Raw genomic sequence first — 56873 nt, forward strand, 5'->3', positions numbered from 1 at the left:
GGTCACGCCATTGACACGACGGTGATCCTTCCGGCGGTCGCACGCCAATCGGCCCGCGGTCGACGGGGGAATGACAGCACGCTTTGACAACGTTGTCCACAGGTGTCTCCCAAGACACTTCCCGACCACCGGAAACAGCCGCCCCACCGGCCTCCATGCGGGGGCCGCGTGCCGGGGCTCTCACCCCGCCGCCGTGATCCCGATCAACAGGTACTCCGCCTCCGCCATGTCACTCCCGTCCTCCACCCTCCGGCGGCACAGCACCTCCAGACGGCGCCCGCACTCCGCCGCGAGGCCGCGCAGCCGCGGCAGGTCCCCCTTGCTGCTGCTGAACAGGAGCAGCGCCGACCCGCCCCCGGTCAGCCTGCGCGGCGCCTCGGCGAGGAAGCGGCGGTGCGCCGCGTAGCCGGAGTCGACGAAGGCGCGCTCGTGCAGGGACCGGTACGCGTACCCCGCGGGCGCCGGGATGAACGGGGAGTTCCAGAAGACGACGTCGAAGCGCGCGTGCGGGTCGAGCGCGTCGAACAGGTCGCTGCGCACGGCGGTCACCCGGTCCCGTACGCCGTGCCGTTCGGCGTTGTGCGCCGTGTTCCGCACGGCCTCGGGGCTGATGTCGGCTGCGACCACGCTCCGGCAGCCGGCGAGCGCGGCGAGCACCGCGACCACGCCCGTACCGCTGCCCATCTCCAGGAAGGTGCGGCCGCGCAGCGGGACGGGGCGGTTCTCCGAGGTGCCGTTCTCCGGTTCGTCGCCGCCCGGTGCGCCATCGCCCGGTGTGCCGTCGCCCGCTGTGCCGTCGTCGCGTACGCCGTCCAGGCCGAGGAAGTCCAGGGAGACGCGGGTCGAGGGGCGGTAGACGGGCTCGAAGACCCCGGCGTGCAGGTGCCACTCCCGGCCGCCGAGCGTGAAGGTGTCCGGGCGGTCGTCCCTGGTCAGGTCGGCGTTGCTGCGTTCCAGCGCGCGGCGGTATCCGTACGGCTCGGCCATCGGGCCCTCCTCCGTGGAGCGGCGGACGTGGAGCGGCGGACACCCGGAGCCTTCCCCTCGGTGAGGCGCGGGCTACGCGTCCCACGAAGCGTGCGCGACGCCCCCGTAGCTGTCCTGGAGGGCGATCATGGCGGCGAGCACGCGGGGGTCCCAGCCGTCGGTGACCGCCTCCAGTTCGCCGCTGCGGAAGTCGAGCACGCGCTCGCCCTCGGCGAAGAAGCGCGTGCGGCGCGGCATCCCCGCGCCGTCCCCTCCCCCGGCGACGAGCCCGCCGATCACGATGGCGGCCTGGACCGGGAAGAGCAGCCACCACACCACCCACCAGAAGGGCCTGCCCCGGCTGCCGGCGGCCTCGGTCCCGCCGTCCTGCCGCACGGTCCAGCGGGTGCGGACCGCGCCGCCGGTCAGCGCGCGCCGCCTCCCGATCTCCGCGAGCGGCTCCCCGTACGGGTCCCGCACCTCGTAGCGGGCCTCGCCGTCCTCGGCCGCAGGGCGGAGGGTGACGACCCGCGCCCACGGCTTCTCGCGGTGCGCGTCCTCCCAGAGCGCGAAGGAACGCACGCCGCTCTTGCGGTCCTTGAGGTACTGCTCCCTCCCGCCGGAGGGGAGCTCGCGCTCGATGTAGGCGAGGGTGGAGACCTCGCGCCGCTTCCCGCCCTCGGGGAACACCGCGGTGTCGATCCTGTGCCGCACGGTGCCGTCGTCCGGCGTCCGCTCCTTCCTGCTTCCCGCGGGAGGCGCGGGGCGGGAGTCGTGCAGCGCGACATAGGTGCTCATCTTCGGTTCCTCGCTCCGGGCTTCGGCACGGCCATGATCAACGGCCAGGCAAGGTAGCAGCGGGCGCACGGCGGCCCCAACTGCCGGTCCGCCCAGGGGAATACGCCTCCGCACGCCCCTCACGAGGGCTTCGCACGCTCGTAAACTGGGCGGGCGCGGCGCGCGTACGGGGCCGGGTGTCAGCTCGTACGGGACGGTGTCGGCCCGTACGGGGAAGGCGCGGCTCCAACGGGCGGGCGCGGCGCGCGCGTTCCGGTTCCGCGGGCATCCGGGGGGAAGCATGGCGTTGCCGATGAAGGACGTCGTGGTGCTGTTGCCGGGGATCACCGGGAGCAGGCTCACGCGCGAGGGCCGGGACGTGTGGGCGCTGTCGCCCGGGGCGCTGATGCGGGGCCTGGTGTCGGGCGGCGGCACGGTGCGGCAGCTCGCGCTGGGCGAGGACGATCCCGGCGCCGAGCACCTGTCCGACGGGGTGCGGGCACCCTCGCTGATGCCGGACCTGTCGATCCTGCCGGGCCTGCGCTGGCGGATCGACGGCTACGGCGCGGTCGATGTGGCCCTGCGCCGCCGCTTCCACCTCACCCCCGGTGAGAACTACTTCCCCTTCCCCTACGACTGGCGCCGCGACAACCGCGCGCACGCGCACCGGCTGGCCCGCGAGAGCGCCGGCTGGCTCGCGGCGTGGCGTGCCGAGTCCGGCAACGCGGACGCGCGGCTGGTCCTGATCGCGCACTCCATGGGCGGACTGGTCGCGCGCTACTTCCTGGAGTGCCTGGAGGGGTGGCGGGACACCCGCACGCTGATCACCTTCGGCACTCCGTACAGCGGCTCGCTCAACGCGCTCGGCTTCCTGGCCAACGGCCTCCGCAAGAAGCTGGGCCCGCTCACCCTGGCCGACCTCGGCGCGACCGTGGCCACCTTCACCTCGGTCTACCAACTGCTGCCCGTCTTCCAGAGCGTGGACCTGGGCGACGGGGTGCTGCGGCGGCTCGGCGACCTGGCGGCGCCGGGCGGGGCGGGCGGCGGTGCGCCGCTGCAAGAGCCCTACGGGGAGCGGGCTTCGGCCCTGCTGGAGCGGCTGGACCCGTGGCGCCTGGAGGCCGCGCTGCGCTTCCACCGGGAGATCGACGAGGCGGTGACCCGGCACCGCGCGGAGGACTACGAGGGCACGGGAGGGTACGACATCCGCCCCGTCATCGGGGAGTTCCAGCCCACGGCGCAGTCCGCCGTGGTGGAGGGCGCCGGCGTGCGGCTGCTGGAGGAGCGGAACGGCGCCGACGAGGGCGGCGACGGCACGGTGCCCCGGCTGTCCTCGGTGCCGAGGGAGCTGTTCGGCACGATGGCGAACGTCGCCTTCGCCGCGCACCGGCACAGCGCCCTGCAGAACTCCGATCCGGTGCTCACCCACGTGCACGGCCTGCTGCGCGGCACGCCGGCCGACCCCGGCATGTTCTTCGCGGGGATGACCAGGGTCGCCCTCGACGTGGACGAACTCTTCGCCGCCGGCGAGCCCGTACGGGTGCGGGCGCGCTGCGACAGTCCGGGCACGCGGCTCTCCGCGCACCTGGAGGACGCGGCCTCGCGGGTCGTGGTGGAGCGCCGCACCCTCGGTCAAGTGGGCCAGGAATGGCGGGAGTTCGAGATGGAGGCGCCGCCGCCGGGCGACTATCGGCTGGTGCTCTCGGGGCGCGCCGACGTGGACCGGGTGAGCGAGGTGTTCACGGTCGTGGACACGGATTCCTGAGGGCGGCGCCGGGCCCGGGGTCACTCCATCGGCATGATGCCGCGTTCCGCGCGGAGTTCGGCCAGCGGCCAGCGGCGGAAGAGCGAGGCGTCGCCCGTGGCAGCGGCCCTGGGCTCCAGCTCGGCGGCGTACGCGGTGGCGAGCTGTTCCGCCGCGGCGAAGTCGTGGGTGCCCAGCCGTGCGGTGTCCAGGTAGCGCCACTCCTCGGAGTCCGGCCAGGTCTCCCAGCCCAGGAAGGCGTGCCCGGGTACGAGGACGAGCGCGGGGTGCAGCGACATGGCCTCCAGCAGGCTCGCGAACAGGACCGTGCCGTCGAGGCAGTTGGCCAGCCGGTGCGCCAGGGTCTCGCGCGGGAGGCGGATGCGCTGCCGTATGCCGCCCTCCTCGGGCGAGAAGGTGAGCACGGAGTTCGCGTACCGGATGCCCGCGTCCTTCTGCAACGCGGTGTACACGGCCGCGACCTGGGCCTCCACCACGTGCCGCCCTGACTGGTAGCCGAGCAGCACGCCCTCCTCGTGCCGGGACCTGACCGTGCCGAGGAAGGCGGTGACCGGCGGCGCGTTGGGGGTGACGAAGGCGCCGAAGTACGGGGTGAAGTCGAGCAGTTCGCCGGTGGAGGGGTCGTGCACATGCCGTACGGCCGTGGTCCGCGCCAAGAGCCATACGGGGAAGGTGCGGTCCAGCTCCACCCGCCCGTCCAGGTCCTCGACGCGTACGAGGACCGTGGCGCGGGTCAGTTCGGTGACCCGGCGCAGCCGCGCGGGGTCGAAGGTAGGGAGCAGCGTGAAGGTGTGCGCGGCGTGCGGCTTGAGTTCCACGGTGTCGACGGCGGGCGCGCTGTAGCCCTCCACGCGTGCGGAGACCCGCAGCCGTCGGACGGCGCTCACGCGCGAGGGGTCGCGTCCTGTGTTGCGGACGGTGCAGCGAACGAGCGGGTGCTGTGCGGGTTCGAGCAGGTGGCAGATCGAGGTGGGCACGTGGCTGACGCCGAGCCGCACTTCGGCCTCGATCCCGGTGGACTCGGCGCCCAGCAGCCGGGAGGCGGGGGCCGCCTTGTGCGCCGCGCGGGCATGCCGCGCTGTGCGCGCGGCGGCGTGTGCGCGCTCGGCCTCGGCGAGCTCGGCCAGCACCGCGGGGTCGGGCAGCTCGCCGCCGTCGCCCAGCGCGCGTTGGCGCAGGCCCATGACGCGCTGCCAGGTGGCGTAGGCGGCGCGGGGGGTGGGGGCGGGCGGCACGGGCGGTTGTGCGGGCGGCTGTGCCGGCGGGGTCATTCGGGGCCGCCGCCCACGGCCATCTCGGGTGCCTGCGCGGCCTCGGGTGCCTGCACGGCGGCTTCGGCGGCCCGCGCGGCCGCGTCGGCGCGTGCGGCCTCCGCTGCCGCGTCGCCGTTGTCCGCCGCGCGGACGAAGCGGGTGTCGGGCCAGCCGTAGAGGCAGTAGAACAGCCAGGAGGGGTCGGGCTCCTTGCTCTCGGCGAAGTGCTCCTTGGTCCTGCGCAGCGCCTCCCCCACCGGTTCGTGCTCCACCAGCAGCCGCCCGTAGAAGTGCTGCGCGAAGCTCAGCGCGACGCGCCTGCTGATGCTCGCCATGGTGCCGATGTACGCGGAGACGCCCTGCTTGTAGAAGCTCGTGGCCAGGCTCTCGATCACGGCGGACCGCCGCTCGGCGCCCGGCACGCGGCCGCACGCGTTGCCGAAGATCAGGGGGCCTTGCGGCGGGTACTTCATGGCGCCCACCACCTCGCCGGTGACGGCGTGCGCCAGCAGCTCCGTGCCGTTCAGCGTCAGATAGGGCTTCGCGTTGGCGCGCACTCCGCTGTGGCAGGTCATGTGGATGATGTCCGCCGAGCAGGAGGCCCGGAAGTCCTCGACGGTGGGCCACTTGAGCTCCGGGGGACCGGCGCGCGCGCCGACCGGCCAGCGGTCGATCCGTACGCCGCAGAGCCCGTCGAACAGGCCGTACCACCCCTTGTACTCGGCGCCCTGCTCCAGCGGCTCCTCGAAGATCCGCCCGCCGAGGAAGCTGGCCACCCTGCGCACCGGGTGCTCGGGCTCCAGCTCCTCCGGGCCGCCCCTGTCGACGATGGGCAGCCGCGCGATCCGGCACCGCACGCCCAGCCAGCCGCCCTCGGGATACAGCAGCTCCCAGGGGATCCAGTCGAGTTGGCGGTGGGTGTGCACCAGGAGGCGCGGGGTGCCGCCGCCTTCGAGCGCCTCGCGGATGTGGATCTGGAGGCGGAGCGGGATCAGATGGTTCCACAGCTCGCTGAAGTGGCCCTGGAGGTTGGACAGCGCGCCCTCGGGGCGGTCCGCCTCGATCTCGTCCATCACGTCGCCGAGCAGGTGGTCGGTGCCCTCCCGGAGTTCGGCCATGGTGATGTGCCCGGTCCACGGGATGCTGCGCCACACGCCGTTGCGCAGCAGCAGGAACAGCGGCCCCGAGTCCTCGTCGTCGGCCCGCTGGGGCATCACCATCAACGAGATCTCGCTCATGTCTCCCCCTGGGGTGATGCCTGCGGCGCCGGTCGCTGCGGCGTCTCCCGCGGTGCTGGCTGCGGCACCTCCCACCCCTGTTGTCGCGGCGCCTCCCGCGGTGCGTACGCGCGCACGGCGATGTCGAGGTTCTGGAGCGCGCGGCGGTCCACGACGTTCCTCATCGGCGCGGCCACCCACTGGACGGTCTTCGCCGCTCTGACCGCGACGCCCAGGTCGGGGGCCGCGGAGTGCGCCTGCTCCGACACCCTCTTGGCCTGCTCCTGCACCCAGTCCTGGAGCTTGACGGCGAGTCCGCCCTCGGGGCGCGCGGCGCCCACCGCGTTCACCGCGTCGCCCACCGCCTTCACCGCGTCGCTGACAGCGGAGTCGAGTACGGCAGGGCCCATCCGCTCCACCAGCCTGTGCTGGTAGTCCAGTTCCTCTTCGAGGGCGCTGTCGGTGACCCCGGGCACCCGCGCCTCGCGCAGCCATTGGGTCACGGCCTGGGACTTGAGCAGCCGGCCGCGGAAGTACTCGCGGCGCACCACCTCGGGTTCCGCCCGTCCCGGAGGGGCGCTCGCCCCCGTACCCGTACGGGCCGCGGGCGCGGTGACGGCGGCGACGGCGGGCAGCCGGATCAGATGGGTCGCGAGCAGCCCGAAGAACACCTCCGGGTCGCCGTCCTCGCCCTCCAGATACCGCACCTCGCCGCCCTCGCGCAGCGGGGCCGTCGCGGCGCGGTCGGGTTCCGGCGCGACCCACCAGACGCGGCGCCCGCGCAGGAGCAGCATCCAGAGGTCGATGCCGCGCGGCGGATCGTGCACCTCGTGTCCGACGACGGCCACTTCGACGCCGGGAGGCGGCGCCTCGTCCGGCACCGGCCCCGCCTCACTCGGCAGCGGCCCGTGGAAGACGTCACCGCACAGCTTCACGATCCGCGCCCGGGGCGCGGCGGGAGTGGGCGAGGTCCCGCCGGGGGCGGGCGGCGTGCCGGTGAGCTCGGGCGGGGCCCCCGGAGCGGTGACGGCGTAGTCCCTCCCCTGCCGCAACCCCACCTCGTCCAGGGCCTGTTCGAGGAGGGTGTCCACGGCCGCGGTGTACACCGTGCGGACGTGGCCCGCCGCCACCAGATCGGCGAGATCGCGCAGGAACAGCGGCACGGGTACGTGGTACAGCGCCCGCATCGTCGCGAACCGCTGGACCGGGGCCATCGCCCGCAGCCAGTCCAGGAAGGCCCCGGCCACCTCCTCCTCGGCGGCTTCGGGCCAGCCGGGACAGCGTCCGTGCACCTCCTCGGCGCCGTCCCCACCGCTCTCCGCGAGGCGCCGGAAGACGACGCGGCCCACCTCGCCGACGGTGGCCGGAACCCCGGCCGACCTCACGCAGCCTTCGCCGAGGACGACGGGCACGTTCCCTTCTCCGCTCGCCATGAGTTCGGCCAGCAACCCCACATGCGCGCTGGGAAACATGGCGCTCACCCCCTGTACGCCTCAGCATGGTCCGCGGCCCACCCCCCAACAAGCGCCACCGCGGGCACCCGCCTCGAATCACCCCCGTCCTCCCTCCCGAGGGGGAGCACGGGTAGACGGGGAGGCGGGGCGGGCTGCGCTGCCGCAGGGGTGGAACCGCCCTGTGCAGCCGGGTGGTTGAGCGGTTGAGCGGCCGGGCACCGTCGCCCAGCCGCTCAACTCTCCGCTCAACTCTCCGCTCAGCTCCTCCGGTTAAGCTCTCCCGCTCAGGCCGCCGACGACCAGTCGGGCCGCCCCGTCGTCCAGCTCAGGTGCCCCGCCGTGTGCACGCGGGGCAGTACGGGGTGGACCAGGACGTCCAGCGGGGTCTTCTCGCCCGCGGGGAGCAGCCGGCCGATGGGCTTCCAGCCCCAGGCCGCGCAGGCCGCCTGCGCCGCCGCGTTGTCCGGGGCCACCAGCGCCGTGGCCAGCAGCGCCCCGCTGCGCGCGAGCAGCGACTCCACGATGCGGGTGGCGATGCGGCCGCGCCGGTTCTGCGGCAGCACCACGAGCTCGCCGAGCGCGAACACCCGGCCGCACGCGGTGAGTTGCCCCAGCAGTGGCGGCAGCTCCCCGGCGTAACCGTTCCACCAGGTGCCGTCCCGGCGCAGCCGGAATCCGTAGCCGTAGCCCAGCGCGGAAATGCCGTCGGCGACGACGAGGTCGAATCCGGGCTGCTGGAGGTCCCGGTAGAGCCGTGCGAGAAATGCGCCCCGGTTCTCGAAGTGGGTGCCCCCGGGCGCGGGGCAGGCGGCGACATACATGTCCGCCATCAATTCCCGGTGCGCTTCCGCCTGCCACCGGGTCATCCTGCGCACATAGAACTCACGCGGGACTCCGGTCACGGCAGGGACCTCGACCAGTGCGCGCAGCGCCATTTCCCACGCCGCGGTGGTGGCGACCCCGCCGTCGGCGGAATCTCCGTCCGGGAACGGACGGGCGATGGTGTTCATACGGTGACTCCCCCCGGTGGAATTTCCTCCGGTCCTGCGGTGCCTCCGGCACGCCGTCGGGCCGGTGCGTGGAGGGGAGGGACCACGGGCGGCCGGGACGGTGAGCGGGCGGAGCGGCCGGTGGTGAGGCGGCGGCCGTCACGCCGTGACCAGGGCGTCGGCTGCCCGGCGGGTTTTCCCCTCCACCGTTCCTTATAAGGCACGGCCGCCGCGGGACAAAGTAGCCGTCAAAGAATGGCCGCCTTCTCCTAATTCCCGGAACGGCAACCATTCCCGCGCCGCGGAACCCCAGGGACCGGAGAATCCGCAAGGGGCCACGGTGACGTCCCTGGCGCGTTTCCCCGCGCACCCGGCACGGCAAAGGAGCGAGTGCCGGGCGGGATGACGCCATACCCCGGCGGCTGCGGTGCTGAGCGTCCTGTGCGCCCGTTGCCGGAGGCGCGCCACCTGCCGTACGCGGAGGACACCGCGCGGTTTTCCCGCCCGGCATGTAGGCGCGCCGCATCCCGTACGGATTCCAACACGGCGCCGCCCGCGCGTATTTCACGCATCCGACCCAAGCGGAACGCGCCCCGGACTCACCGCGGGCCCGGGGAGAGTGACCCGGCGGGACCCCGACGGGGCCTCGGCGGCATCCCGGCGCGACCATGGCGCGAACACACCCCGCTGCGCGCGGCACCCGCGACGGAGCCGCCCGCTCCGCACCCCCGAGTGCGCCGGAGCGTCCAACTGCCTCCCGTACGCCGCAGATTGGCGCTGCGGAATATGCCGCGCATGGGCTTAAGCACAGCTCAGGAAGTGCATATAGGTACATGAGGGCGTCCGCGGTCCCGCTTGACCACCGAAACTCCGCCGCCGCGCCCCCGCCCGCCGTCACCCCGGACCCCGGTGGCGTACGAATCCGTGCCGCCCGCCCACTGCGACCGGGCGGTTCTTCCGCACCCATCGGGGGGTGATGCCGCCATGGCCCACGCGATCCCGCTGCCCGCTAGGCACCTGTGCACCTACGAATGGTGCGGCCATACGATCCTGGAGTTCCACGGCGAGATCGACATCGCCGCCGCGGCGGAGATCCGCCCCCTGCTGGACGCGGCGACGGCGGGGCCGCGCCCGCGGGTGGTCATCGACCTGACGCCGACGACCTTCCTCGACTGCTCGGGGCTGCGGCTGCTGTGCCGCGCGCACCGAAGAGTGCACAAGCGCGACGGCCGCCTCGCGCTGGTCTGCCCGCACCCCGCGATCCTCCGCCTCCTCGACATCCTCCGGCTCACGGACGCCTTCGACCCGGTGGCCACGTACGCGGAGGCGCTGGGCGACGCGGCGGTACGGGGCCAGGCGGAAGCCCCAGCCGGGCAGGCGGCGAGGCACACGGCCGCTCACGACGAGGCCCCGCCCGCGGGGTGAGCGCGGGCGGGGCCTCCGCCGGGATCACGGGATCACGGGGTCGCGGAGATCAGCCGCGGCCCCCGTCGGATGCCACGGTGGCCTTCTCGCGCACTCCGCCGGAGGACCCGCCGTCCGCAGAGCCGTCGGCGCCGGCGCCGGGGTCCACCACGGAGGTCTCCAGCGTCTCCTCCAGCACGGCGACCGTCTCGTCGATGATCCGCTCCTGCTCCTTACGCTGCTGGGCCTCCAGATAGGCCTTCCGCTCCTGCCGGAAGGACTTGATGGTGGCCGCGCACATCGCGATCATCACGAGGCTGAACGGCAGCGCAATGAGGATCGCCGTGGTCTGCAGGGTGGTCAGCGACTCGTTCCCCGTACCGCTCGCGACGAGCAGCGCGATGGCCACGGCGCCCTCGGCGCAGGACCAGAAGACCCGGCTCCACTTCGGCGGGTTCGGGTCGCCGCCCGAGGTGAGCATGTCGACCACGTACGAGCCGGAGTCGGACGAGGTCACGAAGAACATGACGATCAGCAGGATCGTGCCGCCGATGACCAGCGGCCCGCCGGGCAGACCGTCCAGCAGCTCGAAGAGCGCGCGGTCCTTGTTCACGCCGGAGTCGTGGATGATCCCGCCCGCGCCGAACATCTCGCGGTGCAGGCCCGAGCCGCCGAACACGGCGAACCAGAAGAAGGTCAGCAGCGTGGGCACCAGCAGCACGCCGCAGACGAACTCGCGCACCGTGCGGCCGCGCGAGATGCGCGCGATGAAGATGCCGACGAACGGCGACCAGGAGATCCACCAGCCCCAGTAGAAGATCGTCCACTGCTTGACCCAGTCGGTGCCCTCGCCGCCGTGCGCCGCGCCGGTGTCGAAGCTCATCCGCACCAGGCTCTGCAGGTAGGCGCCGATGTCCTGGACGAAGCCGTTCATGATGAACAGCGTCGGGCCGACCGCCAGCACGAAGAGCATCAGCAACGCGGCGAGGCCCATGTTGATGTTGGACAGCCACTTGATGCCCTTGCCCACTCCGGTGACCACGGAGATGGTGGCGAGCGCCGTGATGCCGCAGATCAGCGCGGTCTGCACGCCCTGGCCCGGGCTGTCGACCCAGCCCGCGAAGTCCAGCCCCGCGGAGATCTGCAGCACGCCGAAGCCGAGCGAGGTGGCCACGCCGAACACCGTGCCGACCACGGCCACGGTGTCGATCACATCGCCCCAGCGGCCCTTGACGCGGTCGCCGAAGACCGGCTCCAGGGCCCAGCGGATCGAGACCGGGCGGCCCTTGCGGTGCACCGAGTACGCGACCGCGAGACCGACCACCACGTAGATCGCCCAGGGGTGGATGCCCCAGTGCAGGAAGGTCTGGATCATCGAGAACTGCGCCTTGGCGCCGTCACTCTCGCCGACGCCCGGCTTGGGCTCGTCGAAGAAGCTCAGCGGCTCGGCCACGCCCCAGAAGACCAGGCCGATGCCCATGCCGGCGGCGAACAGCATCGCCAGCCAGGAGCCCACGCCGAACTCGGGCTTCTCACCGTCCTTGCCCAGCTTGATGTCGCCGTAGCGGCCGATCCCCACCCACAGGGCGAAGATCACGAACAGCGAGGCCACCGCCGTGTAGTACCAGCCCAGGCCGCCCACGACGTTGTCCTGGACCGACGTGACCAGGCTCGCCGCCTGGTCCTTGAACAGCACGGCGTACAGCACGAAGGCGACGATGATCGCGGCCGAGGGGTAGAACACCCGCGGCGCGACCGAGGATTTCCCCGCCGTCGCGGCTCCGGAGTCCCCGTCCTCCCCGGCGTCCACGGCACTTTGCGCCCTGTTTGCCGAATCCGGATTCCCCGTTGATTGCGCAGTCACACTCGAACCTCTTGTGTGGGAGTCAGTCGTCAAACGGACCATCCGGCTTCCCTCGCCTCAAACGGCCCGAAGAGCGCGCCTGCCCCACTACACCCCTGTCACACATCACAGGGGCACAACGGGCGGATAACGCGGAACTCACGACGAAGCGGCACTCCCCCCGCCACACCGCAGTCGGCGAAGCCGTGCGCTGCCCCTCTCCCCGAGCCCTCCCGGAAACCCCCGCGGCCGCCGCGCGCCGCCGCGAGAAGGCGGCATCGCCGGACGCCGTACAGGGGCCGTTCGGCCCCTCGCCGCCGCTCCCCCACGGGACGACGCTCGGAGCACACCGGGCCGAGCCCACCGGAAAGGGGAGTGATGCACATGTCAGCGCCCGCCGCGCCCTCTCCCGTACGCCTGGAAGCCACCCTGGAACCCGCGCTCTCGCGCTGGCTGTGGCTGGTGAAGTGGCTGCTGGTCCTTCCGCACGTGATCGTGCTGTCGCTGCTGTGGATCGCGGTGTGGGCGACGACGCTGGTGGCCTTCTTCGCGATCCTCTTCACCGAGCGCTATCCGCGGGTGCTCTTCGACTTCGCGCTCGGCGTGCTGCGCTGGAGCTGGCGGGTGAACTACTACGCGTACGGCGCGCTCGGCACCGACCGCTATCCGCCCTTCACCCTCGCCGACGTGCCCGACTATCCGGCCTGCCTGGACATCGCCTACCCGGAGCGGCTCTCCCGCGGCCTGGTGCTGGTCAAGTGGTGGCTGCTGGTGCTGCCGCACTACGCGGTGCTGGCCCTGCTCACCTCGGGCTGGGGCCGCTGGGGCGGGCTCGCCGGGCTGCTGGTCCTGTACGCCGCCGTGGCGCTGCTCTTCACCGGGCGCTACCCCGCCGGGATCTTCCCGCTGGTGATCGGGCTGCACCGGTGGACGGTGCGGGTGATCGCGTACGCGGGCCTGCTCACCGACGTGTACCCGCCCTTCAGGCTGGACCAGGGCGGCGCGGAGACCGGCGTGGCCGCCACCTGGGACACCACGATGAAGTGAGCGGCGGCGCCCCGGGGCGGACCGCCGTCGCCCTCCGCGATCCCGCGGCGCCCCGCACCGCCCGTGACCCGCACCGCCATGACCTGAAGCGACCCATCCCGGGGGACAGCCATGACGTGGACCGCCCTCGCCCTGCGCCCCTTCAGGGCGTACCCGTTCAGGACGCGCGGGCCGCGCCTCCGGACCCGCGGGGCGGCCCCGCCGCTCGCGGCGATGCTCCGCCGCGCCGCCGTGCTCGGCGAGGCGGCGGCAGCGCCCTCGCCGGTGGAGGTGCGCCGGCGGGAGGGGCGCACGGTCATCGAGGTGCACGGCGCCATCGGGCCCGCGGCGGAACCGCAGCTCGGGCGGCTGCTCAACGCGGTGATCCGGCCCGGCGACACCGAGGTCGTCATGGTGCTCGGCGCTTCCTGGGACGCGTCCTGCGACGGTGCGCGCAACCTGCTGCGGCTCGCCCAGTCGCTCGCCCTCCAGCGGGAGATGGGCTTCCGGATCGTGGCGGACGCCGAACCCGGGGCGGTGGACCCTCCCCTGTGATGCGTACGGGGGACCGTCGTGACCGCCGGGACGGTCCGGCGGTTGAACCAGCGCAAGCACGTGATCATCCACCGAGCCGGAAGGTACCCCCACTCATGAAGCGCGTATTCGCCGCCGGTGCGGCCGCCGGATTCCTGCTGGGCGCCGCGGCCGGCACCGCCTCGGCTGCCGGCCCCGCCGCCGACCCGGTCGAGCAGGACCTGACCCCCGTCAGCAACGGGCTCGTGCACACCGCCAACTGCGCGCTGCCCTGGGCCAACGACGCGGCCGGCGGCCAGCTCGTGCCGCTGGACAGCAAGTACACGCCCTGCGCCAAGGGTCCGTTCCAGCAGCCGCAGGACGGGCTTCCGCAGCCGCGCCCGCAGGGCGGCGCCCCCACGATCGGCTGACGCGGCGTCAGCAGCCCCTCGCCGCACTTGCGTCGGCTCCCCGCCCCGGCCTCGGAAGGCCGGGGCTTTCGCGCGTTGCGCCCCCTTCGCCCCGGCAAAGCCCGCGACGTACCGGCTGGTCAGACCTCCGCCGTACAGTCCGCACCGTTATCCGGTCGCAACGTGCCGGGGCGGCGACACCGCGCACGGGCGATGGCAGGATGCACGGCACTCAGCGGCGGCCACCTCGCCGTGCGCCGATGTCCCCCGGCCCTGGAGGTGCTGTGCTCCACCGGTCCCCGTATGCCCGGACCCCGATGCCCCGGCTCGCGCGGCCCCCGTACGGTCCCCCGCGACGCCGCCCGTACTCCCGCGGGCCGCGCGCCGTCGTGACCGCGGCAGCCGCCGTGCTCGCGCTGACCGTCGCCTCGGCGTGCACCAGCACGAAGGGCGGCGACAACGGTTCCGGAGTGAGCCTGGTCAAGGCCGGGAAGCTCACGACGTGCACCCATCTCCCGTACGCGCCCTTCCAGTTCAGGCAGGGCAAGAAGATCGTCGGCTTCGACGTGGACCTGGTCGACCTGGTCGCCAAGGAGCTCAAGGTGAAGCAGGAGGTCGTGGACGCGCCCTTCGAGGGCATCCAGACCGGCGAGGACCTGAACGCGGGCAAGTGCGACGTGGCCGCGGCGGGCATGACCATCACCTCCGTACGCGAGAAGAACCTGGACTTCTCGCAGCCCTACTTCGAGGCCACCCAGGCGCTGTTGACGAAGAAGGGCGCCGGCTACAAGAGCCTGGCCTCCCTGAAGGGCAGGAAGCTCGGCGTGCAGGAGTCCACGACGGGCGCCGAGTACGCCAAGAAGAAGGCCAAGGGCGTCGAGACGGTCACCTTCGAGGACCTGGGGCTGCTGCTCACCGCCGTGAAGACCGGTCAGGTCGCCGCCGGGATCAACGACAACGGCGTGCTGCTCGACTACGCGAAGAAGAACAAGGACACCGAGGTCACCGCCGAGTTCAAGACCGGCGAGAAGTACGGCATCGGCGTGCGCACCGGCAACGACGCGCTGCGCAAGAAGATCAATGACGTGATCGGGAAGGCCAAGTCCGACGGGAGTTACGACCGGATCTACAAGAAGTGGTTCGGGAAGGAGCCGCCCCGGTGACGGCCCCCACGACGGAGCGCGCCGAGCCGCCCGCGCACGCGCGCACGCTCTCCCGCCGCCAACGCGCCCGCGTGGTCCGCGGCGTGCAGTACGGGGTGCTGGTCCTGGTGGCCGCGGTGCTGGCCTTCGCCGCCGACTGGGGCGAGATACGCCGGGCCTTCTTCGACCTGGACGTGGCGCGCTCGCAGTTCCCCGAGGTCATCACGACGGCGCTGGTCAACACCGTGATCTACACGGTGCTCGGCTTCGCCTTCGGCCTCACCGCCGGCCTGTTGCTCGCGCTGATGCGGCTGTCGAAGGTGCCGCCGTACCGCTGGCTGGCCGTCGCCTACATCGAGTTCTTCCGCGGGGTGCCCGCGCTGCTGGTGTTCATCGCGCTCGGCTTCGGCGTCCCGCTGGCCTTCCAGGTCGCCATCAACCAGTACGTGACCGTGATGCTCGCGCTCGGCCTGGTCGGCGCCGCGTACATCGCGGAGACGATCCGCGCGGGCATCCAGGCGGTGCCCAAGGGGCAGACGGAGGCGGCCCGTTCGCTCGGGATGTCCCCGGCGCGCGCCATGCTCTCCATCGTCATCCCGCAGGCGTTCCGCATCGTGCTGCCCCCGCTGGCGAACGAGCTGATCCTGCTCACCAAGGACTCCTCGCTGGTGTACCTGCTGGGCCTGGCCACCGGGCAGTACGAGCTCGCCAAGTTCGGCAAGGACGCGCTCAACCAGTACCGCAGCCTCACCCCGATCCTCATCGCCGGGCTGCTGTACCTGGTCATCACCCTGCCCCTGGGCCACCTGGTGCGCCGCCTGGAGGCCCGTACGGCCAGGGCGAGGTGAGCGGCGTGAGGGAAGCAACGGAGGAGCGCGGCGTGAGCGGTACGGAGTCCTCGTACGCCATCGACATCGCGGGGCTGCACAAGTCCTTCGGCGCGCTGGAGGTGCTGCGCGGCATCGACCTGTCCGTGCGAGCCGGCGAGGTGGTCTGCGTCATCGGCCCCTCGGGCTCGGGCAAGTCGACGCTGCTGCGCTGCGTGAATCTCCTGGAGGAGCCCACCTCGGGCACGGTGACGGTGGCCGGGGCCGAGGTGACCGGTCCCGACGTGGACATCGACCGCGTGCGGCGGCGCATCGGCATGGTCTTCCAGTCCTTCAACCTCTTCCCGCACCTGACCGCGCTGGGCAATCTCACGATCGCGCAGCGCCGGGTGCTGGGGCGGGGCCGCGCCGAGGCGGAGCGCGTGGCGCGCGAGCAGTTGCGGCGGGTGGGGCTCACCGACAAGGAGGGCGTCTACCCCGCGCAGCTCTCCGGCGGGCAGCAGCAGCGCGTGGCCATCGCGCGCGCCCTGTCCATGGAGCCCGAGCTGATGCTGTTCGACGAGCCGACCTCGGCGCTCGACCCCGAGCTGGTCGGCGATGTGCTCGCCGTGATGCGCGCGTTGGCCGACGAGGGGATGACGATGCTGGTCGTCACCCACGAGATGAGCTTCGCGCGCGAGGTCGCCGACCGCGTGGTGTTCATGGACGGCGGCGCGCTGGTCGAGGAGGGCCCGCCCTCCCAGGTCATCGCCGACCCGCGGCACGCGCGCACCCGTTCCTTCCTCGCCAGGGTGCTGGACCCGGCGGCGGCTGGCCTCTCGGACCGTACGGAGAGCGGGCCGGGCGCCGAGGCGTGAGCCCCGGCCCCTCGGGGTGGTCTCGGGGTGATCTCGGGGGGATCTCCGAGGCGGGCCCCTTTCTTCCGCCGCTTCCGGCCGCTGGCTAGTCTTCGCTGTGGCCGTGTGACGGGTGGTACGGAAGGGACGCGATGCTCAACGGGGGCCCGGCGCCGGGCGGTTACGGGGTTCGGCGGCGGCACGCGGCGATGGCGATGTGGCGGCGGCACGCGGCGACAGCGGTGCGGCGGCGGCGCGCGGCGGTAGCGGTGCGGCGACGCGCGTCGGTCGCGGTACGGCGGCGGCGCGCGGCGGTCGTCGCGTGAGCGCGCCGGGGTACGGAGCGGTGATCTTCGCTCCCCTGGAGGCCGACGACCCCTCGGCGGTCTCCGGGTACCGGCTGACCGCGCGGCTGGGCGCCGGGGGCATGGGCCGGGTCTACCTCGCGCACACGCCGGGCGGGCGCGCGCTGGCGGTGAAGGTGATCAGGGCCGAGTTCAGCCAGGACCCGGAGTTCCGGCGGCGGTTCGGGCAGGAGGTGCGCGCGGCGCAGCGCGTGCAGGGCCTCTACACCGCGCCGGTCGTCGACTTCGACACCGAGGGGCCGCGGCCGTGGCTGGCCACCGCGTTCGTGCCGGGGCCCTCGCTGGCCGACGCCGTGTCCGAACACGGCGTCCTCCCGCCCGAGTCCGTACTGCGCCTGACGGCGGGGCTCGCCGAGGCGCTCCAGTTCGTGCACGGCGCGGGCATCGTGCACCGGGACCTCAAACCGTCGAACGTGCTGCTCACCGCCGAGGGCCCGCGGCTCATCGACTTCGGGATCGCGCGGGCGGCCGACGCGACGTCGGTGACCGGTACGGGGGCGATGGTCGGCACCCCCTCCTTCATGGCGCCGGAACAGGCCGTCGGCGCCGATGTGCACGCGGAGGCCGACATCTTCGCGCTCGGCCAGCTCGCCGCCTTCGCAGCGGGCGGCTTCCCGGCCTTCGGCGAGGGCTCCTCGCCCGGCGTGCTCTACCGCATCGTGCACGAGGAGCCCGACCTCACCGCGCTGCCGCCCGCGCTCCACCCCGTGGTCTCCCGCTGCCTGTCCAAGGACCCAGCGCACCGGCCCCCGCTGGCCCAGATCATCGAGATGTGCGGGGCGGCCTCGCCCGGCCCCGCGATGCCGTCGCCGCAGCACACGAGCTGGCTGCCGGAACGGGTGACCCGGACCATGGCCCGCCACACGCCGCCAGCGCCGGGAGCGGGTCCCGCCCGGATCCCCGCGCCGGGCGGGACGACGACGTACGGACCGGCCCCCGGCGCACCGGTACACGGCGGGCCCACCGGCGCCGCGCCGTCCGGCGCGGGACCCGTCAGCGCAGGGCCCGTCGGCGCAGGGCCCACCGGCGCAGGATCAGTCGGCGCAGGACCCACCGGCGCAGGCCCCGTCGGCAGCGGGCCGACGGGCAGCGGACCGGCCACCGGTGAGGCGGCCGGCGGCGGTCGGGCCGGCCGGTCCCCGGCCAAGCGGGCCTGGGCCTACGTGTGGGAGCCCGCGAGCCGTCGGCGCCACAGGATGACCCTGGGCATCGGCGCTTCGGTGGCCGTCTGGAGCGTGGTCCTGGGCATGGCAGGCCACAGCGCCGATCAGCTCGCCGCCGGGGTGTCGGTCGGAGGCGTCGTGTTCACCGTGGCCGTCCTGGCCGCCTGGGTGCTCCGCCGCCGCGACCGCCGCCGCGAGGGCAGTACGCCGCCGGCGCGGCGGCGATGACCTCCGGGCGCGGAGCGGCACCCACCGCCCCGCGCCCCGTACTCGGCCCCTCGTGCGCCGCGCGACCGCGCCCCGCGGGCTCAGCGCCTCAGCCTCCGTACCGCCAACTCCGCCAGCAGCGCCGACGCGTCGGGCAGCACCCGGTCGTCGAAGGCGGCGCGCGGCGAGTGGTTGTAGGCGGGCTCGCGGCCGTCCGGGTAGGCGGCGTCCAGGAACACGAAGGCGCCCGGCACCTTCTCCAGCACGCGCGAGAAGTCCTCGGCCCCGGTCAGCGGGTCGGCGAGGTGGTGGAAGCGCTCCTCGCCGAACACCTCGCGCACGGTCTCGGCGGCGAACTCGTGCTCCGCCGGGGTGTTGACGGTGACCGGGTACTGCTCGCCGCCGAAGACCACTTCGGCGCGCAGCCCGTGCGCCTCGGCGATGCGGTGGCACAGCGGCAGCGCCAGCTCCCGCACCCGTTCGCGCGCCTCGTGCGAGAAGGAGCGCACGGTCGCGTTGAAGCGGGCCGTGTCCGGGATGATGTTGCGCTGCGTCCCGGCGTGGAACTCGCCCACGGTGATCACCACCGGGTCGAAGACGTCGAAGCGCCGGGTCGTCAGGGTCTGGAGCGCGGTCACCATCTCGCAGGCCGCGGGCACGGGATCGAGCGCCACATGCGGCTTGGAGCCGTGCCCGCCCTTGCCCTCGACCCGTACGAACAGCCCGTCGGCCGCGGCCATCAGCGGTCCGGGACGGGAGACGAAGGTGTCGGCTGGGCAGCCGGAGGAGAACACGTGCAGCCCGTACGCGGCGTCCACCGTGCGGCCCGCCGCCTCCAGCACGCCCTCCTCGAGCATCGCCCCGGCGCCGTCGTGCCCCTCCTCGCCTGGCTGGAACATGAAGACCACGTCGCCCGGGAGCTGGTCGCGGTGCGCGCAGAGCAGCCGCGCGGCGCCCACCAGTCCCGCGGTGTGCAGGTCGTGGCCGCAGGCGTGCATGACGCCCTCGACGCGCGAGGTGAACTCCTCCCCCGTCTCCTCGGTCACCGGCAGCGCGTCCATGTCGCCCCGCAGCAGCACCACGGGCCTCGGGCCCCCGCCCGTGTGCGGGCCGCCGCCGCGCAGCACGGCGGTCACCGAGGTCAGCGCGCTGCCGGTGGAGATCTCCAGCGGCAGGCCCTGCAGTGCGGCGAGCACCTTCTCCTGGGTACGCGGAAGCTGGAGCCCGGTCTCCGGCTCCCGGTGCAACTCGCGGCGGAGGAGGGTCAGTTCCTCACGCATGCCTTCGGCGTCGTCCCGCAGGTCCATCAGGCTCCTCGTGGTGCTGTGTGCGTCTCCGGGCGTCCCCCGCCGTGCGCGGCACGGCGCCGGAAGCACCAACGCGCGACCGGCGTACGCCCCTTGGCCCGCACAACTATCGCGGCCCCCGACACGCCTGGTCAACGGCGCGCCGGGGAGCCGTGATCACTCGTGGCCCGGTTGCGGGCCCCTCAGAACTCCACGTCGGAGCAGGCGTAGAAGGCGTTGGAGGTGTCGGCGATGTTCCAGACGCCGAGGATGAGGTGCTTGCCCTTCTTGCCCTCGGGCAGCTTGCCCTCGGCGCTCCAGTCGGCCGGCGGCTGCTTGCCGTCCATGGGCACCGTGAGGAAGGGCTTGTCCTCCAGGTCGGCGCGGGTCAGCGGCTTGCTCGGGTCCCAGCCGTCCTTGGTGACGAAGAACTGGAAGTCGGTCGTCGAATGCCGCGCGGTGAGCGTCCACTTGAAGGTGTGACTCTGGCCCGCGGCGAGCTTCGTCGTGGGCCACTTGCCGCCGCGCGGGTCGTCGAGCTGCTTGAAGCCCTCGTTCCCGCCGGAGCAGATGGAGCCGTCCTTGGGCCCGGCCTGCGGGAAGCCCTTCGGGCCCTCCACGCTCTGCGGCTCGTGCTGGATGGGCCCGCAGTCCTTGACCTTTCCGTCGGCGCACTGCGACTGGCGGCTGGTGGGGTCGGTGCTGAAGCCGTGCCCCTGGGCCGTGACGCCGGTGAACAGCATGGCCGCCCCGCCGAGTCCGAGCCCGGCGACGGCGGCGGCGATCTTCTTGCGCATGGCGGTACTCCCGTGGTCGTGGGGGAAGGAGATGCTGCGCGGTCTAGACCACGGGGGAATCTACGGGCGCCTTCAGGTCATGTCCAGACCAATGGACGGAAAAATTCCGGGAGTTGCGTGTCCGGTACGACCCCGTACGGACGGCGTACGGGAGGCGTGCGGGAGCTGTACGGAGGGGCCCGCCGGTGACGCGCGGAAGGACCGCCCGGCCCCTGGCAGCCCGCACCGCGCGGGTCGAGACTCCCCGCAGGGAGGCGCCGTGCGTACGGGGCGGGGCGCGGGGAGGGGGAAGCATGCGGGCCACGAGCGGGTTCCTCGGCGCGCTGCCGCCGGGACACAGGTCACGGCTGCGGGCCATGGCGCGCGAGGCCGCCTTCCCGGTCGACTTCCGGATCTTCGAGGAGGGCGGGCGCGCCGATCGCTTCTGGGTCGTGCGCACCGGCTCGGTCACCCTCGAACTCCGGCCGCCCGGCCACCGCCTCTCCTCGCTGCGCCCGGCCTCCGTCGAGAGCGTCGGACCCGGCGAACTCCTCGGCTGCTCCTGGCTGTTCCCGCCCTACCTCTGGCGCCTCGGCGCGCGGGCGGCGAGCCCGGTGCGGGCCCTGGAGTTCGACGCGCGCGCCGTCCGCGCCCTGTGCGAGGAGGACCACGTGCTGGGCCACGCGATCGTGCTCGCGGTCACCGAGGTCATCACCGGCCGCCTGCACACGGCCCGCACCCGCCTGCTCGACTCCCGGGGCCCCCAGAACCAGGCGCCGCGCTGAGCGCACAGGACTTGGGGGTCGGGAAGGCCGTACGTCCCCTCGCGCCGGGACCGGCGGCCCTGCCCCGCGGGTCGCTCGGCCCCTGCGAAGTGGCTGGTCACGGGCCGAAAATGGAGGCAGGCGTCCACTCGCGACGCCGGCGCCTCGCCCCCGGGAGACCCCCATGGCACCCGCAGTACGCGAACACTCAGGCCCCACGCCCACGCCCACGCCCACGCCCACGCCCGCGGACCGAACGCACCGGGACCGCGCCGAGCACGGCCCCTACCTCGTCGAGGACGTGATGACCCGCGCGGTCGTCGCCGTGGGCCGGCACGCGCCCTTCAAGGAGATCGCCAGGACCCTGGAGCAGTGGAAGGTCAGCGCCGTCCCCGTACTGGAGGGCGACGGCCGGGTCGTCGGCGTGGTCTCCGAGGCCGACCTGCTGCGTACGGAGGAGGAGCGGGACGGCGACCCCCGGCCGGGCCGCGGCCTCCCCGGCGCCGGACTCCCCCGCGCGGGTCTCCCCCGCGCCGGTCTCACCGCAGGCGACCTGATGAGCGCGCCCGCGGTCACGGTGCGCGCCGAGGCGCCGCTCCCGGAGGCCGCGCGGATCATGGCGCGGGCCCGTCTCAAGCGGCTGCCCGTGGTCGGCAGGGACGGCTTCCTGCTCGGGGTCGTGAGCCGCGGCGACCTGCTCACGGTGTTCCTCAGGGACGACGCGGAGATCGCCCGCGAGGTGCACGAACAGCTCCGCAGGCTCTTCCCCGCGCCGCTCGACCCGCTCGGCGTGCGCGTCGAGGACGGCGTGGTGACCGTGACCGGCGTCGTCCAGGACGCCTTCTACATTCCGCTCGCGGTCCGCATGGTCCGCGGTGTCGAAGGGGTCGTCGGCGTGGACTGCCGGCTCGCCGACGCCGCGGAGAGCGCGGCGGGCGCGGCGCGGCGCCGCCGCGGGGCGCAGCTCGACCCCGGTTGGGCGGCGCCTCCCGAGGGTCCGGCACGGGAAGGCCGCTCACCTGCGGAGGAGCGCCGAGAAGGGACATCGTCGTGATCACGAAGACCCGGATACTCAGCACCCTGCCCGCCGAGGACGGCGACCGTCTGATGGCGCTCGCGCGCGAGGTCTCCTTCCCGGCCGGGAGCCGCATCTTCGCCGAGGGCGGCAGGGCCGACCGCTTCTGGATCATCCGCAGCGGCAGCGTGGCGCTGGAGGCCCATGTGCCGGGCCGCCGCGCGCCGGTGGTCGAGGTGCTCACCCACGGCCGCCTGCTCGGCTGGTCCTGGCTGCTCCCTCCGCACCGGTGGCAGCTCGGCGCCCGCGCCGAAAGCGCCGTGCACGCCTACGAGTTCGACGCCGCCGAGGTGCGCGCCCTCGCGGACCGGGACCCGGTGCTGGGCCGGAGCCTCGCGCTGCTCGTGGCCTCGGCCGCCGCGCAGCGCCTGCAGGCAGCGCGCAAGCGGCTTCCCGAGGCGTACGCGGCGACCGAGGCGCTCCCGGAGGCGGACTGATCCACGGCGCGGGCGGCCGCTCCGGGTGGGGGCCGGGGGACGGTTCGAGGTCTGCGGGGGAAACGCAGTACCGTTACCCCTCGGGGTATGGAGAGCCGCAGAGAACCGAAGGAGCCGTGGTGGAGCTGGATCCCGCAGCCGAGGAGCTGAAGTCCGCGCTGAACCGGCTGCGGCGCGCCCAGGGCCAGATCGCCGGGGTGATCCGGATGATCGAGGAGGGCCGGGACTGCGAGGACGTGGTGACACAGCTCGCCGCCGCCTCGCGCGCCCTGGACCGGGCGGGCTTCGCCATCATCGCCACCGGGCTCCAGCAGTGCCTCACCGACATCGAGGCGGGCAAGCGCGCCGATGAGGACCCGCGCGAGATGCGGGCCCGCCTGGAGAAGCTCTTCCTTTCCCTGGCCTGACGGATCGGGCCCTCTGAGGCCCGCGCCGCTCACCGGCCCGCCGCGCCCGCGCCCCGGCTCCCGCGCTCAGACGCTCACGCGTTCAGTTCTGATCGCTGCTGCCGCTGCTCCACAGCGGCCCCGTGCGCGCCCAGTCGCGCTCCCACAGCCGCATGCGTACGCGGTCCAGCCGTGTCCGCACCCAGGAGCGCAGCATGACCACAGCGGCGCACCAGGCGAGACCCGCCGCAATCCCCAGCACGGCCGACTGGAAGGCCGCCTCGGCGGGGCCCGGCGGGCGGGCCGCGAGGCTTCCGTCCGGGCCGGTCCAGATGTCCACCCTGGACCCGGCGCGCTGCCCGTACTCCACCCGCGCACTCGCCGTACGGGGCGTCCCGCGCGCGTCGTGCCAGTGCACCGGCGCCTCGACGAGCCCGTCGCCGGTTTCCTCGCGCGTCCTGGGCCGCTCGGGCACGTCCCGCAGCAACACCGCGGTGCGGTGCTGCCGTTCGGCGCGCTGCTCGGCGAAGCCGTCGCGCAGCGCGCGGTCCGTCGCCAGCCCAGCCGTCGGTCCTCCCACCACCAGCAGCAGCGCCGCCACCAGCACAGCCCACGCCTCGACGCGGTCCGTGCCGCGCTTGAGCTGATTGCGCCGCCACCGCCACAGCACCACCTTGCGCGGCATCGCCCCTCCCCCCTCCGCGCCGCCGGAACCGGCACGCCGGCCGCGGGGCCGGTCGCGCGGCCCGTGCACGGCGCCGAGGACTCCAGGGTGACGCACCCGGGGGGCGGCGGAGAGGGGTCTATCGGGCCCCGGAAGCGGAGCCCGACGCCCCGGCGGCCGGCGGCGTCCCGGAAGGGACCCCGCCGCCCCAGGGGAAGCCCCGCGTCAGGCGTCCTGCGGATACCAGCGCAGCTCGATGGTGTTGCCGTCCGGGTCGAGCACGTAGAGGGACTGGGCGTTGCCGCGCGCGCCGAAGCGCTCCCCGGGCCCGTCCACGACCGTGAACTTGCCCGAATCCACCACCCGTTGCCAGTCCAGCGGCTCGACGACCAGGCAGAAGTGGTCGACGTTCGCCCCTTCCGCTCCCCCGTCGCCGTCCTCCTGCACGAGGTCGATGATCGTCCCCTGGCTCACCCTGACCGAGGGGAACGGCACCTTCCCCGCGCGCCACTCCTCGACCCGTACGGGATCCAGCCCCAGCGGCCCGCAGTAGAAGGCCAGCGCGCGCTCCACGTCGGCGACGTTCAGTACGAGATGATCGAACCCGGTGACCCGCATGACTCCCCTTCACTCCCCCGCACGTCCGGTACCGGCCCCATTCCAGCATGCTCCCGCCGCTCGCGCGCAGGGTCACGGGCCATGACGGCCATGGATTCACCGGTTTCCGCGGCCCCGGCGCCGTGTGTTCTCCGGCTGTTCCGGCGCGGGACCCGCGAACTTCAGGGTGTGCAGGACCGGCGCCGTCTCCAGCCCCGTGATGCCCTCCAGGGAGGCGAGCCTCCGGGTGAGGTAGCGGTGCAGGGCAGCGGGGTCCGGGCAGAGCGCCTGAGCCAGCAGGTTGCTGGGGCCCGTCGTGGCGGCGACGAAGGCGAGTTCGCCGTGGCGGGACAGCGCCTCGGCCGTACGGTCCAGATGCGCGGGCGCGACGGTCATCCACAGCAGCGCCCTCGTGTGCACGCCGAGGTGTACGTCGTCGATGTCCACGTCGAAGAAGAGCCGCCCCTCGGCGCGCAGCCGCTCCAGCCGCCGCGCGACGGTGGCCTGCGACCAGCCGGTGGCGCGGGCCAGCTCCGCGTACCCCGCCCGGCCGTCGCGGGCCAGCGCGTCCCACAGGCGCAGCTCGTCCTCCCCGGGCGCGGGCGCCTCAACCGGGGTGTCGTCGGCGGGCGTTGAGGCGCGCGGCACCCCCTCGCGCAGCCTGCGCTCCTGTGCCGCGCTCAGCGCCGAGATCCGGCCCGGCCAGGCGCTCGGCCCGCCGAGATAGGTGTGCAGCAGGCAGTGCGCCGACACCCCCGTGACGCCCGCCGTACGCGGGATGTCGTGCAGCAGCAGCGAGGGGGCTCCGGGGTGCGCGGGCGGCGTGGTCACCACGGCGACGATCTCGGTGCCGCCCGAGGTGAGCCGCACCCAGGCGGTGTCGGGGCGCCGGGCCAGCGCGCGGGCAAGCCCGAGAGCGGCCGCCGGGGTCGTGGTGAACCGCACGATCCACTGGCTCTGCCCGGCCCGCCGCGCGTCGGGCAGCGCGAGCACCCGCAGCCCGGCCTCCGCGTACAGCCGCCGGCAGCGCCGGGCCACGGTCTGCGGCGAGACGCCCAGCACCTCGCCGATCCGGCTGAACGGCGCCCGCCCGTCCACGTGCAGCGCGTGCACCAGTCCGCGGTCCACCTCGTCGAGCATGAGGCCAGGGTACGGGGCAGGCGCGGCACAATTTCGCGCCTGCTTGGCTTTCGATGGAGGAATCCCTCATCAGCGCCGCCTCAAGTGGAAGCGCTCGTACCCGCCCTGGAAGCCTTCCTGGCCGACCGGCGACAGCACACCGACGGAGCGGCGAGGACACGGGGATGGCTTACACGGACGACGGGACGACGACCGGTGCCGCGGGGAGCGGCACACCCGCGGCGCGGCGGCATGCCCCAGAGGAAGCCCCTTTCCGCTGGCGCTGGGCAGCCCTCGCCGCGCTGCTCGCCGCCGAGGCCATGAACCTGCTGGACTCCACGATCGTGCAGGTCGCGGCGCCGGTCATCCGCGCCGGGCTGGGCGGCGGCGCCTCCGGGGTGCAGTGGTTCGGCGCGGCCTACACGCTGCCGTTCGGCGTGCTGCTGATCACCGGCGGCAGGCTCGGGGACGTCGCGGGCCGGAAGCGGGTGTTCCGCGCCGGGGTCCTCGGCTTCGCACTGGCCTCGCTGGCGTGCGCGCTGGCCCCCACGGCGGGGGTGCTCATCGCGGCGCGCGCCGCGCAGGGAGCGGCTGCCGCACTGGTCGTCCCGCAGACCTTCGGCCTGATCAGGGCCATGTTCCGCGGGCCCGAACTGGCCAGGGCGCTGGGCGGCATCGGCCCCGTGATGGGGCTGGCCGCCGTGTGCGGGCCCGTGTTGGGCGCGGTGCTCACCCGCGCCGATCTGTTCGGGACCGGGTGGCGGTCCGTCTTCCTGGTCAACCTCCCGCTCGCCGCCGTGGTGCTGGCGTGCGCGCGGCTGCTTCCCGCTGACTCCTCCGACCACGCCGACCCCCACGGCACGGCTGCGCGCCGCCCGCGCCTGGACCTCGCCGGTACCGCGCTGGCCGGCACGGGCACGGCGCTGCTCACCCTGCCCCTCATCGAGGGTGCGGACAGCGGGTGGCCCGCGTGGTGCTTCCTCGTCCTGGTGGCGGGCGCGGGTGCACTGGGGCTGTTCGCGCTCCAGCAGCGGAGGCTCAGGTCGGCCGCACGGACGGCGGGGTCGCGCGCACCGCGCCGCCCGCTCATCGAGCCGGGCCTGCTGAGCGAACGCGCCTTCTCCGCCGCCCTGGTGACCTCGGCGCTCTTCTTCGCGGTCCTCAACGGGCTGATCCTGGTGGTCGTCCTGCACCTGCAACTGGGGCTCGGGCGCGACGCGTTCGCCGCGGGGATGACCCTGGTGCCGTGGTCGGCAGGTTCGGCGATCGCCTCGTGGGCCGCGGGAGCCCGGCTGGTCCCGCGCTACGGCACGCGCCTCATGCCGGTGGGGCTCGCCCTGTTCGCTGCGGGGCTGATGGGGGCGGTCGCCGCCTACGCCGCCTGCCCGCCGGGCGGCTTCCCGTGGCCGCTGCTCGCCGCGCTGGGCGTGGCCGGCGTGGGTTCCGGGCTGTTCACGGTCCCGTTCTTCACCGCCGCGCTGGAACGGGTCGCGCCCGCAGCGACCGGCTCCGCCGCCGGTCTGCTCAACGCGGTGCAGCAGCTCGGCGCCACGGCGGGGACGGCGGTGCTGGGGTCGGTGTTCCTGCGCGGGCTGCCCCGGGGCGTGGACTCCGGAGGGGGCGCCTCCTCCGGCGCCGTGGCCTCCCCCGGCGCCGCGACCGCCTCGCTCTCCGCGGCCCAGCACGCCTGCTGGCTCGCCCTGGCACTGCTCGCCGCGGCAGCGGTGACGGCCCGGCGCATGCGTACGGAGGCGGCCGCGCACCGCGAGAGCGGGAGCCAACTCCCGTAGCCCATACGGCAGTTGGCGGCGGCACGGGATCGCGCATACCCCACACGAGTGACGCCCGCGACCCGGCGTACGACCGCTGCCGCCTTGACGGCTCGGGCAAGGAGTGGAGCGCGGGGCGAAAAGCCGGCAGGCGGGGGGCGTAGATGTGCTGCTCAGGGGCCTTCTGCGCTGTCGAGGGTGTGGGCGCGCTGCTTCACTTGCGCGGCGGAGCGCCGCACGGGCGCTCCGGTCAGCGCCGCCCCGTCGAGAGGAACCGGGATGTCGACAGCCGTGCCGCCGCAGCCGCCGGAGGCCGAACCGCCAGCGGGCCGGGAGCAGTTGAGCCTGGGCATCGCGGCCGCCCGCAATCTGGCGACCACCACCAAGACCGTCCCGCAGATGCAGGGCGTCAGCTCGCGCTGGCTGCTGCGGATGCTGCCCTGGGTGGAGGTCAGCGGCGGCACGTACCGGGTCAACCGGCGCCTGGTGTACGCCGTCGGCGACGGCCGGATCACCTTCGTGCAGACCGGTTCCGAGGTGCGCGTCGTCCCCGCCGAGCTGGCCGAACTGCCGCTGCTGCGCGGCTTCGGCGACCAGGAGGCGCTGCGCGCGCTCGCCGAGCGCTTCGAGCAGCGCGAGTACGCGGCGGGCGAGGTCGTCGCGGAGGCGGGCCGCCCCGCCGACCGGGTGGTCCTGGTCGCGCACGGCAAGGTGCGGCGCACGGCGGCCGGCAAGTACGACACCGAGGCGCAGCTCGGCATGGTGTCCGACGGCGGCTTCTTCGGCGGCGAGCTGCTGGCCCAGCCGGAAGCGCAGCAACAAGAAGGGAACAACTGGGAGTTCACCGCGCGCGCCGCCACCGCCTGCACCGTGCTGGAGCTGCCACGGCAGGCGTACCAGGAGGTCGCGGGCGCACACCCGGGGCTGCGCGCGCAGGTGCGGCGGCGCGAGGGCGAGGCGGCCCGGCCGCAGAACCGCGCGGGCGAGGCCGACATCGGCCTGGCCTCGGGGCACTCGGGGGAGCCGCGACTTCCCGGCACCTTCGTGGACTACGAGCTGGAGCCGCGGGAGTACGAGCTGAGCGTGGCGCAGACCGTGCTGCGCGTGCACAGCCGCGTGGCCGACCTCTACAACGACCCGATGAACCAGGTCGAGCAGCAACTGAGGCTGACCGTCGAGGCGTTGCGCGAGCGGCAGGAGTACGAGCTGGTCAACAACCGCGACTTCGGGCTGCTGCACAACGCCGACCACGCGCAGAGGATCTCCCCCGTGTCCGGGCCGCCCACGCCGGACGACCTGGACGAGCTGCTGAGCATGCGCCGCCAGACGAAGTTCCTCTTCGCGCACCCGCGCGCCATTGCGGCCTTCGGCCGGGAGTGCAACAGGCGCGGCGTGTACTTCGAGAGCGCCGACGTGAACGGGCACCGCATCCCCGCCTGGCGCGGGGTGCCGATCTTCCCGTGTGGCAAGCTCGGCGTCTCCGAGCAGGGCACCTCCTCGATCCTCGCGCTGCGCGCCGGCGAGGACGAAGAGGGCGTGGTGGGCCTGCACCAGACCGGCATACCCGATGAGTACGAGCCCGGCCTGAACGTCCGCTTCATGGGCATCGACGACCAGGCCCTCATCTCGTACCTGGTCAGCACGTACTTCTCGGCCGCCGTGCTGGTGCCGGACGCGCTGGGCGTGCTGGAGAACGTGGAGGTCGCGCGGGCGGAGGGCTGAGCGGACGGCCTGAGGGGCCAGGGGCCGAGGGGGCTCAGCTCTCGGCCTCCGCCGGGGTCGCCTCGCGGTCCCGGCGGCGGTCCTCCTCGCTGCGGCGGGCCTGGCGTTCGCGCTCGCGGACGCTGTAGGCGGCGCGCCGCACCGCGCTCTCGCCCGCGAGCCCGGAGCCCAGGGCTCCCGCGAGGGTTCCCATGGACGCCGAGAGCCAGGCGATGGTGCCGAAGTCGGCCAGCCCGGTGGCGTGTTTGAGCGTGACCTCCATATAGCTGCCGGGGATGGCCACGAACGCGGCGACCAGCGTGACCGCGAACAGCAGCACGTACATGCACAGCACGCCGAAGCTCACGGTCACCAGCGTGACCAGGTTGTAGAGCAGCGCCTCTTCGCGCAGGCCGCGGTTGCGGCGCCGCTCCCACAGGTTGTTGTCGAGGATCAGCCAGGCGATCATCGCCAGCACCGCGAGCGCGTTGACCAGCGCGAGGCGGGTCACGCTGAACGCGTCGGCCAGCATCCAGATGTTGGAGTAGAAGACACCGAAGGCCGCGCCCGCCGCGGCACCGGCCAGCGCGGGCGACAGGCTCGGCACCAGCCGCCAGGGCCGGTTGGCGCGCACCATGCCGCTCAGCAGCCTGACCCTCCCGCGGAACCCGGTGAGCACGAGATGCTCCCCGACCCCGCTGGCGCCGCGTTCCACGTCGCCTTCGCCGCGGTCGGCGGCGCGATCGGTGTCTTGGTCGGCGGCTTCATCAGCGTCTTGTTCGGTGGTTTGCCCATCGGCTTCCCCTCTGACCGACCCCTCCTCGCCGTCGCCGCCGCGGCCCTCCGCCGCCTCCGCCTCGCCCACCTCGTCGCCGGTGAAGTGCTCGTACGGCAGGCCCAGGGCCGGGAGTTTCCGCATCCGGGAGCGGCGCTCGCCCGCCGGCAGGTCCTCGATGCTCGCGCTGAAGTGGCCCGCCACCAAGTGGACGATGGCGTCCCGCGCCCTGCTCGCCACCCGGAAGGCGCCCAGCGCCGGCACCGACACCAGGGCCACCCCGTCCTCCGGCGCGTAGTCGGCGAGGATGGGGCTCTTGCCCGCGCGCCGGGGCAGCTCGGTGACCACGATGGTCAGGTCCCAGCCGTGCTCCCGCTTCTGCTCCTCGCCGATCCGCTTCAGGGGCAGCACCCCCTCGTCGTCCAGCGGCAGCAGCTGCGTGGAGGTCTCCACCTTCCAGCCGGTCTCCTCGGCGTCGCCGTCGTGGCCCGCCGGCCTGCCGAAGCCCTCGGCGATGCGCTCGGGCAGCTCGTCCGCGAAGCTCGCCACCAGATGCGCCGCGGGGCCGGGGTCGGCGACCAGCCCCAGCACGGCGTACCCGGAACCGCCCGGCCCGCCACCACCCGCGTGACCCTGCTCGCGGCCCTGGTCCTGCCCGCGGTCCCGGTCCTGGCCGCGGTCCTGGCCCTGCCCCCGTTCCCGGTCCTGTCGGTGTTCCTGCCCGCGTTCCTGCCCGTCGCCCTGTCGGTCGTCGTCCTGTGCGCTCACCCCTCCACGGTCACCCGCACTGCCGCGTTCATGCCACCGGGAACGGCGCGGACCCGACCGTCTCCGTGGTGACGTTCGGGTGATCTTCACGCGGCGCGGCGACACGTGCCCGGGTTCGCGGAGGCGCCGGTGTTCTGCTGAGGGGGCCGAACCCCGAGCACACCCCGAGAGAGGACTTCACATGCGTATCCGTACGGCCTGTGCCGCCGCGGCCCTGGCGGGCGCCGCCTGCTTCGCCGCCATCGGAACGGCTGCCGCCGACGACGCCCCGCGCGAGAACGCCCCGAGCACCGCGCAGCAGCAGCCGACCCAGCAGGGCTCTCCGCAGTCCGGCCAGGACACCCCGCTGGACCAGGCGCAGGACCAGGTCCAGGGCCAGGTGCAGCCGCAGCAGCAGGCCCAGCCGCAGAGCCCGCAGCAGGAGCAGGCCCCCAAGCAGGAGCAGGCTCCCCAGGAGGAGCAGGCTCCGCAGCAGGAGGGGCAGGCGCCGCAGCAGGAGCAGGCTCCCGAGCAGGCGCAGCAGCAGGCCCCCAAGGAGCAGAGCTCGCAGATCCCGGCGCAGATGAAGGACGCCGACCAGGCCCTGGGCCTGCTCGACTACACCAAGAAGCTCGGCACGGACGACGGCGACGACTGACCACGGCGCACGGGTCCCCGCGGACAGCGCGGCGCCCCGCAGGACCGCACAGGTCCGGCGGGGCGCCGCGTCATGTCAGGGGCTCACCCCGGGTGACGGACCCTCAGTCGTCGCCCTCCAGCTCGCCCTCGGTCTCCAGGAAGGACGCGCGCAGCGCCTCCAGCACCTCCGGGTCGGGCTTCTCCCACATGCCGCGGGACTCGGCCTCCAGCAGCCGCTCGGTGATCCCGTGCAGCGCCCAGGGGTTGGCCTCCTGGAGGAAGGCGCGGTTCTGCTCGTCCAGCACGTACGTGGAGGCGAGCTTGTCGTACATCCAGTCGGCGACCACGCCGGTCGTGGCGTCGTACCCGAAGAGGTAGTCCACGGTCGCGGCCAGCTCGAACGCGCCCTTGTAGCCGTGCCGCTGCATGGCCTGGATCCACTTGGGGTTCACCACGCGGGCGCGGAAGACCCGGGAGGTCTCCTCGACCAGGGTGCGGGTGCGGACGGTCTCCGGGCGGGTGGAGTCGCCGATGTACGCCTCGGGCGCGGTGCCCTTGAGCGCGCGCACGGTGGCGACCATGCCGCCGTGGTACTGGAAGTAGTCGTCCGAGTCCGCGATGTCGTGCTCGCGGGTGTCGGTGTTCTTCGCGGCGACGGCGATCCGCTTGTAGGCGGTCTCCATCTCCTCGCGCGCCGGGCGCCCCTCCAGCTCGCGGCCGTACGCGTACCCGCCCCAGGTCGTGTAGACCTCGGCCAGGTCCGCGTCGGTGCGCCAGTCGCGGCTGTCGATGAGCTGGAGCAGCCCGGCGCCGTACGTGCCGGGGCGGGAGCCGAAGATGCGGGTGGTCGCGCGGCGTTCGTCGCCGTGCTCGGCGAGGTCGGCCTGCGCGTGCCTGCGCACGTGGTTCTGCTCCTCGGGCTCCTCCAGCGAGGCGGCCAGGCGCACCGCGTCGTCGAGCAGGCCGATGGTGTGCGGGAAGGCGTCCCGGAAGAAGCCGCTGATACGGAGCGTCACATCGACGCGGGGGCGGCCCAGTTCCTCCAGCGGGATCGCCTCCAGGCCGGTGACGCGGCGCGAGGCGTCGTCCCACACGGGGCGGACGCCGAGCAGCGCGAGGGCCTCGGCCACGTCGTCGCCGGCGGTGCGCATGGCGCTGGTGCCCCACAGGGACAGGCCGACGGACGCGGGCCAGTCGCCGTTGTCGGAGCGGTAGCGCTCCAGCAGCGAGTCGGCGAGGGCCTGGCCGGTCTCCCAGGCGAGCTTGCTGGGCACGGCCTTGGGGTCGACGGAGTAGAAGTTGCGGCCGGTCGGCAGCACGTTGACGAGGCCGCGCAGCGGCGATCCCGACGGGCCGGCCGGGACGAAGCCGCCGTTGAGCGCGTGCACCGCGTGCTCGGTCTCCTGCGTGGTCGCGGCCAGCCGCGGCACGACCTCGGCGGCGGCGAACTCCAGGATCTTCCCGACCTGTTCGCGCTGCTCCTCGGGGAGCTCAGCGGTGACGCGGGAGACGGCGGACGGATCCCAGCCGGCCTCCTCCATGGCCTCGATGAGGACCCGGGCCGCCTCCTCGGTGGCGTCGGAGCCCGTACGGTCGGACGCCGACTCGTCGAGTCCGAGGGCCTCGCGCAGGCCGGGCAGCGAGGTGGTGCCGCCCCAGATCTGCCGGGCGCGCAGGATGGACAGCACGAGGTTGACGAGCGCGGCGCCCTCCGGGGCCGCGCCCAGGACGTGCAGGCCGTCCCGGATCTGGGCGTCCTTGATCTGGCACAGCCAGCCGTCGACGTCGACCAGGATGTCGTCGAAGTGCTCGTCGTCCGGGCGCTCTTCGAGGCCCAGGTCGTGGTCGAGCTTCGCGGCCTGGAGCAGCGTCCAGATCTGCGCGCGGATCGCGGGCAGCTTCGCCGGGTCCATCGCGGAGACCGCCGCGTGCTCGTCGAGGAGCTGCTCCAGCCGCGCGATGTCGCCGTAGCTCTCGGCGCGGGACATCGGGGGCACGAGGTGGTCGATCAGGGTCGCGTGCACACGGCGCTTGGCCTGGGTGCCCTCGCCCGGGTCGTTGACCAGGAACGGGTAGATCAGCGGCAGATCGCCGAGCGCGGCGTCGGGGGCGCAGGCGGCGGAGAGGCCCGCGTTCTTGCCGGGCAGCCACTCCAGGTTGCCGTGCTTGCCCAGGTGGACCATGGCGTCGGCGCCGAAGCCGCCGTCCTCGCGGTCGGCTGACATCCACCGGTAGGCCGCCAGGTAGTGGTGCGAGGGCGGCAGGTCGGGGTCGTGGTAGATCGCGATCGGGTTCTCGCCGAAGCCGCGCGGCGGCTGGATGAGGATCAGCAGATTGCCGCGGCGCAGAGCCGCGAGCACGATGTCGCCCTCCGGGTTGCGGCTGCGGTCGACGAACATCTCGCCGGGCGGCGGGCCCCAGTGCTCCTCCACCGACTCCCGCAGCTCCTGCGGCAGTCCGGCGAACCAGCGCCGGTAGTCGGCGGCGGGGATGCGCACCGGGTTGAGGGCGAGCTGCTCCTCGGTGAGCCAGTCCTGGTCGTGGCCGCCGGCCTCGATGAGCGCGTAGATGAGTTCGTCGCCGTCGCCGGACTCCAGGCCGGGCACCGGCTCGGCGTTCTCGTCGCCGAAGTCGTACCCCTCCTCGCGCAGCCGGCGCAGCAGCGCCACGGCGCTGGCGGGGGTGTCGAGGCCGACGGCGTTGCCGATGCGGGAGTGCTTCGTCGGGTAGGCGGACAGCACCAGCGCGAGGCGCTTCTCCGCGTTCGGGGTGTGCCTCAGGCGCGCGTGGCGTACGGCGGTTCCGGCGACGCGGGCCGCGCGCTCCGGGTCGGCGACGTACGCGGGCAGCCCGTCCTCGTCGATCTCCTTGAAGGAGAACGGCACGGTGATCAGGCGGCCGTCGAACTCGGGCACCGCGACCTGGCTGGCGGCGTCCAGCGGCGAGACGCCCTCGTCGTTCTCCTCCCAGGCGGCGCGCGAGCTGGTCAGGCACAGGGCCTGGAGGACCGGCACGTCGAGGGAGGCGAGCGCGCCCGCGTCCCAGGACTCGTCGTCGCCCCCGGCCGACGCCTCGGCCGGGCGGCTGCCGCCCGCCGCGAGGACGGTGGTGACCACCGCGTCCGCGCTCTGGAGCTGCTCCAGCAGCTCCGCCTCGGGGGTGCGCAGCGAGGCGACGTACAGCGGCAGCGGCCGCCCGCCCGCCTCCTCGACGGCGGTGCACAGCGCGTCGACGAAGGCGGTGTTGCCGCTCATGTGGTGGGCGCGGTAGTAGACGACGGCGATCGTCGGGCCGGTCGCGTCGGCGCGGGCCTCGCGCTCCAGCGGGCCCCAGGTCGGCGCCGGGGCCGGCGGCTCGAAGCCGTGCCCGGTGAGCAGCACCGTGTCGGAGAGGAAGCGGGCGAGCTGGTCGAGGTTGGCGGGGCCGCCGTGCGCGAGGTAGGCGTGCGCCTCGGCCGCGATGCCGATCGGCACCGTGGACGCCTCCATGAGCTGGGCGTCCGGGGCCTGTTCGCCGGTGAGGACGACGACCGGGCGCTCCTGCGCGAGCAGCGCGTCCATGCCGTCCTGCCAGGCGCGCAGGCCACCGAGCAGCCTGACGACCACGAGGTCGACGCCGTCGAGCAGTTCGGGCAGGTCGTCGGCGTGGAGGCGCGCGGGGTTGGCGTACCGGTACGGCACGGGCCCGTCCGCCGCACGGGCGCTGAGCAGGTCGGTGTCGGACGTGGACAGCAGCAGGATCATGCGGCGTGGCCTTCCTCGGGGTCCTCGCCCCGGGCGGTGTTGGACGAACGGCAGGAGTTCCTGGCTCAACCCGGCCGGGTGCCGGGCTCACAGTGGCGGGACCGCGCCGGATTCACACCGGCCTTCCTCCCCTGGCGCCGTTTCTGTCGGGTTCTGTTCCGTTCCGGTCCGTTCCGGCCTGGCTTGAGACCTGGCGGAACGTCGGTCCGGCGACGTCAACGTGCGGCGGGCCGACGGCCCGCCGCCGAACATAGTACGGGTCGTCCGAGCGGCGCATGAGTGCGCCTCCGCGTGCACCGCGAGTGCGCCGCGAGTACGCCTGCGCTGGTCGCGGGGGTGCGCCTCCGCTGGTCGCGACGGTGCGCCGGGCATCGCGGAGGATACGGCGGCGCGGGTCGTCTGTATGCTCGCCGCCATGCCTCAGCAGCTCTCCCCGACGCCACAAGTGCGGGCGAATCCGCCCGTACGGGACCGCGGCGACGCCTGCCCGGGAGCTCTGCGCCTGCACCGCGCCGACGACGGATTCCTGGCGCGGGCCCGCATCCCGGCCGGCGTGCTGACCGCTCACCAGGCGCTGGCGCTGGCCGCTGCCGCCGAACGGCTCGGCGACGCGCGCCTGGACATCACCTCGCGCGGGAACCTCCAGCTCCGCGGCCTCGCGGAGGACGGCGGACGCGAACTCTCCACCGTGCTGGAGGAGTCAGGACTGCTCCCCTCGCCGCGGCACGAGCGGGTGCGCAACATCGTCGCCTCGCCGCTCAGCGGGCTGGACGGCGGGAGCGTCGGACCCCGCGGGGAGAGCCCCCAACTGCCGGACGGGGACAGCCTCGTACACGCGTGGGCGCGGCGGCTGGACGCGCTGCTGTGCGCGAGCGAGCGGGCCCGGGCGCTCTCGGGGCGCTTCCTCTTCGCGCTGGACGACGGGCGGGGCGACGTCGCCGCGCTGGGCGCCGATGTGATCTTGATCGCACGGCCCGGCGGGCATGCGCTGCTGCGGGCCGGGCATGCGGAGTCCGCGGTGCGCGTGCCGGGACAAGCGGCTCCGCGCGCCGCGCTGTTGGCGGCCGAGAGCTTTCTCACCGCCGCCGACGAGAGCGCCTCGCGCGCCTGGCGGGTGGCCGAACTGCCGGGCGGTGCCGAGCCGTTCGCGCGTACCCTGCCCGGCCTCCTCGCGGAGGCCGGGATTCCGGCGCGGGAGGTTCCGGCGCCCGGGGCCCCCTCGCGGGAGGCGCACGGCGGGCCCGTTCCGTACGGTGATCCGCCGGCGCCCGGCCTGGTGCACGGCCCCTCGGGGCGCTGCGCCCTGTCGGTGCTCGCCCCGCTCGGGCGGCTGACGGCGGAGCAGTGGCGCCGGGTGGCCGACGCCGCGGAGCGGTACGGGAGCGGGGAACTGCGCGTGACGCCCTGGCGCGGCGTGCTGGTCCCAGGACTGGACCCGGCGTGCGCGCCGGGGGCGCTGCGGGAGCTGGAGGCGGCCGGGCTGGTCACGGACGCGGACTCCCCCTGGACGGGGGTGGGCGCGTGCACGGGGCTGCCGGGCTGCGCGAAGTCGCTCCGCGATGTGCGGGCCGACGCGGAGCGGCACCTCGCGGCGGGGCACGGCGGCCTGCCGGTCCACTGGTCCGGCTGCGAACGCCGCTGCGGTCACCCCCGCGGCGAGTGGGTTGACGTGGTCGCCACGCCGGAGGGCTACCGGGTGTCCGTACGCGGGCAGTCCGTACGGGAGTCCGCGCGGGGCGAGGCGGAAGCGGACACCGCGGAGGCGCCGGTGCCGCGGGACCTGGCCGGGGCGGTGGCGGCGGCGCGCACGCGGAACCGCGACGGCGAAGGCGAAGGCGAAAGCCACGAAGGCGGAAGCCGCGACGGCGAGAGCCAGAACGACGAGAGTCACGACAGGGACGGGACAGCGGCCCGCGCCGGCGAGGACGGCGCGGCGGTGACGAGATGAGCGGAAGCACAGTGTTCGAGTACGAGAAGGACGGCGCGGCCATCTACCGGCAGTCCTTTGCCACGATCCGCGCGGAGTCCGACCTGTCGGGCCTGCCCGAGGACGTGAGCCGGGTCGCGGTGCGGATGATCCACACCTGCGGCATGACCGACCTCGTGGCGGACCTCGGGTTCTCGCCCGAGGTCGTGGCGCGCGGACGCGCGGCGCTGCGGGCGGGCGCACCCGTGCTGTGCGACGTGCAGATGGTCGCCAGCGGCGTGACCCGCAAGCGGCTGCCGGCGGACAACGAGGTGCTGTGCACCCTCAACGACCCGGCGGTCCCCGGGCTCGCGGCGGAGCTGGGCACCACCCGCACCGCGGCGGCCCTGGAGCTGTGGCGGGAGCGGATGGAGGGCGCCGTGGTGGCCGTCGGCAACGCGCCGACCGCGCTGTTCCGGCTGCTGGAGATGATCGAGGCGGGCGCGCCGCGTCCGGCCGCGGTCATCGGCGTACCGGTCGGCTTCGTGGGGGCCGTCGAGTCCAAGCAGGCACTCGCGGAACACCCCGCGGGCCTGGACCACTTGGTCGTGCGCGGCCGGCGCGGTGGCAGCGCCATGGCCGCGGCGGCGGTCAATGCGATAGCGAGCGAGGCGGAGTGAACGAGCAGCACAGCGAGCAGACGGACGCGACCGGCACCGATTCCGGCACCGGCCACGGAACCGGCCACGGAACCGGGCGGCTCTACGGAGTGGGCCTGGGCCCCGGCGACCCGTCGCTGATGACGGTGCGGGCCGTGGAGATCATCGCCGAGGCCGACGTCGTCGCGTACCACCAGGCCCCGCACAAGGGCTCCGTCGCGCGCTCCATCGCGGAGAGGCACCTGCGCCCCGAGCACATCGAGGAGGCGCTGGTCTACCCGGTCACCACCGGCACGACCGACCACCCCGGGGGCTACCGGGGCGCGATCGAGGACTTCTACACGGAGTCGGCCGCGCGCCTCGCCGAGCACCTGGAGGCGGGCAGGACCGTCGCGGTGATCTCCGAGGGCGACCCGATGTTCTACGGGTCCTACATGCACATGCACAAGCGCCTGGCGCACCGCTTCCCGACCGAGGTCGTCCCCGGGGTCACCTCGATCAGCGCCGCCGCTGCCCGGCTGGGTACGCCGCTGGCCGAGGGCGAGGAGGTGCTCACCGTCCTGCCGGGCACGCTGCCCGAGGAGGAGCTGGCCGCGCGCCTCGCCTCCACCGACGCCGCAGCCGTGATGAAGCTGGGCCGCACCTTCCCCACGGTGCGGCGCGCGGCCGAGTCCTCCGGGCGGCTGGCCGAGGCGCACTACGTCGAGCGCGCCACCATGAAGGGCGAGCGCACCGGGAAGCTGGCCGACGTCGACGACGGTTCGGTGCCGTACTTCTCGGTCGCGGTGCTGCCCAGCCGCATCGGTACGAGGCCCGTGGGGCCGGCCGGATCCGCCGAGCACACCCAGCAGACCGAGCACGACGAGCCCGCGCAGAGCGGAGGCGAGGTCGTGGTCGTGGGCACCGGTCCCGCCGGACCCTCCTGGCTCACCCCGGAGTCCCGCGGGGCGCTGGCCTCGGCGCAGGATCTGGTCGGCTACTCCACGTACCTCGACCGCGTACCGGTGCGGCCAGGCCAGCAGCGGCACGCCTCGGACAACCGCGTCGAGTCCGAACGCGCCGAGCTGGCCCTCGACCTGGCCCGCCGCGGCCGCCGCGTCGCGGTGGTCTCCGGCGGCGACCCGGGCGTCTTCGCGATGGCCACGGCGGTGCTGGAGGTCGCGGCGCAGGACCCGTACCGCGAGGTGCCGGTGCGCGTGCTGCCCGGGGTGACCGCGGCGAACGCGGCCGCCGCCCGCGCGGGCGCGCCGCTCGGCCACGACTACGCGGTGATCTCGCTCTCCGACCGGCTCAAGCCGTGGGAGGTCATCGCCGGGCGGCTGTCGGCGGCGGCCTCGGCCGACTTGGCGCTGGCGCTCTACAACCCCGGTTCGCGCAGCCGTACGTGGCAGGTCGGCAAGGCCCGCGAGCTGCTGCTGGAACACCGCGCCCCGGACACCCCCGTGGTGCTGGCCCGCGACGTCGGCGGCCCCGGCGAGCGCGTACGGACCGTGCGGCTGGCCGACCTGGAGCCCTCCGAGGTGGACATGCGCACCATCCTCCTCATCGGCTCCTCGCAGACGCGCGCGCTGCGACGTGGCGGCGCGGAGGCTCCGGAGAACGCGACGGTGTGGACGCCCCGCTGGTACCCGGACCAGGGCGCGGAGGCCGCGACCGAGCCCGGCGGCTCAACCGAGAGCTGAGCCCAGCCAGTTGACCGCCTCCGCCGCACCGGTGACCACCGGCACGCCCTCGGGCACGGCGGGCCTCCGGACGATCACGACCGGCAGGCCCGCCTCCCGTGCGGCGGCCAGCTTGGGCGCGGTGGCCGCTCCCCCGCTGTCCTTGGTGACCAGCACGTCGATGCGGTGCGCGCGCAGCACGTCCCGCTCTCCCGCCAGGGTGAAGGGGCCCCGGTCCAGCAGCACTTCGGTGTGCGCCGGCCGCGGCGTACCGGGCTCGTCCACGGACCGTACGAGGAAGTGCAGGCTGTCGAGGTGCGCGAAGGCGGCCAGGCCCATGCGCCCGGTGGTGAGGAACACCCGCTTCCCCAGCGCGGGCAGCGCGTCCGCCGCCTCCTCCAGGGAGGCGACGGAGTGCCAGTCGTCGCCCGCGCCCGCCGTCCAGCCGGGGCGGCGCACGGCGAGCAGCGGTACGCGGGCCTCCGCCGCGGCCCGCGCCGCGTGGAAACTGATCGTCCCCGCGAAAGGATGGGTGGCGTCGATGAGCGCGTCCACCGCGTGCTCGCGCAGCCAGCGCGCCATGCCCTCGGCACCGCCGAACCCCCCGATCCGCACCTCGCCCGGCAGCTCCTGCGGCCTGGCCACCCGCCCCGCGAGCGAGGAGGTCACCCGGGGCCGCGGCTCCAGCGCGGCCAGCTCGCCGGCGAGCTCCCTGGCCTCGGTCGTGCCGCCGAGGATGAGCACATGGCCGGTGCCGGGCACGTTGCTGGGGCTGTTCATGGGGTCCTTCCGTGACTGAGAAATCCGAGATGGCCGAGGGCTCTGCCCAGGGCGGGCGCAGCGCCCAACTCAAGCACACCGGGCTGCGGCCCGGATGGACGACCGGGGCCTGTGCGACGGCCGCCGCGACCGCCGCGTACGAGGCGCTGCTGACCGGCGCCTTCCCCGACCCGGTGGGCATCACGCTGCCCAAGGGGCACACGCCGGAGTTCGCGCTGGCCGCCGAGGAGCTGGGGCAGGACGCGGAGGGCCGCGCGTACGCGATGGCCGGGGTGGTCAAGGACGCGGGCGACGACCCGGACGTGACGCACGGCGTCCTGATCCGCGCCACGGTACGGGAGGCGGCGCCGGGCTCGGGCGTCGTCTTCCGCGCGGGCCCTGGCGTCGGCACCGTCACACGCCCCGGACTCCCCCTCGACGTGGGCGAACCGGCCATCAATCCCGTTCCGCGCTCGCTCATCCGCGATCACGTCGCGAAGGTGGCCGCGCTGTGCGGCGGCAGCGGCGACGTGGAGGTCACCGTCGCCGCCGACGACGGCGAGGAGATCGCGCGCAGCACCTGGAACCCGCGCCTCGGCATCCTCGGCGGCCTCTCCGTCCTGGGCACCACCGGCGTGGTCGTCCCCTACTCCTGCTCCGCGTGGATCGACTCGATCCGGCGGGGCGTGGACGTGGCGCGCGCCGCCGGCCGTACGCATGTGGCCGGCTGTACGGGGTCGACCTCGGAGAAGACGGTGGTCGCGGAGTACGGGCTGCCGGAGGACGCGCTGCTGGACATGGGGGACTTCGCGGGCGCGGTCCTGAAGTACGTGCGCCGCCACCCCGTACCGCGCCTCACCGTCTGCGGCGGCTTCGCCAAACTGTCCAAGCTCGCGGCGGGCCACCTCGACCTGCACTCCAAGCGCTCCCAGGTGGACAAGGGCCATTTGGCGTCACTGGCACGCCGGGGCGGCGCCGACGAGGCGCTGGCGGCCGAGGTCGCCAAGGCCAACACGGGCCTCGCGGCACTCCAGTTGTGCGCGGCCCGTGACGTCCCGCTGGGCGATCTGGTCGCGGCGGAGGCCCGCGACCAGGCACTCGGCGTGCTGCGCGGCGCTCCCGTGGCGGTGGACGTCATCTGCATCGACCGCGCGGGAACGGTCGTGGGCCGCTCGGCGGTCGCGGGGCCGGGGGCCTGAGCCTGCCTGTGGGCCCAACCCCCGCCTGCGCTGTGGGCAGTCTGCGCCAGGGGCGCAGGGTGGGCACAGCGCAGGACCGCACCCGCGCAGGGAACGCAACCCCGCACCCAACCGACGCGCAGCCGCAGCGCACCCGCGAGCGCGAACAGGCCCACAGCGCAGGGCGGCGGATCACACAGCGCAGGGCAGGTGGCTACTCCTGCGCCGCGCAGCTCTCGCGATCACGTTCCGTCGAATACAGGTGGCTGTCGGAGAAGTTCTCCGCCCCCAGCGCGCGCCCGACGATGATGACCGCCGTCCGCTTGATGCCCGCGGACTTCACCTGCTCGGCGATGTCCCCCACCGTGCCGCGCAGCACCACCTCGTCGGGCCGGCTGGCCATCGCCACCACCGCCGCGGGGCAGTCAGCGCCGTAATGCGGCAGCAGCTCCGAGACCAGCCGGTCCACGTAACCGGCAGCGAGGTGCAGCACCAGAAGCGCCCCACTGCGGCCGAGGGTCGCCAGATCCTCGCCCTCCGGCATCGCCGTGGCCCGCGAAGCCAGCCGCGTGAGGATCACGGTCTGCCCGACGGTGGGAACGGTCAGCTCACGGTTGAGCGCGGCAGCCGCAGCCGCGAACGCCGGCACCCCCGGCACCATCTCGTACGGCACGCCCGCCGCATCAAGACGCCGCATCTGCTCGGCCACCGCGCTGAACACCGAGGGATCGCCGGAGTGGAGCCGCGCCACGTCCTTGCCCTCCTCGTGCGCGCGCACGAGCTCCGCGGTGATCTGGTCCAGATCGAGCTGCGCGGTGTCGACGAGCCGCGCCTCCGGCGGGCACTCCTCCAGCAGTTCGCGCGGCACCAGGCTGCCCGCGTACAGGCACACCCCGCAGGCGTTCAGGGTGCGCACGCCGCGCACCGTCATGAGGTCGGCGGCCCCGGGGCCCGCGCCGATGAAGTACACCGTCACTGCTTCGCTCCACTCCGTACGTGCTGCTGGTGCTGCTCGTGCTGGGCCACCGGCCCCCGGGTCATGTCTTGCTCACCGACCACTGGGTGACCGGCATCGCCTGCCGCCAGCCCGTGAAGCCGCCGACCGGCACCGCGTGTGCGACGGCGAGGCGGACCAGCTCGCCCCCGTACCGCTGCCGCCACGAAGCCAGCAGCGCCTCGGACTCCAGGGTCACGGTGTTGGCCACCAGCCTGCCGCCCTCCGGCAGCGCCTCCCAGCAGCGCTCCAGCACGCCGGGCGCGGTCAGCCCGCCGCCGATGAACACCGCGTCGGGGCACGGAAGTTCGGCCAGCGCCTCGGGTGCCGCGCCCTCGACGACCTCCAGCCGGGGAACGCCCAGCGTGTCCGCGTTCCGCGCGATGCGCGCCGCACGCTCCGGGTCACGCTCGACGGTGACCGCGCGGCAACTGCGGTGCGCCCGCAGCCACTCCACGGCGATGGAGCCCGAACCGCCGCCGATGTCCCAGAGGAGTTCGCCGGGCGCGGGCCCCAGCGCGGCGAGCGTCGCGGCGCGCACATGCCGCTTGGTGAGCTGCCCGTCGTGCTCGTACGCGGCGTCCGGCAGCCCCGGCACGGCCGCCAGTCGCGGCGTCTCCGCGTCCGGCGCGCGGCGGCACTCCAGCGCGATCACGTTGAGCGCGGCCCCAGCCGGGTGCGCCCACTCCTCCGCGACGCCCTCGACCTGGCGTTCCCCGTCCCCGCCGAGCTGCTCCAGCACCCGCATGCGCGAGGGCCCGAAGCCGCGCTCGCGCAGCAGGGCCGCGACCTCGCCGGGGGTGGCGGAGCCCGCGCTGAGCACCAGCAGCCTGCGGCGGTCGTACAGCGCGCCCGTCAGGCCCGCCGGCGGCCGCCCCACCAGCGTGATCACCTCGGTGTCCTCCAGCGGCCAGCCGAGCCGGGCGCAGGCGTAGGAGACGGAGGAGGGGTGCGGCAGCACGCGCAGTGCGTCAGGACCCGCGGTCTCGGCGAGCGTACGGCCGATGCCGTAGAAGAAGGGGTCACCGCTCGCGAGCACGGCGATCCGGCGCCCGGCGTGCTCGGCGAGCAGCCGCGGCACGGCGGGCCTCAGCGGCGAGGGCCAGGCGACCCGCTCCCCCGCGCACTCCGCGGGCAGCAGGTCCAACTGCCGCCCGCCGCCGATCAGTACCTCCGCCTCGCGCAGCGTCTCGCGGGAGGACGCGGAGAGTCCGGCCCAGCCGTCGGCGCCGATCCCGACCACGCTCACGGGCGGCCGCCCGGCCGCCGCCGGCTCGGGCTGGGATGCTGCGGACTCTGTGACGTGCACGGACTCTGCCTCGGGGTCGGGGACGGACGGAACGGCACTCTACTGGCCGCCGCTCCCCGCACCCCTGGCCGGGCACCGGAGGTACCCTTATTGCACATAGCTTGCAACTACAGAAGTCACGCAACACATGCGTCAACGGCGGTGGCTTCATCGACCGAAGGAGGTCCGGTGGGCTCTGGGATGGTGCTCGGCATAGAGACGTCCTGCGACGAGACGGGCGCCGGCGTCGTCCGCGACGGGCGGCTGCTCGGCCACGCGGTGGCGTCGAGCATGGACGAGCACGCGCGCTTCGGCGGCGTGGTGCCGGAGATCGCGGCCCGCGCGCACGTGCACGCGCTCGGCCCGGTCGTACGCCGCGCCGTCGAGGAGGCCGGCGCCCGGCTCACCGATCTGTCGGCGGTCGCGGTGACCACGGGCCCGGGCCTCTCGGGCGCGCTCCAGACCGGCCTGGCCTCGGCGAAGGGGCTGGCCTACGCCCTCGGCGTGCCCCTCTACGGCGTGCACCACCTCGCCGGGCACGTCGCCGCCGACACCCTGGAGCACGGCCCGCTGCCCGAGCCCTGCGTGGTGCTGATCGTCTCCGGCGGGCACACCTCGCTCCTCCTCGTACGGGACCTCGTACGCGATCAGGTCGTGCACCTCGGGGACACCCTCGACGACGCGGCGGGCGAGTGCTTCGACAAGGTGGCCAGGGTGTTCGGGCTGCCGTATCCCGGCGGGCCCGCGATCGACAGGGCCGCGCGGGACGGCGACCCGCGCGCGGTGCCCTTCCCGCGCCCCCTGACCAGGCCCGGGGACGCCCCGTACGGGTTCTCCTTCTCGGGCCTGAAGACGGCGGCCGCGCGCTGGGCCGAGCAGCACCGCGACGGCGAGCACCGCGACGGCGGCCTCCCGGTGGCCGACGGCGCCGCCTCGCTCCAGGAGGCGGTCGCCGACGTGCTCACCCGCAAGGCCGTACGCGCCTGTACGGAGAACGGCGTGGGAACCCTCGTCGTGGTCGGCGGCGTCGCGGCGAACTCGCGCGTGCGGGCGCTGGCCGAGGAGCGCTGCGAGGAGGCCGGAATCGCCCTGCGCGTACCGCCGTTGAGGCTCTGCACCGACAACGGGGCCATGATCGCGGCGGTCGGCGACCTGCTGCACCGCGCGGGCGCGCCCGCAGCGCCGCTGGACCTCACGGTGGACCCGTCCGCTCCTCTGGAGTACGCGGCGCTCCACCCGGAGACTCGGAGCGCGACCGTCCCGACCTGATCCCACCGCCCCAACTCCCCTCCCCCGGAGCCGACTTGCGCACCTCCGAGATCCGCACCCGCTTCCTGGACTTCTTCGCCGCGCGCGGGCACACCGAGGTCCCGAGCGCGCCGCTGCCCACACCCGACCCGACGCTGCTGTTCGTGAACGCCGGGATGGTGCCGCTCAAGCCGTATCTGACCGGCGAGCGCGCGGCGCCGTGGTCGCGTGCCACCAGCGTGCAGAAGTGCGTGCGCACCCAGGACATCGAGGAGGTCGGGCACACCACGCGGCACGGCACGTTCTTCCAGATGAACGGCAACTTCTCGTTCGGCGACTACTTCAAGGAGGAGGCCGTCGCCCTCGCCTGGGAGCTGTCCACCACCGCGGTCGCGAACGGGGGTTACGGCCTCGACCCCGACCGCATCTGGGTCACCGTCCACCACACCGACGACGAGGCCCGCGCGCTGTGGCGGCGCATCGCCGGGCTCCCCGACGAGCGGATCGTGGGCCGCGGCGACGCGGACAACTTCTGGTCCATGGGCGTGCCCGGGCCCTGCGGCCCCAGCTCGGAACTGTTCTACGACCGGGGCCCTGCCTTCGGCGCGGAGGGCGGGCCCGCGGTGGACGAGGACCGCTTCACGGAGTTCTGGAATCTGGTGTTCATGCAGTACGAGCGGGGCGAGGGCGGCGGCAAGACCGGCTACCCGATCCTCGGCGAACTCCCCCGCCGCAACATCGACACCGGCATGGGCCTGGAGCGCATGGCCACCCTCCTCCAGGGCGTGTCCAACATCTACGAGACCGACGAGCTGCGCCCCGTGCTGGACACCGCCGCGCGGCTCTCCGGCGTCCGCTACGGCGCCGACCCGCAGCACGACGTGCACCTGCGCGTGGTGGCCGACCACGTGCGCACCGCGCTCATGCTGCTCGCCGACGGCACGGCGCCGGGCAACGAGGGGCGCGGCTACGTCCTGCGCCGCATCCTCCGCCGCGCGGTCCGCGCGATGCGCCAACTGGGCTGCCAGGACCCGTCGTTGCCCGAGCTGCTGCCGGTCGCCCGCGACCTCATGACCCCCGGCTACCCCGAGGTGTCCTCCTCCTTCGACCGCATCGCCGACCAGGCGTACGCCGAGGAGGAGTCCTTCCGCGCGACCCTCCGCCAGGGCACCGCGATCCTGGACACCGCGGTCGCCGACGCGAAGCGGAGCGGCGCCGCCTCGCTGCCCGGCGAGCGCGCGTTCCTCCTCCACGACACCTACGGCTTCCCCATCGACCTCACCCTGGAGATGGCCGCCGAGCAGGGCGTACGGGTCGACCGCGCGGGCTTCACCGCGCTCATGGAGCAACAGCGCGAGCGCGCGCGGGCCGACGCCCGTGCCCGCAAGTCCGGGGCGCTGGGCGGCACCTCGCAGCTCCGCGCCGTACGCGACGAGCACGGGCCCACGGACTGGCTGGCCTGGGAGACCCTGACGACCGAGTCCCGCGTGCAGGCCCTGCTCGGCACGTCGGGCCCGGTGGCGGCGGCCGCCGCAGGCGAGATCGTCACCGCCGTCCTCGACCGCTCCCCCTTCTACGCCGAGTCGGGCGGGCAGGAGAGCGACGCGGGCCACCTGTACGGGGATTCCGCCGAGGCCGAGGTGCTGGACGTACAACGGCCGCTGCCGGGCCTGATCGCCCATCAGGTACGCGTGACCGCCGGCGAACTGGCGGTGGGCGACACGGTCCACGCGGCGGTCGACCCCGAATGGCGGCTCGGCGCACGGCAGGCGCACTCCGGCACGCACATCCTGCATGCGGCGCTGCGCGAGGTGCTGGGCCCGGAGGCGCTGCAGTCCGGCTCGTACAACAGGCCGGGTCACCTGCGCCTGGACTTCCCCTGGCGCGGCGCGCTCGGCGCCTCGGCGCGCAGCGAGGTCGAAGAGGCCGCCAACCGCGCGCTGCGCCGCGACCTGCCGGTCGGCGTGCGGTGGATGCCCCTCCCCGAGGCCCAATCGCTGGGTGCGCTGGCCCTCTTCGACGAGACGTACGGGGAGCGGGTACGCGTCGTCGAGATCGGCGGCGCGTGGTCGCGCGAACTGTGCGGCGGCACCCACGTCTCGCACGCGTCCCAGGTGGGCGTCGTGGCCCTGACCTCGGAATCCTCGGTCGGCGCCGGCATGCGCAGGCTGGAGGCCGCCGTGGGCATCGAGGGCTTCGGCTACCTCGCGCGCGAGCGCGACCTGGTGTCCCGCATCGCCGAACAGCTCCAGGCACCGCGCGCCGAACTCCCCGACCGCATCGCCGGTCTGCTCGACCGCCTCAAGGCGACCGACCGCGAGAACCAGCACCTGCGCGCCCGCGCCACCACGGCCCGCGCCACCGAACTGGCCTCCGCCGCCACCGACGTACGCGGCACCCTCGTGGTCACAGCACAGGAGGAGGGCGGCACGGAGGCGGCCCGTGCGTTGGCGACGGCGGTACGCGACGCGCTCCCTCGTACGCAGCCCGGGATCGCCGTCATCGCCAGCACGGCGACAGCCGGCAAGGCGGTACTGGTGGCAGCCGCGAACAAGGCCGCACAGGAAGCAGGCCACTCAGCCGCAGCACTCATCAAGCGCCTCCTGAACGGCCAGGGCGGCGGCACCCCCGCCCTGGCACAGGGCGGGGGAATCCCCGCATCAGAAGCGCCCCAACGGCTGCGCGACGCCCACGGGGAAATCTCCCCGGAGTAGCAACCCACCGCAGCGGACCGCGGCGCGAAGCGTCGCGGGGAGCCTCCGCAAGGAACAAGGGAGAAGCAACCACCCACCCACATCCCGCCGCAGCGGAAAGCAACCACTCACCAAAGCGGTCGGCGGTAAAAGCGCAAATCCCTGTCGGCGCACAGCGCAGAGCAACGCCAAAGCGCAACCGGCGCAAAAACGCGAAGTGCTCAGCTGAGCTCGCCAAGCATCCCCTTGTCGAAGGGCACCAGCTCCGCGTCCCGCCCCTCAAGAACCTTGGCGGCCCACCACGGGTCGCCAAGAAGCGCGCGCCCCACAGCCACGAGATCGAACTCCTCGCGCTCCAACCGGTCCAGCAGCGGGTCGATGGGACTCACCGCAGCGGTCCGCTCCCCGCCCATCAGCGTGGCGACGAACTCCCCATCCAGGCCCACGGACCCGACCGTCACCGTGGGCTTGCCGGTGAGCTGCCGGACCCACCCGGCGAGGTTGAGGTCGGAGCCCTCGAACTCGGGCTCCCAGTAGCGCCGCGTCGAGCAGTGGAACGCGTCCACACCCGCCGCGACGAGCGGCGCGAGAACCTCGTCCAGCTCCTCCGGCGTATCGGCCAGCCGCGCGCCGTAGTTGTTCATCTTCCACTGCGACATGCGGAAAAGAATCGGGAATCCGGGCGAGACGACACGCCTGCACGCCGTCACGATCCGCGCGGCGAAGCGCGCACGCGCGGTCGCGTCCCCGCCGTAACGGTCGGTGCGCTGATTCGTACCGGCCCACAGGAACTGGTCGATCAGATAGCCGTGCGCCCCGTGCAATTCGATGCCGTCGAACCCGGCGCGCTCCGCCTCGGCCGCCGCCCGCGCGAAGGCGTCGACGACGTCCTCCAGGTCCTGCTCCGTCATCGCGTGCCCGGAGGGCGTGCGGTCCGCGTCCAGGGCGATGCCGGAGGGCCCGGACGGGGGCGCGTCGGGGAACGGCGGGGCGCCCGCCTCGCGCGCCATGCCCACGTGCCAGAGCTGCGGCATGATCGTGCCGCCCTCCGCGTGCACGGCGTCCACGACCTTGCGCCACCCGGCCAGCGCGTCCTCGCCGTAGAAGCGCGGCACCCGGTCGCTGGTGCCCGCGGCGGGATGGTCCACGTAGGTGCCCTCGGTGATGATCAGGCCCACACCGGCGGCGGCGCGCCGCGCGTAGTAGTCCACGACATCCGCGCCGGGCACGCCGCCCGGGGAGAACTCGCGGGTCATCGGCGCCATGGCGATCCGGTTCGGCACGGTGAGCCCGCCGAGCTCGAACGGCCGGGACAGCAGGGCCGCGGCCCGCGACCCCTTCGCCTCCGCGCCGCCCGGTACGGCGGACGTCTCGCCGGCCTCCTGCGCTGTCACAGTCTCCTGCGCTGTCACGCGTACATCCCCTCACTAGGAACCCGGCGCCGCCCGATCGCGCGACCCGGATATCCGGTGACAACCACCCGCACCCGCGCCCCCATCCACCGAGCTCTGTCGCGTACGCCACAGTTTCCGCGCAGCGGACCCTCATGTATCCATGCTTGTATCCATGCCTGTTACGGTCGTTGACATGACTGCGCAGGAGGGCATACGCGAGAAGACCGCGGCTCCGGGCAAGGCCGCACAGCCGCCCGCCGCGGAGCGCGCGTACACGCTCGCCAAGGAGCTGATCCTCAACGGCGAGCTGCCCGGCGGAAGTCTGATCAGCGAAGGGGAGATCGCGGAGCGGGTCGGCGTGAGCCGCACCCCGGTGCGCGAGGCGTTCCTGCGGCTCCAGAGCGAGGAGCTGCTCCAGCTCATTCCCAAACGCGGCGCCGTGGTCGTCCCGTTGGCGCCCGGCGAGGCCGAGGACGTGCTGGAGCTGCGCGAGACCCTGGAGTCGGCCGCGGTGCGCCGCGTGCTGGACGGCGGCGAGGACGCCGTGGCCGCCGCGGTGGAGAGCCTGCGCGCGCTGCTGCGCGAACAGGCGGGCCCGGCCCGGGAGTTGGACGTGAACGCCTTCACCCGCTCCGACCGCGAGTTCCACCGCGCGATCGTGGCGGCCTCGGGCAACGCGCTCGCCGAGCGCTTCTACGCCTCGCTGGGCGACCGGCAGCGGCGCATGAGCTCCTACGCGCTGCACCCGCGCCCCGAACGCCTCTGTGAGCTGGTGGACGAGCACGAGGCCCTGGTCGAGCACATCGCGCGACGCGACGGCGCGGCCTTCACCGCCGCCCTGCGCGCCCACCTGGACCGCACCCACCGCACCTTCGGCGGCTACTGACCGCCCGCACAGCAAGACCCGCATCTTCCGAAGCCGGCCGCGGGGCCGCGCACCGTCGCGCGGCGCACCAGCGGCCGGGACACCGCCGTGCGCGCCCGCGGCGCCGCGGCACATCCCTGGAGGTAAGAACCACCATGCTCGCCGGAATGCCGGCCGCACCGCGCACGCCTGCCCCGCGCGCCTGGATCGGCGCCGTGGCCGCGATGTTCGCCTGCGGCTGGGGCGGCAACCAGTTCACCCCGCTGCTGCTGATGTACCGGCAGCAGGCCGGCTACTCCGCGGTGACCGTCGACGCGTTCCTCGCCGCCTACGTCCTCGGCCTGGTGCCCGGGCTGCTCCTGGGCGGCCCGCTCTCCGACCGCCTCGGCCGCAAGCCGCTGATGCTCGCGGGCTCGGCGGCCTCGCTCGTCGCCAGCGGCGTGCTCGCGGCGGGCGTCTTCGGGCAGGTGCCGATCTACGCGGGCCGGATGCTCACCGGCATCGCCCTCGGCATCGCGATGGCGGTCGGCACGAGCTGGGTCAAGGAGCTCTCGCAGGCCCCGTACGACCCCTCGGCCGAGCCCGGCACCGGCGCGCGCCGCGCCTCGCTCGGGCTGACCCTCGGCCTCGGCCTGGGCGCCGGCGTCGCCGGAGCGCTGGCCCAGTGGGGCCCGTGGCCGATGGTGCTGCCGTACGGCGTGCACATGCTGGTCGCGCTCGCCGGGCTGGTGGCCCTCGCGAAGGTGCCGGAGACCCGCGCCAGGCCCGCCGCGCCGAACGGCTTCCTGGCCGACCTCAAGGTGCCCTCGGCCGGGCACCGCCGCTTCCTGCGCGTCGTCCTGCCGATGGCCCCGTGGGTCTTCGGCTCGACCGGGATCGCGTACGCGGTGATGCCGCAGATCGTGGAGAAGCAGGTCGGCGACTGGGGGCTCGCCTACGCGACCCTGCTCACCGTCCTGACGCTGGGCACCGGCGCGCTGATCCAGCCCTTCGCGAAGCGTCTGGGCGCCCGTTCCACGGCGCGCGCCATCGTGCTCGCGATGCTGCTGATGGCCCTGGGCATGGCGGTCTGCGCGGTGGACGCCGTGCTGCTCTCCCCGTGGCTGGCCCTCGCCGCCGCGGTGCTGCTCGGCGCCGCGTACGGGATCGCCCTGGTCTCGGGCCTGCTGGAGATCCAGCGCATCGCCGGACCCGACGACCTTGCCGGGCTCACGGGCGTCTACTACGCGCTGACCTACACCGGCTTCATGGCCCCGCCCGTGCTGGCCGCGCTGTCGGCCGTGGTGCCGTACGTGGCGATGTTCGCCTTCCTCACGCTGCTGGCCCTGGGCTGCCTGGCCGTCATCGCCGGGTCGACCCGCGTGCCGGCGGCACCCGCCGGCACCCCCGCGCCGCCGGTCGCCGAGGGCGGCCCGCGGCACGGTGCGGAGGAGAGCACCGGGGAAGCCGCCGAGGAGCACTCCGAGCAGGGCGCCGTGCGCTGAGGGCCTCCGCGTGCGCGTCCCGCGTCCGTACGGAAATCAGTTGCCCGTCCCCGCAGCTCACGGCGATGATCCACCCATGTCACGCACTTTCGACGAGCTGGTGGACGAGGCCGGCTCCGTCTCCGTCGACGGCTGGGACTTCTCCTGGCTGGAGGGCCGCGCCACCGAGGAGCGGCCCTCCTGGGGCTACCAGAGGCTGATGGCCGGGCGCCTGGCCACCGCCGCCTCCGCGCTGGACATCCAGACCGGGGGCGGCGAAGTGCTGGCCGGAGCGGAGACGTTCCCGCCCGCGATGGTCGCCACGGAGTCCTGGCCGCCGAACGTCGCGCGGGCCACCCGCCTCCTGCACCCGCGCGGCGCGGTCGTGGTCGCCGACCCTGACGAGCCGCCGCTGCCGTTCGCGGACGCCGCCTTCGACCTGGTCACCAGCCGCCATCCGGCCACCGTGTGGTGGGGCGAGATCGCGCGGGTGCTGCGGCCTGGCGGCACGTACTTCGCGCAGCATGTGGGGCCGCGGACCGTGTTCGAGCTCGTCGAGTTCTTCCTCGGCCCGCAGCCCGAGGAGGTGCGCACCAAACGCCACCCCGACCACGAGTGCGCCGAGGCCCGCGAGGCCGGTCTCGACATCGCCGACGTGCGCACCGAGCGGCTGCGCATGGAGTTCTCCGACATCGGCGCGGTCGTGTACTTCCTGCGCAAGGTCATCTGGACGGTCCCCGGCTTCACCGTCGAGGGCTACCGCGACCGCCTCCTCGACCTGCACCGGCTCATCGAGGCGGAGGGCCCGTTCGTCGCCCACTCCACCCGCACCCTGATCGAGGCCCACAAGCCGGCACCGGGCAACGGCTGACCCCGCGCCCGGCCCCCGTGCCGCCCCGCCCGTCCCCGTACCGGACGCCCCGCCGCGCGGCCCGCCTCCCGGGACACCACGATCGGCAGAATGGACGCCCCCGGGAACGCAGAGGCCGCCGGCACCGGCACGCGCGCCGCAGCCGAGTCCGAGCGGCACGCCTCCTGGATCGAGCTGTTCTTCGACCTGGTCGTGGTGGCCGGCATCGGCCAGCTCGCGCACCTCCTGCACGACGGCCCTGACCTCGCCGACGTCGCCCTCTACGCGCTGCTGTACCTGGCGTTCTGGATCTCCTGGGCCTGCTTCACCGTGTACGGCGACGTCGAGGGCGAAGGCGTCAGCCCGCCCCGCATGCTGCTCGCCATGCTCGGCCTCGCCGTGATGATCGCCGCGGTCCCCGGCGTACGCGGCGCGCACGGCACGGCCTTCGTGCTCGCGTACGTGTTCCTGCGCTGGTTCGCGGGGCGGATCTGGAGCCGCGGCAAGGTGGTCATGGACTGGCCGCTCGCCCAGTTCGGCGCGGGCGCGCTGCCCTGGCTGGTCTCCGTGTGGGTGGACGCGCCGGCCCGCTACCGCCTCTGGGCGCTCGGCATCGCGCTCGACCTGCTCGTGATGCTCGCCGCCTCGGGCCGGCGGATGTTCGGCAACGCGCAGCGGAAGCTGGACCGCCTGCTCGCCCACCGCCCCGCGCCCCGGCCGGACCCGGCGGGCAGGCGCCGCGGCCCGACCGGCCCGCCCCGCCTGGAGGCCGCCTACTCCGACGCGCCCCACCTGGCCGAACGCCTCGGCCTGTACGTGATCATCGTGCTCGGCGAGGGCGTCATCCAGGTCGTCACCGCGGCCGCCGAGGTCCCCTGGGACCTCCCGCTCAGCGCCACGGCCGTCGGCGCCTTCGCGCTGCTCATCGGCGTGTGGATGCTGTCCCTGCTGTACGGCTTCGCGGGCGTGCCGCGCCTCGCCGAGGGCGCCGTCGCACCGCGCCTTACCATGGGCCTGCACTGCGTGGCCACCATGGGCCTGGCCGCACTCGCCGCCGGACTGGGCGCGGCGGCCGAGCACCCGCACGGGCCGGTCGACCCCGGGGTGCGCTGGCTGCTGTGCGCCGCCCTCGCCTGCTACTTCGCCGTGGGGCTGCTCGCCGGGTGCGCGGCCGGACGTGGGTGGGCCTGGTGCGGCGGGTGGGGGCTGCCCGGCGTCGTACTGCCGCTGCTGCTCGGCCTGTTCGGGGCGCCGCTCGACGCGGGGTGGCTGGTGTGGGTGCTGGCCGCGCTGGTGTGCTGGCAGGTGCTGCACGCGTCGGGGCCGCCGCGGCGCCCGGCCAACTCCCGTGCGCCGCAAGCGGCTTGAGTATGCTGGGCGCGGCTTGATGACGAAAACGTCAGCACCGGGCGTAACCTTTCTGCACGCGGGGCGTTGAACCGGGCAACACATGGTCCCGGCTCCCCCCGGATTCGTGTGACAGGCCCTGGCCGCGCAAGCGGCCAGGGCCTTCGTCGTGCGACAGGTCAGGCCCTGCTCAACGGCCCTCGCGCAGCCCGTCCTTCGCGGCGCCCAGGCTCAGCACCGCCTCGCGCACCGTGCGGCGCGCCCCGGCCTGCTTCGCCGTCAGCGGGCCCGCCTTCTCCGCGCGCGGCAGATTCGTGGCGCGGTATCCGCGCTCGGGATCGGCGTACGTGGGGATGAACTCCGCGCGGGCGACCCTCCACCGCCCACCGGGCTCGGCGGGCGGCCTGAAGGTGAAGCGCGGCGCCGACCCCATGGAGCCGCGCGGATCGTCCATGACCCCCGCGACCTGGTCGCCCATCCCGTACACGACCCACGTCCCGTTGCGCTTCTCGTACGCCTGCGGCACATGGGCGTGGGTGCCCAGGATCAGGTCGATGTCCGGGGAGGCGGTCAGCTCGCGCGCCACGCGCCGCTGGAGCCTGTCCGGCGCCTGCTGGAACTCGGTGCCCCAGTGCGGGCTCACGACCACCACGTCGGCGCCCGCCTTCCGCGCGGCCTTGGCGTCGGCGAGGATGCGCCGGGTGTCGATGAGGTTCACCGACCACGGCTTGGGCTTGGGGATGCCGTTGGTGCCGTACGTATAGGCGAGGTGCGCGACCGTGGCGCCGCCCGCGCGCAGCCACGCCGGGGTGCGGGCCTCCTTCGCGCTGCGGGCCGACCCTGCGTGCCGCAGCCCGGCCTCGTCCATCGCGCCGAGGGTGCGCGCGATGCCGTCCGTGCCCGCGTCGAGGGTGTGGTTGGACGCGGTGGAGCACCCGTCGTAGCCGGCGGCCTTCACGTCGGCGGCGAGCCGCGGCGGGGTCTTGAACTCGGGGTAGCCGGTGAAGGGCCCTTCCTTCTCCCCGTACACGGTCTCCATGTGACAGAGCGCCAGATCGGCGGAGTCCGCGGTGCGCTCGGCGTCCGCGAGCATGCGGCGGAAGCTGTGGCCCGTGCCCCCGGCATCGGCGCGCGCCTGCCGGATGAGTGAGTCGTGGATGAGCAGATCGCCGGTGCCGACGAGGGTGAACGGGCGCTCTCGTGGCTGGTGGGCGGCGTGCGCGGCGTGCTGCGGGGTCGGGCCCGGCTGTTGTGTCGCGCCGGGGCCCTTGCCGGAGGGTCCGGTGTCCGGCGTGGCCTCGGTGCCGCAGGCGGTGACCCCGGCGGCCACGAGGAGCGCGGCCACGCCGGCGCCCCGCAGGGTGCTGGTCAGGCGGACCGGGGTCCGTCCCGATCTGGAATGTACAAAAATATGCATAAAGGCATCAGAGGTCGCCCTCCGTGCCCGTACGCGTCAGACACACCGCCCCGGTAGTCCCGACGGCCCCCGCCGCCCAGCCCTCCGGCTCACCCGCGCTCGTTCACTCGCGCCCGCTCACTTGCAGTCCTTGCCCTTGCACGGTTCGGCGCGGCCGTTGCTGATCGCGGCGGTCGCGTCGGGCTTGGCCGCGGTGAGCGTGTAGGGGCCGGAGACCGGGTCGGCGGGCAGCCGGTAGCCCTCGGGCACGTCGGTCTCGCGCAGGTAGTAGCTGTCCAGCGGCAGGTCGCCGAAGGTGCACGTGCCCCGCTGGTCGGTGGCGCACGCCGGTCCTGTCGCGGTGTCGGGGTCGCCGCCGCCGGTCTGGAGACCCGGGGTGCCGTTGGTCTCGCGCCACGCCTGGAAGACGCCGCCCGCCAGCGGCTTGCCGTCGGCCTTGTCGGTCTTCTCCACCGTCAGGCTTCCGGTGGCGCAGGGCTCCCACCGCAGTACGGCCTCGCCGTCACCCTCCCGTTCGCCGGTGCCGAAGGTGGCGCCCGAGGGGCCCGAACTGGAGCCCCCGCCGCCCCCCGCGCCGCTGTTGTACGCGGTGGGCGAGGCCGCTCCGCCGCCGCCTCCCGTGGCACCGCCGCCGCCACCGCCGCCCGCGCCGCCGTGCGGGTCGCCGATGCTGTCGCCGCCCCGGCCGCCGGCCGGCCCCTGGGCCGCGCCGCCGTTCGTCCCGTTGGGCGGGTCCTCGACCGGCACGTTCGTACCGCCCTTGCCGCCCTCTCCGCCGGGCCGTCCCGGCTTGCCCTCGCTGTCGCCCGGCAGGCCGTTCCCGGGCTCGCCCGACTCGCCCCCGGCCCCGCCGCTGAGATCTCCGGGGAAGTGGGAGCCGCCTCCGCCGCCGCCCCCGCCCGCGGTGACGAGGGGCGTCGAGCCGGAGCCGATCACGGTCCGCCCGCCGCCTCCCCCGGAGGCGATCCCGTGGATCTGGCCGCCCACCCGGTACGCGCCGCCCTGGCCGCCCCCGCCGTAACCGCCCTCGGTGGGCGCGGTCGCGTCCCCGCCGTCGTGGCCCGCGCCGCCCACGTCCACGGTCAGGACCTGCCCTGGCCGCACACCCAGGGAGGCGGTCACCCGCGCGCCCTTGCCGCCTGCATTGCCGTACTGGCCCGCGCCGCCCGCCGCACCGTACGCGGTGACCGAGAGCGCGCAGACCCCGTCCGGGACGGTGAACCGCTGTGGCGAGCCCGTGTAGGCGAACGTCTGCGAACCCCCCTGCGCCCGCGCACCGGCGGGGGCCGGCGCGGGAGAGGCGAGCACCACTGCGGAAGCCGCGAGAGCAACGCCCATGAGGCGTGCGTTTCCATGTCTCATGGGCGCAAGGTAGGCAAGATCCTCTTCACGGCTGGTCGACGCGGCGACACGTCCGCGACAGCACCCCGAACGGGCACGCCCGCGGCTCCACTTGCCCCACGGACTAGGGCGTGTCTTGTGGATCGGCCCGGATGAGGCCGCGGCGTCTGGTGCTGTGCCTCGCAAGGCGGAGCATCACCCGCGTACTGGGCGTACTCGGGTGGTGCGACAACGCAGCGAGGCGCCGCGCCAGGCGCCGCGGCCCCGGGCTGATCCGCAAGACACGCCCTAGCCCTCGAGCGCCCCGAGGAAGTCCAGCAGCTCCTCGTTCACCTCGTGCGGGCGCTCCTGCTGTGTCCAGTGGCCGCAGCCGGGGAGCATCACGCTGCGGTGCAGGCGGGGCAGGAGCTGCGGGAGGGCCTCGATGATCTGGTCGGCGCCCGGCATCGCGGTCACCAGGTCCCGGTCACCCGCCACGTACAGCGCGGGCGGGGTCACGGGCGCACCGGCGAAGGCCGGGGTGAGCTCCCAGTTGAGGGTGGTGGCGCGGTACCAGTTCAGCCCGCCGGTGAAGGCGGCGCCGCCGTGCGGCGCGTACTCGGCGGCGAAGGCGTCGATGTCCTCCTCGGTCAGCCACTCCGGCAGCCGCCCGGGCTCGGCGAGCGCGTCGAGGACCCCGCCGCCGGGCGGCGCCGTCCACAGCCGCGAGGGGCGCTCGCCCTCGGCGGGCCCGGCCGGGACGCCGGCGAGCACGCGGCGGAAGGTGGAGCGCAGGTCGCGCGCCAACTCGGCGTCGGCGAGGCCGGGTTCCTGGAAGTAGACGAAGTAGAACCGGTCCCCCAGCGCCTTCCGCAGCATCGGCACCATCGGCTCGGGCCCGCGCGGGTACGGGGGCACGCTCAGGCCAGCGACGCCCCGTACGAGGTCCGGCCTGAACTGCGCCAGGGCCCAGGCCACCAGCGCGCCCCAGTCGTGCCCGACGACCACGGCGCGCTCCTCGCCCAGCGCGTGGACCAGCCCGACGACGTCGCCGGTCAGCTGGTGGATGGTGTACGCGTCCACGCCCTCGGGACGCGAGCTGCGCGCGTACCCGCGCTGGTCGGGCGCGACGACCCGGTACCCGGCCTCGGCGAGCGGCGCGAACTGGTGCCGCCACGAGTACCAGCACTCGGGAA

At 74.2% G+C, this 56873-nt stretch carries 47 protein-coding genes and 1 riboswitch (1 of these 48 running past the window's edge); of the genes, 26 read left to right on the plus strand and 21 right to left on the minus strand.

Annotated elements, in window-relative coordinates:
- Window positions 1-180: 180 nt before the first annotated feature.
- Together ABEE00_RS26745 and ABEE00_RS26750 are read right to left on the minus strand one after the other, a co-directional pair.
- Complete coding sequence (locus tag ABEE00_RS26745) at window positions 181-987, minus strand: methyltransferase (protein ID WP_345748235.1); 807 nt, start codon at window positions 985-987, stop codon at window positions 181-183.
- 72 nt (window positions 988-1059) lie between these two features.
- Window positions 1060-1764: a hypothetical protein gene (locus ABEE00_RS26750; RefSeq protein WP_345748236.1), complete on the minus strand. Its 705-nt coding sequence runs from the start codon at window positions 1762-1764 to the stop codon at window positions 1060-1062.
- A 280-nt stretch (window positions 1765-2044) separates the two neighbouring features.
- On the opposite strand from ABEE00_RS26750, the gene ABEE00_RS26755 reads away from it, so the two are divergent.
- Window positions 2045-3508, plus strand: coding sequence for an esterase/lipase family protein (locus ABEE00_RS26755; RefSeq protein WP_345748237.1), 1464 nt, complete (start codon window positions 2045-2047; stop codon window positions 3506-3508).
- A gap of 20 nt (window positions 3509-3528) precedes the next feature.
- On the opposite strand, the gene ABEE00_RS26760 is transcribed toward ABEE00_RS26755, so the two are convergent.
- The 4 genes from ABEE00_RS26760 to ABEE00_RS26775 all read right to left on the minus strand — a co-directional run bounded on the left by ABEE00_RS26760 (window position 3529) and on the right by ABEE00_RS26775 (window position 8442).
- On the minus strand, window positions 3529-4779 hold the full coding sequence (locus ABEE00_RS26760) for a hypothetical protein (RefSeq protein ID WP_345748238.1): 1251 nt from the start codon (window positions 4777-4779) through the stop codon (window positions 3529-3531).
- Window positions 4776-5999, minus strand: a complete 1224-nt coding sequence (locus tag ABEE00_RS26765; RefSeq protein WP_345748239.1) for a CHAT domain-containing protein — start codon at window positions 5997-5999, stop codon at window positions 4776-4778. Before ABEE00_RS26765 ends, ABEE00_RS26760 begins: the two co-directional genes overlap by 4 nt.
- Entirely contained in the window at window positions 5996-7459 is a 1464-nt protein-coding gene (locus ABEE00_RS26770) for a hypothetical protein (protein ID WP_345748240.1), read from the minus strand. The genes ABEE00_RS26765 and ABEE00_RS26770 overlap by 4 nt, the downstream gene beginning before the upstream one ends.
- Window positions 7460-7716: 257 nt before the next feature.
- Window positions 7717-8442 carry a hypothetical protein gene (locus tag ABEE00_RS26775; RefSeq protein WP_345748241.1) on the minus strand — a complete coding sequence of 242 codons (726 nt, stop codon included), beginning with the start codon at window positions 8440-8442 and terminating at the stop codon, window positions 7717-7719.
- A 963-nt stretch (window positions 8443-9405) separates the two neighbouring features.
- On the opposite strand from ABEE00_RS26775, the gene ABEE00_RS26780 reads away from it, so the two are divergent.
- Window positions 9406-9846 (plus strand): STAS domain-containing protein, encoded by a 441-nt coding sequence (locus ABEE00_RS26780; RefSeq protein ID WP_345748242.1) that lies wholly within the window; start codon window positions 9406-9408, stop codon window positions 9844-9846.
- Window positions 9847-9895: 49 nt separating this feature from the next.
- On the opposite strand, the gene ABEE00_RS26785 is transcribed toward ABEE00_RS26780, so the two are convergent.
- Window positions 9896-11635 carry a BCCT family transporter gene (locus tag ABEE00_RS26785; protein WP_345748243.1) on the minus strand — a complete coding sequence of 580 codons (1740 nt, stop codon included), beginning with the start codon at window positions 11633-11635 and terminating at the stop codon, window positions 9896-9898.
- Between the two features lie 417 nt (window positions 11636-12052).
- On the opposite strand from ABEE00_RS26785, the gene ABEE00_RS26790 reads away from it, so the two are divergent.
- The 7 genes from ABEE00_RS26790 to ABEE00_RS35880 all read left to right on the plus strand — a co-directional run bounded on the left by ABEE00_RS26790 (window position 12053) and on the right by ABEE00_RS35880 (window position 18178).
- Window positions 12053-12715 carry a DUF4389 domain-containing protein gene (locus ABEE00_RS26790; RefSeq protein ID WP_345748244.1) on the plus strand — a complete coding sequence of 221 codons (663 nt, stop codon included), beginning with the start codon at window positions 12053-12055 and terminating at the stop codon, window positions 12713-12715.
- A gap of 111 nt (window positions 12716-12826) precedes the next feature.
- Window positions 12827-13249 carry a hypothetical protein gene (locus ABEE00_RS26795; RefSeq protein WP_345748245.1) on the plus strand — a complete coding sequence of 141 codons (423 nt, stop codon included), beginning with the start codon at window positions 12827-12829 and terminating at the stop codon, window positions 13247-13249.
- Window positions 13250-13344: 95 nt separating this feature from the next.
- Window positions 13345-13638 carry a hypothetical protein gene (locus ABEE00_RS26800; RefSeq protein WP_345748246.1) on the plus strand — a complete coding sequence of 98 codons (294 nt, stop codon included), beginning with the start codon at window positions 13345-13347 and terminating at the stop codon, window positions 13636-13638.
- 368 nt (window positions 13639-14006) lie between these two features.
- Complete coding sequence (locus ABEE00_RS26805; protein WP_345748247.1) at window positions 14007-14780, plus strand: ABC transporter substrate-binding protein; 774 nt, start codon at window positions 14007-14009, stop codon at window positions 14778-14780.
- Window positions 14777-15607, plus strand: a complete 831-nt coding sequence (locus tag ABEE00_RS26810) for an amino acid ABC transporter permease (protein WP_345748248.1) — start codon at window positions 14777-14779, stop codon at window positions 15605-15607. Before ABEE00_RS26805 ends, ABEE00_RS26810 begins: the two co-directional genes overlap by 4 nt.
- A 5-nt stretch (window positions 15608-15612) precedes the next feature.
- A complete protein-coding gene (locus tag ABEE00_RS26815) occupies window positions 15613-16443 on the plus strand; it encodes an amino acid ABC transporter ATP-binding protein (protein ID WP_345748249.1) in 831 nt (276 codons plus the stop codon).
- Between the two features lie 325 nt (window positions 16444-16768).
- A complete protein-coding gene (locus ABEE00_RS35880) occupies window positions 16769-18178 on the plus strand; it encodes a serine/threonine-protein kinase (protein WP_451918670.1) in 1410 nt (469 codons plus the stop codon).
- Between the two features lie 80 nt (window positions 18179-18258).
- Here ABEE00_RS35880 and ABEE00_RS26825 read toward each other — a convergent pair whose 3' ends face one another.
- On the minus strand, window positions 18259-19464 hold the full coding sequence (locus ABEE00_RS26825) for a M20 metallopeptidase family protein (protein WP_345748250.1): 1206 nt from the start codon (window positions 19462-19464) through the stop codon (window positions 18259-18261).
- Window positions 19465-19646: 182 nt separating this feature from the next.
- Entirely contained in the window at window positions 19647-20240 is a 594-nt protein-coding gene (locus ABEE00_RS26830) for a lytic polysaccharide monooxygenase auxiliary activity family 9 protein (protein ID WP_345748251.1), read from the minus strand.
- Between the two features lie 293 nt (window positions 20241-20533).
- Here ABEE00_RS26830 and ABEE00_RS26835 point away from each other — a divergent pair, with 293 nt between their 5' ends.
- The 4 genes from ABEE00_RS26835 (at window position 20534) to ABEE00_RS26850 (ending at window position 22902) form a co-directional block, all read left to right on the plus strand.
- Window positions 20534-21004, plus strand: a complete 471-nt coding sequence (locus tag ABEE00_RS26835) for a Crp/Fnr family transcriptional regulator (RefSeq protein WP_345748252.1) — start codon at window positions 20534-20536, stop codon at window positions 21002-21004.
- Window positions 21005-21167: 163 nt separating this feature from the next.
- Window positions 21168-22037, plus strand: coding sequence for a CBS domain-containing protein (locus tag ABEE00_RS26840; protein ID WP_345748253.1), 870 nt, complete (start codon window positions 21168-21170; stop codon window positions 22035-22037).
- A gap of 53 nt (window positions 22038-22090) precedes the next feature.
- The gene (locus tag ABEE00_RS26845) at window positions 22091-22495 is read left to right on the plus strand and encodes a cyclic nucleotide-binding domain-containing protein (RefSeq protein WP_451918676.1); all 405 of its coding nucleotides are present in this window, start codon (window positions 22091-22093) and stop codon (window positions 22493-22495) included.
- Window positions 22496-22614: 119 nt separating this feature from the next.
- Window positions 22615-22902 carry a metal-sensitive transcriptional regulator gene (locus ABEE00_RS26850; protein WP_345748375.1) on the plus strand — a complete coding sequence of 96 codons (288 nt, stop codon included), beginning with the start codon at window positions 22615-22617 and terminating at the stop codon, window positions 22900-22902.
- Window positions 22903-22984: 82 nt separating this feature from the next.
- Here the strand turns inward: ABEE00_RS26850 and ABEE00_RS26855 are convergent, their stop codons facing one another.
- The 3 genes from ABEE00_RS26855 to ABEE00_RS26865 all read right to left on the minus strand — a co-directional run bounded on the left by ABEE00_RS26855 (window position 22985) and on the right by ABEE00_RS26865 (window position 25282).
- On the minus strand, window positions 22985-23566 hold the full coding sequence (locus tag ABEE00_RS26855; RefSeq protein WP_345748255.1) for an Rv1733c family protein: 582 nt from the start codon (window positions 23564-23566) through the stop codon (window positions 22985-22987).
- Between the two features lie 204 nt (window positions 23567-23770).
- Window positions 23771-24163 (minus strand): VOC family protein, encoded by a 393-nt coding sequence (locus tag ABEE00_RS26860; protein ID WP_345748256.1) that lies wholly within the window; start codon window positions 24161-24163, stop codon window positions 23771-23773.
- 96 nt (window positions 24164-24259) lie between these two features.
- Window positions 24260-25282, minus strand: a complete 1023-nt coding sequence (locus tag ABEE00_RS26865; RefSeq protein ID WP_345748257.1) for an Lrp/AsnC family transcriptional regulator — start codon at window positions 25280-25282, stop codon at window positions 24260-24262.
- A gap of 164 nt (window positions 25283-25446) precedes the next feature.
- On the opposite strand from ABEE00_RS26865, the gene ABEE00_RS26870 reads away from it, so the two are divergent.
- Together ABEE00_RS26870 and ABEE00_RS26875 are read left to right on the plus strand one after the other, a co-directional pair.
- Window positions 25447-27051 carry an MFS transporter gene (locus ABEE00_RS26870; protein ID WP_345748258.1) on the plus strand — a complete coding sequence of 535 codons (1605 nt, stop codon included), beginning with the start codon at window positions 25447-25449 and terminating at the stop codon, window positions 27049-27051.
- A 258-nt stretch (window positions 27052-27309) separates the two neighbouring features.
- A complete protein-coding gene (locus ABEE00_RS26875) occupies window positions 27310-28752 on the plus strand; it encodes a family 2B encapsulin nanocompartment shell protein (RefSeq protein ID WP_345748259.1) in 1443 nt (480 codons plus the stop codon).
- Between the two features lie 34 nt (window positions 28753-28786).
- Here ABEE00_RS26875 and ABEE00_RS26880 read toward each other — a convergent pair whose 3' ends face one another.
- Complete coding sequence (locus ABEE00_RS26880) at window positions 28787-30274, minus strand: MFS transporter (protein WP_345748260.1); 1488 nt, start codon at window positions 30272-30274, stop codon at window positions 28787-28789.
- A gap of 181 nt (window positions 30275-30455) precedes the next feature.
- On the opposite strand from ABEE00_RS26880, the gene ABEE00_RS26885 reads away from it, so the two are divergent.
- On the plus strand, window positions 30456-30911 hold the full coding sequence (locus ABEE00_RS26885) for a hypothetical protein (protein ID WP_345748261.1): 456 nt from the start codon (window positions 30456-30458) through the stop codon (window positions 30909-30911).
- 103 nt (window positions 30912-31014) lie between these two features.
- Here ABEE00_RS26885 and cobN read toward each other — a convergent pair whose 3' ends face one another.
- Window positions 31015-34635 carry a cobaltochelatase subunit CobN gene (gene cobN / locus ABEE00_RS26890; protein ID WP_345748262.1) on the minus strand — a complete coding sequence of 1207 codons (3621 nt, stop codon included), beginning with the start codon at window positions 34633-34635 and terminating at the stop codon, window positions 31015-31017.
- A gap of 58 nt (window positions 34636-34693) precedes the next feature.
- Window positions 34694-34757, minus strand: a riboswitch (cobalamin riboswitch).
- 293 nt (window positions 34758-35050) lie between these two features.
- Here cobN and cobG point away from each other — a divergent pair.
- From cobG to cobJ, 3 genes are all read left to right on the plus strand, one after another.
- Window positions 35051-36583 (plus strand): precorrin-3B synthase, encoded by a 1533-nt coding sequence (cobG, locus tag ABEE00_RS26895; RefSeq protein WP_345748263.1) that lies wholly within the window; start codon window positions 35051-35053, stop codon window positions 36581-36583.
- Between the two features lie 11 nt (window positions 36584-36594).
- Complete coding sequence (locus ABEE00_RS26900; RefSeq protein ID WP_345748376.1) at window positions 36595-37221, plus strand: precorrin-8X methylmutase; 627 nt, start codon at window positions 36595-36597, stop codon at window positions 37219-37221.
- An 89-nt stretch (window positions 37222-37310) separates the two neighbouring features.
- Window positions 37311-38882: a precorrin-3B C(17)-methyltransferase gene (gene cobJ, locus ABEE00_RS26905; protein ID WP_345748377.1), complete on the plus strand. Its 1572-nt coding sequence runs from the start codon at window positions 37311-37313 to the stop codon at window positions 38880-38882.
- Here the strand turns inward: cobJ and ABEE00_RS26910 are convergent.
- Entirely contained in the window at window positions 38868-39641 is a 774-nt protein-coding gene (locus ABEE00_RS26910) for a cobalt-precorrin-6A reductase (RefSeq protein ID WP_345748264.1), read from the minus strand. The genes cobJ and ABEE00_RS26910 overlap by 15 nt on opposite strands.
- Before the next feature lie 29 nt (window positions 39642-39670).
- Between ABEE00_RS26910 and ABEE00_RS26915 the strand changes: the two genes are divergently transcribed.
- The gene (locus ABEE00_RS26915) at window positions 39671-40819 is read left to right on the plus strand and encodes a cobalt-precorrin-5B (C(1))-methyltransferase (RefSeq protein ID WP_345748378.1); all 1149 of its coding nucleotides are present in this window, start codon (window positions 39671-39673) and stop codon (window positions 40817-40819) included.
- A gap of 193 nt (window positions 40820-41012) precedes the next feature.
- Here ABEE00_RS26915 and cobM read toward each other — a convergent pair whose 3' ends face one another.
- Window positions 41013-41774, minus strand: a complete 762-nt coding sequence (cobM, locus tag ABEE00_RS26920; RefSeq protein ID WP_345748265.1) for a precorrin-4 C(11)-methyltransferase — start codon at window positions 41772-41774, stop codon at window positions 41013-41015.
- Between the two features lie 61 nt (window positions 41775-41835).
- The gene (cbiE, locus tag ABEE00_RS26925) at window positions 41836-43041 is read right to left on the minus strand and encodes a precorrin-6y C5,15-methyltransferase (decarboxylating) subunit CbiE (RefSeq protein ID WP_345748266.1); all 1206 of its coding nucleotides are present in this window, start codon (window positions 43039-43041) and stop codon (window positions 41836-41838) included.
- Window positions 43042-43269: 228 nt separating this feature from the next.
- On the opposite strand from cbiE, the gene tsaD reads away from it, so the two are divergent.
- Both tsaD and alaS read left to right on the plus strand, forming a co-directional pair.
- On the plus strand, window positions 43270-44349 hold the full coding sequence (gene tsaD, locus ABEE00_RS26930) for a tRNA (adenosine(37)-N6)-threonylcarbamoyltransferase complex transferase subunit TsaD (RefSeq protein ID WP_345748267.1): 1080 nt from the start codon (window positions 43270-43272) through the stop codon (window positions 44347-44349).
- Between the two features lie 35 nt (window positions 44350-44384).
- Window positions 44385-47042 carry an alanine--tRNA ligase gene (gene alaS, locus ABEE00_RS26935; protein ID WP_345748268.1) on the plus strand — a complete coding sequence of 886 codons (2658 nt, stop codon included), beginning with the start codon at window positions 44385-44387 and terminating at the stop codon, window positions 47040-47042.
- A 200-nt stretch (window positions 47043-47242) separates the two neighbouring features.
- Here the strand turns inward: alaS and ABEE00_RS26940 are convergent, their stop codons facing one another.
- On the minus strand, window positions 47243-48340 hold the full coding sequence (locus ABEE00_RS26940; RefSeq protein WP_345748379.1) for an NADH:flavin oxidoreductase: 1098 nt from the start codon (window positions 48338-48340) through the stop codon (window positions 47243-47245).
- 268 nt (window positions 48341-48608) lie between these two features.
- Between ABEE00_RS26940 and ABEE00_RS26945 the strand changes: the two genes are divergently transcribed.
- The 4 genes from ABEE00_RS26945 to ABEE00_RS26960 all read left to right on the plus strand — a co-directional run bounded on the left by ABEE00_RS26945 (window position 48609) and on the right by ABEE00_RS26960 (window position 52961).
- The gene (locus ABEE00_RS26945) at window positions 48609-49301 is read left to right on the plus strand and encodes a GntR family transcriptional regulator (RefSeq protein WP_345748269.1); all 693 of its coding nucleotides are present in this window, start codon (window positions 48609-48611) and stop codon (window positions 49299-49301) included.
- 146 nt (window positions 49302-49447) lie between these two features.
- Window positions 49448-50764, plus strand: a complete 1317-nt coding sequence (locus ABEE00_RS26950; protein ID WP_345748270.1) for an MFS transporter — start codon at window positions 49448-49450, stop codon at window positions 50762-50764.
- Between the two features lie 76 nt (window positions 50765-50840).
- Complete coding sequence (locus ABEE00_RS26955; RefSeq protein ID WP_345748271.1) at window positions 50841-51614, plus strand: class I SAM-dependent methyltransferase; 774 nt, start codon at window positions 50841-50843, stop codon at window positions 51612-51614.
- Between the two features lie 90 nt (window positions 51615-51704).
- Complete coding sequence (locus ABEE00_RS26960) at window positions 51705-52961, plus strand: low temperature requirement protein A (protein ID WP_345748272.1); 1257 nt, start codon at window positions 51705-51707, stop codon at window positions 52959-52961.
- A 169-nt stretch (window positions 52962-53130) separates the two neighbouring features.
- Here ABEE00_RS26960 and ABEE00_RS26965 read toward each other — a convergent pair whose 3' ends face one another.
- From ABEE00_RS26965 to ABEE00_RS26975, 3 genes are all read right to left on the minus strand, one after another.
- Entirely contained in the window at window positions 53131-54285 is a 1155-nt protein-coding gene (locus tag ABEE00_RS26965) for a CapA family protein (protein WP_345748273.1), read from the minus strand.
- A gap of 189 nt (window positions 54286-54474) precedes the next feature.
- Window positions 54475-55719 (minus strand): prealbumin-like fold domain-containing protein, encoded by a 1245-nt coding sequence (locus tag ABEE00_RS26970; protein WP_345748274.1) that lies wholly within the window; start codon window positions 55717-55719, stop codon window positions 54475-54477.
- Window positions 55720-55986: 267 nt separating this feature from the next.
- Window positions 55987-56873 carry the 3' portion of an alpha/beta fold hydrolase gene (locus ABEE00_RS26975; protein WP_345748275.1) on the minus strand. It continues 127 nt past the right edge of the window, so 887 of the gene's 1014 nt are visible here — the last part of the coding sequence; the start codon falls outside the window, past its right edge — the gene reads right to left on this strand; its stop codon occupies window positions 55987-55989.

The organism is Streptomyces odontomachicola (assembly GCF_039605595.1).
Classification (GTDB): Bacteria; Actinomycetota; Actinomycetes; order Streptomycetales; family Streptomycetaceae; genus Streptomyces.

Coding starts and splice junctions, on each gene's coding strand:
- ABEE00_RS26745 (WP_345748235.1), bottom strand. CDS start 987: ATGGCCGAGCCGTACGGATACCGCCGCGCGCTGGAACGCAGCAACGCC.
- ABEE00_RS26750 (WP_345748236.1), bottom strand. CDS start 1,764: ATGAGCACCTATGTCGCGCTGCACGACTCCCGCCCCGCGCCTCCCGCG.
- ABEE00_RS26755 (WP_345748237.1), top strand. CDS start 2,045: ATGGCGTTGCCGATGAAGGACGTCGTGGTGCTGTTGCCGGGGATCACC.
- ABEE00_RS26760 (WP_345748238.1), bottom strand. CDS start 4,779: ATGACCCCGCCGGCACAGCCGCCCGCACAACCGCCCGTGCCGCCCGCC.
- ABEE00_RS26765 (WP_345748239.1), bottom strand. CDS start 5,999: ATGAGCGAGATCTCGTTGATGGTGATGCCCCAGCGGGCCGACGACGAG.
- ABEE00_RS26775 (WP_345748241.1), bottom strand. CDS start 8,442: ATGAACACCATCGCCCGTCCGTTCCCGGACGGAGATTCCGCCGACGGC.
- ABEE00_RS26780 (WP_345748242.1), top strand. CDS start 9,406: ATGGCCCACGCGATCCCGCTGCCCGCTAGGCACCTGTGCACCTACGAA.
- ABEE00_RS26790 (WP_345748244.1), top strand. CDS start 12,053: ATGTCAGCGCCCGCCGCGCCCTCTCCCGTACGCCTGGAAGCCACCCTG.
- ABEE00_RS26795 (WP_345748245.1), top strand. CDS start 12,827: ATGACGTGGACCGCCCTCGCCCTGCGCCCCTTCAGGGCGTACCCGTTC.
- ABEE00_RS26800 (WP_345748246.1), top strand. CDS start 13,345: ATGAAGCGCGTATTCGCCGCCGGTGCGGCCGCCGGATTCCTGCTGGGC.
- ABEE00_RS26825 (WP_345748250.1), bottom strand. CDS start 19,464: ATGGACCTGCGGGACGACGCCGAAGGCATGCGTGAGGAACTGACCCTC.
- ABEE00_RS26830 (WP_345748251.1), bottom strand. CDS start 20,240: ATGCGCAAGAAGATCGCCGCCGCCGTCGCCGGGCTCGGACTCGGCGGG.
- ABEE00_RS26835 (WP_345748252.1), top strand. CDS start 20,534: ATGCGGGCCACGAGCGGGTTCCTCGGCGCGCTGCCGCCGGGACACAGG.
- ABEE00_RS26840 (WP_345748253.1), top strand. CDS start 21,168: ATGGCACCCGCAGTACGCGAACACTCAGGCCCCACGCCCACGCCCACG.
- ABEE00_RS26845 (WP_451918676.1), top strand. CDS start 22,091: ATGGCGCTCGCGCGCGAGGTCTCCTTCCCGGCCGGGAGCCGCATCTTC.
- ABEE00_RS26855 (WP_345748255.1), bottom strand. CDS start 23,566: ATGCCGCGCAAGGTGGTGCTGTGGCGGTGGCGGCGCAATCAGCTCAAG.
- ABEE00_RS26860 (WP_345748256.1), bottom strand. CDS start 24,163: ATGCGGGTCACCGGGTTCGATCATCTCGTACTGAACGTCGCCGACGTG.
- ABEE00_RS26865 (WP_345748257.1), bottom strand. CDS start 25,282: ATGCTCGACGAGGTGGACCGCGGACTGGTGCACGCGCTGCACGTGGAC.
- ABEE00_RS26870 (WP_345748258.1), top strand. CDS start 25,447: ATGGCTTACACGGACGACGGGACGACGACCGGTGCCGCGGGGAGCGGC.
- ABEE00_RS26875 (WP_345748259.1), top strand. CDS start 27,310: ATGTCGACAGCCGTGCCGCCGCAGCCGCCGGAGGCCGAACCGCCAGCG.
- ABEE00_RS26885 (WP_345748261.1), top strand. CDS start 30,456: ATGCGTATCCGTACGGCCTGTGCCGCCGCGGCCCTGGCGGGCGCCGCC.
- cobN (WP_345748262.1), bottom strand. CDS start 34,635: ATGATCCTGCTGCTGTCCACGTCCGACACCGACCTGCTCAGCGCCCGT.
- cobG (WP_345748263.1), top strand. CDS start 35,051: ATGCCTCAGCAGCTCTCCCCGACGCCACAAGTGCGGGCGAATCCGCCC.
- ABEE00_RS26910 (WP_345748264.1), bottom strand. CDS start 39,641: ATGAACAGCCCCAGCAACGTGCCCGGCACCGGCCATGTGCTCATCCTC.
- ABEE00_RS26915 (WP_345748378.1), top strand. CDS start 39,671: ATGGCCGAGGGCTCTGCCCAGGGCGGGCGCAGCGCCCAACTCAAGCAC.
- ABEE00_RS26945 (WP_345748269.1), top strand. CDS start 48,609: ATGACTGCGCAGGAGGGCATACGCGAGAAGACCGCGGCTCCGGGCAAG.
- ABEE00_RS26950 (WP_345748270.1), top strand. CDS start 49,448: ATGCCGGCCGCACCGCGCACGCCTGCCCCGCGCGCCTGGATCGGCGCC.
- ABEE00_RS26955 (WP_345748271.1), top strand. CDS start 50,841: ATGTCACGCACTTTCGACGAGCTGGTGGACGAGGCCGGCTCCGTCTCC.
- ABEE00_RS26960 (WP_345748272.1), top strand. CDS start 51,705: ATGGACGCCCCCGGGAACGCAGAGGCCGCCGGCACCGGCACGCGCGCC.
- ABEE00_RS26970 (WP_345748274.1), bottom strand. CDS start 55,719: ATGAGACATGGAAACGCACGCCTCATGGGCGTTGCTCTCGCGGCTTCC.